Here is a 56,707-nt window from a genome sequence, read left to right on the forward strand (position 1 = left end):
CGGCTCCTCACCCGCCGGAGCGGCTGGATTTCGGCTGATGCCGCCTGCCCGGCGCGGCTGGGTTGCCGCGCAGCGGCACATCCAGCCCCGCCGGCGTTTGAGGCGCGGGGGTCCGGGGGCAGCGCCCCCGGCAGCGGCGGAGCACCCGGTCACGGACGGCGGACGTTCCGCCAAGCCTCCGGGAGGGCTTCGGCCACGTCCTGGGCCGGCAGCGGCCCGCCGCGGAGACGGCCCGCCAGGCCGTGGAGGTACGCCGCCACCGACCCGGCGTCCACCGCCGACAGGCCCCCCGCCAGGAGGGACCCGGCCAGCCCGGACAGCACGTCCCCGCTCCCGGCGGTGGCCAGCCACGGCGTCCCCGTCGGGTTCACCCGCACGGGCGAACCGCCGGAGGCGACCAGGGTCGTCGAGCCCTTCAACAGCACCGCTGCCCCGTACCGCCCGGCCAGGTCCCGCGCGGCGGCGAGCCGCCCGGCCTCCACGGACTCCCGCGGGGCCCCCAGCAGCGCCGCCGCCTCCCCCGCGTGCGGGGTCAGCAGGGTCGGGGCCGTCCGGGCCCGCAGCACGCCCGGGTCCAGCCCGCGCAGCCCGTCCGCGTCGACCAGTACGGGCACGGAGTCCGCCAGGGCGTCGGTCACCTCCCCGGCGCGCCCCTCCCCCAGCCCCGGCCCGACCACCCACGCCTGCACCCGGCCCCGCCCGATCAGCGTCTCCGGGAAGCGGGCCAGCACCGCGTCCGCCGCCGGCCCCACGTACCGCACCGCGCCCGCACCGCCGCGCAGCGCCCCCGCCACGGCCAGCACCGCCGCGCCCGGGTACTGCGAGGACCCGGCGACGATCCCGACCACGCCCCGCCGGTACTTGTCGCTCGACGCCGTCGGCACCGGCAGCAGCTCCGCCACGTCCGCGTGCTGCAAGGCCTCCACGGCGGGCGGCGACGGCAACTCCAGCCCGATGTCCACCAGCCGCACCGCGCCGGCCCGCGAGGCCCCGGGGTCGATCAGCAGGCCGGGTTTGTACGCCCCGAAGGTCACCGTGACATCGGCCGTGACGGCCGCACCCGCCACCTCCCCGGAGTCGGCGTCGACCCCGCTCGGCAGGTCCACGGCCACCACCACCGCACCCGCCGGAATCCGCTCCACCAGGGCGGCCGCCGCCGGCCGCAACCCGCCCCGCCCGCCGATGCCGACGAGCCCGTCCAGGACCAGGTCGGCCCGGGCCGGCACCGACTCCGCGACCCGCCCACCGGCGGCCCGCAACGCGGCCAGCCCGCCCGTGTGCATCCGCTCCGGGTCCATCGGCACCGCCGTCACCCCGGCGCCCCGGCGCGCCAGCCGCGCGCCCGCGTACAGCGCGTCGCCGCCGTTGTCCCCGGGCCCGACGAGCAGCACCACCCGGGAGCCGTACACCCGGCGCAGCAGCCCCGCACAGACGGCGGCCAGCCCGGCCGCCGCCCGCCGCATCAGGGCGCCTTCGGGCAGCCGGGCCATCAACTCCCGCTCGGCGCCCCGTACGGTCTCCACGCTGTAAGCAGTACGCATGCCACCAGCCTGCCCGAAAAGCGGGTGCTACCCCTCGGCGATCACCACGGCGGAGGCGACCCCGGCGTCGTGGCTCAGCGAGATGTGCCAGGACTTCACGCCCATCGCCGACGCCCGCGCCTCCACCGTCCCCGACACCCGCAGTCGGGGCTGTCCGCTGTCCTCCACGTACACCTCGGCGTCGGTCCACAGCAGCCCGGCGGGCGCGCCCAGCGCTTTGGCCAGGGCCTCCTTCGCGGCGAACCGCGCGGCGAGCGAGGCGATTCCGCGCCGCTCGCCGCTCGGCAGCGTCAACTCGGAGTCGAGGAACAACCGCCCGGCCAGGCCGGGCGTGCGCTCCAGCGCCGCGCCGAACCGCTCGATCTCCGCCACGTCGATCCCGACGCCGATAATCACAACGACAACCCCAACTACTCCACCGTCACCGACTTCGCGAGGTTACGCGGCTGGTCCACCTCGTTCCCCCGCGCGGTCGCCAGCTCGCACGCGAACACCTGCAACGGCACCGTCGCCACCAGCGGCTGAAGCAGCGTCGGCGTCGCCGGGATACGGATCAGGTGGTCGGCGTACGGCACGACCGCCTCGTCGCCCTCCTCCGCGATCACGATGGTCCGCGCCCCGCGGGCCCGGATCTCCTGGATGTTCGACACGATCTTGTCGTGGAGCACCGACCGGCCGCGCGGCGAGGGCACGACCACCACCACCGGCAGGTCCTGCTCGATCAGCGCGATCGGACCGTGCTTGAGCTCGCCCGCCGCGAAGCCCTCGGCGTGCATGTACGCCAGCTCCTTGAGCTTGAGCGCGCCTTCCAGCGCCACCGGGTACCCGACGTGCCGGCCCAGGAACAGCACGGTGTTCTTGTCGGCGAGGGAGCGCGCGAGCGCACGTACCGGCTCCATGGTCTCCAGGACGGTGTCCACGGCCGCGGCGATGTCCGACAGCTCCCGGATCACGGCCTCGATCTCGTCGCCCCACTTGGTGCCCCGGACCTGCCCCAGGTACAGCGCGACCAGATAGCAGGCCACCAGCTGCGTCAGGAACGCCTTGGTCGAGGCGACGGCCACCTCCGGACCGGCGTGCGTGTACAGCACGGCATCCGATTCGCGCGGGATCGTCGACCCGTTCGTATTGCAGATGGCCAGCACCTTGGCGCCCTGCTCGCGCGCGTGCCGCAGCGCCATCAGGGTGTCCATGGTCTCGCCGGACTGCGAGATCGCGACCACCAGCGTCCGCTGGTCCAGGATCGGGTCGCGGTAGCGGAACTCGCTCGCCAGCTCCGTCTCGCACGGGATGCGGGTCCAGTGCTCGATGGCCAGCTTCGCGATCATGCCCGCGTGGTACGCCGTACCGCACGCCACGATCACGACCTTGTCGACCTCCCTGAGCACCGAGGTGGGGATGCGCACCTCGTCCAGGGTCAGCGAGCCGTTCGCGTCGATCCTGCCCAGGAGGGTGTCGGCGACGGCCTTCGGCTGCTCGGCGATCTCCTTGAGCATGAAGTAGTCATATCCCCCCTTCTCGGCCGCCGAGGCGTCCCAGTCCACGTGGTACGCCCGCACGGTCGCGGCCGAACCGTCGAAGTTGGTCACCGTGACCCCGTCGCGGCGGAGCTCGACGACCTGGTCCTGCCCCAGCTCGATCGCGGACCGGGTGTGGGCGATGAACGCGGCCACGTCCGAGGCGAGGAAGTTCTCTCCCTCTCCAACGCCCACCACCAGAGGGGAGTTCCGGCGCGCGCCGACCACCACGTCCGGCACGTCCGCGTGCACCGCGACCAGCGTGAAGGCGCCTTCCAGCTGCCGGCACACCTGCCGCATGGCCTCGGCGAGGTCCCCGGCGGCCGAGAACCGCTCCGCCAGCAGGTGCGCCACGACCTCGGTGTCCGTCTCGGACTCCAGCCGGTGCCCGCGCTCGGCCAGTTCGGCGCGGAGCTGCGCGAAGTTCTCGATGATGCCGTTGTGCACGACGGCCACGCGCCCCGAATTGTCGAGGTGCGGATGGGCGTTGACGTCGGTGGGCCCCCCATGGGTGGCCCACCGGGTGTGCCCGAGCCCCGTGGATCCGGCCGGCAGCGGGTGCCCGACCAGCTCCTTCTCCAGATTGACGAGCTTCCCGGCCTTCTTGACGGACTCCAGCTCCCCGTCGGCGAGCACGGCGACCCCGGCCGAGTCGTAGCCGCGGTACTCCAGCCGCTTGAGTCCGGCGATGACCACATCGAGCGCCGACTGCGCTCCCACGTAACCCACAATTCCGCACATAGGCCGCAGCGTACGCCGTGTCGGCCCGTCTGCCCCGTACCCGAACAAGACGAAAACCCCGCCCCGGCGAATGCGCCGGAGCGGGGTTGACGGTCAGTCGGGCGGGGCTCAGCCGAGCTTCTTGACCTGCGTGTCGATCAGGGCGGTCGGGGACTCCGTCGTGCCGAGGAAGCTGATCGAGTTGAAGGTGGCCACCGTGGCGCCCTTGCGCACGACGACGAGCTGCCCGGTGGCCTTGTCGCCGCCCTCGTCCACGATCGTGATGGCCAGGCTCACGACCTCGTCGCCGCCGGTGACGGCCGGGCCGGGCTTGACGCCCTCGTACTTGGTGGCCTCGCCGTCGGTGGTGGCGGTGAAGCCGCCCGCGCACGCCGTTCCGGCCGCCTTGAGGGAGGCGAGGAGCTCCTCGGCGCCCGTTCCGTCGTAGGAGGACAGACCGATCATCGTCATGGTGTTGCCGATGGTCTTCTGGATGGCCTTCGCCTGCTCCTCCGGCGGGGCGTCGGGGGCGAGCGCCTTCGGCTTGGGCGACAGGATCTGACGGGCGATGCCGGTCGGGGTGCCGATCTTCTGCACGGCCTGGCTCTGGACCAGGACCTTGCATTCGGCCTTGTCGGTGGTGACGGCGTGCTTGTCCACGTCGGCGAGCTCGCCGGTGGCCGTGGCGTCGCCGGTGTAGTCGGGGACCTCGGCCAGGGTGACCATCAGCGCGGCCAGCTCCGCGTCCGTCTTGCCCTTGGCGGCCGGGGCCGCAGAGCTCGCGGGAGCGGACGGCTTGGCGTCCGTCTTGGTGTCGGCCTTGCCGGAGCCGCAGGCGGTGGCGAGCAGGACCAGGGACACCGCGGAAGCGGTCAGGACGGAACGACGGACAAGAGCGGTGCGCACGATGGAATTCCCCCACGACGAAAACGAAGAAAAAACAGCAGGAGCGGCGTCCGGCATGGCGGGGCGCGCCTCAGAACTGCGGTTTCACGCAATGTACCGGCAAAAGGATCACCTGCTCCGATCTTTTCCCTCGGCCCGCCGATCGTGACCGGCACGAGACCGCACAGCCCTCGAACCGGTACCGGCCCCCGTACAACCGCCCCCGCCGTACCCGCGGTCGGTCAGCCGAGCTTCTTGATCTGCGCGTCGATGAACGCCTGCGGCATGGCGGGCTTGCCGGTCACGCTGAAGGTGTGGATGACGAAGAGGTTGTTGCCCTTGCGGACCGCGACCATCTGGCTGTGCAGCGCGTCCCCGTCGTCCTCGGCGGTGACCGCCCAGCCCGCGGCGTCGTCGCCGGCGCTCACGCTCACGGGCGCGATCGCCTTGATGGTGGTCTTCTCGCCCTTCGTCGTGGTGACGAAGCCGGCGGTGCAGGCCTGACCGGCCGCCTTCAACGAGGCCAGCGCCTCCTCCGCGCCCTTGCCGTCGTACGAGGCGAGCTGGACGGAGGTCAGGGTGATGCTCATCGGGTTGGCCTTGTCGGTGGGCTCACCGGTGCCGAGGCGCTCCGTGGTGGTGACGGCCTTGCCGACCGGGGCGAGGCCGCCGGCCTCCGCGAGCGGTCGGCACTGCTCCTTGTCCGTGGTGACCTCGGAGGACTTGGCGACGTCGTCGGCGCCGGCCTTCGCGATCACGGTCTTCGGGACGTCGCCGTCGGCCAGGGTGAGCTTCTCCAGCTCGGCGGCCCCCAGCGCCTTGACCTCGGGCGTCGGCGAGGGCGCCGGGGCGCTCGCGGACGGCTTGGCGTCCGCCTTGGTGTCGGCCTTGTCGGCGCCGCAGGCGGTGCCCAGCAGGGCGAGGGACACCGCGGAAGCGGTCAGGACGGAACGACGGACGAGAGCGGTACGCACGAAGGATCTCCCACGGGACACGACACGGAACACGGCACGGCACGGGACGTGACGGCGACAGAGCAGCGCGAAACAGCGCACCCGGCGAGCCGGGGCACGCTTCTGAACTGCGGCGATCAGCACTGTACGGCCGGATCGCGCGCCCGATCCGGGATCTGAACGACAGCCTCCGATTGTGATCGGGGCGAGACCCACAGGGCCCCCGAATCGAGACCGGAGCCCGGCCGCACGCCCCCGCCGAACCCCCGCGGGCGGCCACGCGACCGACCACATGACCGGCCACGTGACCGACCACACGACCCACAACCGTCTCCGAGCCCCGACAATGGCGGTGTGATCACTTCGCCGCCACGAAGCACGCCGGACAGCGCAACGGAGCGCACCGGCCGGGACGGGCACCCCACGCGCCCCGCCCACCGCCGGGGCCCCGACGCCTCGCCGTACGTCGACCTCACCCGCGCCGAATGGAGCGCGCTGCGCGAGCGGACCCCGCTGCCGCTGACCGCCGAAGAGGTGGAGCGGCTGCGCGGCCTCGGTGACGTCATCGACCTCGACGAGGTCCGCGACGTGTACCTGCCGCTCTCGCGCCTGCTCAACCTGTACGTCGAGGCCACCAGCAACCTGCGCGGCACCCTGAACACCTTCCTCGGCGACGCGGGCAACGGCCACGGCGCCCAGCAGGGCACCCCCTTCGTCATAGGGGTCGCCGGTTCGGTCGCCGTCGGCAAGTCCACCGTGGCCCGTCTGCTCCAGGCCCTGCTCGCCCGCTGGCCCGAGCACCCGCGCGTGGAGCTGGTCACCACCGACGGGTTCCTGTACCCGATGAAGGAACTCCAGCGGCGCGGCCTCACCTCCCGCAAGGGCTTCCCGGAGTCCTACGACCGCCGCGCGCTCACCCGTTTCGTCGCCGACATCAAGGCCGGCAAGGACGAGGTGCGGGCCCCGGTCTACTCGCACCTGATCTACGACATCGTGCCGGGCGAGGAGCTCGTCGTACGCCGCCCGGACATCCTCATCGTCGAGGGTCTGAACGTGCTCCAGCCCGCCCTCCCCGGGACGGACGGCCGCACCCGCGTCGCCCTCGCCGACTACTTCGACTTCAGCGTGTACGTGGACGCGCGCCCCGAGGACATCGAGCGCTGGTACCTGGGGCGCTTCCGGAAGCTGCGCGAGACCGCCTTCCAGAACCCCTTCTCCTACTTCCGCAAGTACACCCAGGTCTCCGAGGAGGAGGCCATGGAGTACGCGCAGACGATGTGGCGGACCGTCAACAAGCCCAACCTGCTGGAGAACGTGGCGCCCACCCGCGGCCGGGCCACCCTGGTCGTCCGCAAAGGCCCGGACCACAAGGTGCAGAAGCTGAGCCTGCGCAAGCTCTAGTGGTTAGGGTGCGGGGATGCTGCATCTGCGGATGATCACCCCGCACCACCTCACGGACCAGGTGCTCGCGCTGATCGACCAGACGGTCGGGACCACCCACCTGGTCGTGCTGACGGGCGCCGCCCGCGATCCCGAGGGCGACCTCGTGCTGTGCGACGTCGCCCGCGAGGCGGCCGACGAGCTGCTCCAGGAGATGCGGGCGCTCGGCATCGACAAAACCGGGTCGATCGCCGTCGAGAACATCGACCTGTCGATCTCCAAACGCGCCGACGACGCTGAGGAGGAGGCCCCGGGCGAGGCCGCCGACGCGGTGATCTGGGAGCAGCTCGCCGAGTCGACCCACGAGGAATCCACCCTCACGATCACCTACAGCGCCTTCATGATCGTCGCCACGATGATCGCGGCCTGCGGTGTGGCCCTGGACAACGCGATCCTGATCGTGGGCGCCATGGCGGTCGGTCCGGAGTTCGGCCCGCTCGCCGGCATCTGTACGGGCCTGGTGCAGCGCGAGCCGAAACTCGCCGCGCGTTCGCTCTTCGCGCTGCTGGTCGGTTTCGCGGCGGCGATCGTGGCGACGACGATCTTCAGCCTCGTGATGGACTCGATCGGCCAGTTCCACCAGGGCATGCTCGACAACCCCCGGCCGAACACCAGCTTCATCTGGCAGCCCGACCCGTTCTCCTTCGTCGTGGCACTGCTCGCCGGCGTGGCCGGCATGCTCTCGCTGACCTCGGCGAAGGCCGGCGCGCTGGTCGGCGTGGCGATCTCCGTGACCACCGTTCCGGCCGCCGCCAACGCCGCCGTGGCCCTCAGCTACGGCGACGTCGGCCAGATGTGGGGCTCGGCCGAGCAGCTGCTGTTGAACCTGCTCGGGATCATCCTGTCGGGCACGCTCACCCTCGTCGCCTGGAAACTGCTGTGGCGCACCCAGCAGAGCCGGATGATCCGGAAGCCGGGTGCGCCACGAAGGAACGGCAGCCAGTAATCAGCCGAGCGCGGACTTCACGACGTCCGCGAGCCGGCCCGCCACCGCGCGCGCCTGCTCGATGTCCGCGGCCTCGACCATCACCCGTACGAGCGGCTCGGTGCCGGACGGACGGAGCAGCACCCGCCCGGTGGTGCCCAGCTCGCGCTCGGCGTCGGCCACCGCCGCGGCCAGCTCGGCCGAGGTCGTGACCCGGGACTTGTCCACGTCGGGGACGTTGATCAGCACCTGCGGCAGTCGCTCCATCACACCGGCCAGCTCCGCCAGGGAGCTACCGGTGGCCGCGACCCGCGCCGCGAGCAGCAGGCCGGTCAGCGTCCCGTCGCCGGTCGTCGCGTGGTCGAGGATGATCACGTGGCCGGACTGCTCGCCGCCCAGGGCGTAGCCGTGCTCCTTCATGGCCTCCAGCACGTACCGGTCGCCGACCCCGGTCTGCACGACCTGGATGCCCGCGCCCTCCATGGCCAGCTTGAAGCCCAGGTTGGACATGACGGTGCCGACCACGGTGTTCTCGCGCAGCTTCCCGGCCTCGCGCATGGCCAGGGCCAGCACGGCGAGGATCTGGTCGCCGTCGACCTCCGCGCCGGTGCCGTCCACGGCCAGGCAGCGGTCGGCGTCACCGTCGTGCGCGATGCCGAAGTCGGCGCCGTGCTCGACGACGGCCGCCTTGAGCAGGTCGAGGTGGGTGGAGCCGCAGCCGTCGTTGATGTTCAGGCCGTCGGGCTCGGCGCCGATCGTGACGATCTCCGCGCCGGCCCGGGCGAAGGCCTCGGGCGAGACGTAGGAGGCCGCGCCGTGCGCCTCGTCCAGGACGACCTTCAGGCCGTCGAGGCGGTTGGGCAGCGCGCCGATCAGGTGGGCGACGTACTTCTCGAAGCCCTCCGTGTAGTCGGAGACCCGGCCGACACCCGAGCCGGTGGGCCGGTCCCAGGGAGCGCCGGTGCGGTGCTCCTCGTAGACGGACTCGATGCGGTCCTCCAGCTCGTCGGCGAGCTTGTGGCCGCCGCGCGCGAAGAACTTGATGCCGTTGTCCGGCATGGCGTTGTGGCTGGCCGAGAGCATCACGCCGAGGTCGGCACCCAGCGCACCGGTGAGATACGCCACCGCCGGGGTGGGCAGCACACCGACGCGCAGGACGTCCACGCCCGCGCTCGCGAGGCCGGCGACGACCGCGGCCTCCAGGAATTCGCCTGAGGCGCGGGGATCCCGCCCGACGACCGCGGTCGCCCGGTGGCCCGCGAAGGTGCCCGCCTCGGCAAGTACGTGGGCAGCCGCCACGGAGAGACCGAGCGCGAGCTCAGCCGTCAGATCCGCATTGGCGACGCCGCGTACACCGTCCGTCCCGAAGAGTCGTCCCACTGTTGTCCTCCCGAGTTTCCGCTTCGCATGTGACCGCATGTGACAGTTATTTGCCGCTTGTGGTGGTAAACGAACCGCCCCGGCAGCACGGAGAGTGCTGCCGGGGCGGATTCGATGCAGAACAGCAGGCGAAGATTAACGCTTGCTGTACTGCGGAGCCTTACGGGCCTTCTTGAGACCGGCCTTCTTGCGCTCGACCGCACGGTCGTCGCGGGAAAGGAAGCCGGCCTTCTTCAGCGCCGGGCGGTTGTTGTCCACGTCCGCCTCGTTCAGCGCACGGGCCACGCCGAGGCGCAGGGCGCCGGCCTGGCCGGAGACGCCGCCACCCGAGATGCGGGCGATGACGTCGTAACGGCCGTCGAGCTCGAGGAGCTTGAAGGGCTCGTTGACTTCCTGCTGGTGCACCTTGTTGGGGAAGTAGTCCTCAAGGGTGCGACCGTTGATCTTCCACTTGCCGGTGCCCGGAACGATCCGGACGCGGGCGATGGCGTTCTTGCGACGGCCCAGGCCGGCGGCCGGCTGGGGGTCGCCGAAGCGACCGGCAAGGGACTCGGAGGTGTAGTCGCCCTCGACGACAACCTCGGACTCGCTGGTGTACTCCTCGACGTTGCCCTCGAACTCTTCGACGGTCGTCTCGGCGGTGGTCTCGGCCACGATGCTCCTCAGAATTTTCTACGTCTTAGGGGGTGGCCGGAACTACTGCGCGACCTGGGTGATCTCGAACGGCACCGGCTGCTGCGCAGCGTGGGGGTGCTGGTCGCCCGAGTAGACCTTCAGCTTCGAGAGCATCTGACGGCCCAGGGTGTTCTTGGGGAGCATGCCCTTGATGGCCTTCTCGACGGCCTTCTCCGGGTTGTCACGGAGCAGGTCGTCGTAACGCACGGAGCGGAGACCGCCCGGGAAGCCGGAGTGGCGGTACGCCATCTTCTGGGACGCCTTGTTGCCGGACAGGTGAACCTTGTCGGCGTTGACGATGATGACGAAGTCGCCCATGTCCATGTGGGGGGCGTAAGTCGGCTTGTGCTTGCCTCGCAGGAGGGCAGCGGCCTGGGTCGCCAGACGGCCGAGGACAACGTCCTGGGCGTCGATGACGAGCCACTGGCGCGAGATGTCGCCGGGCTTGGGGCTGAACGTACGCACGCGTATGCCTTCGCTTCTTCAGTGGTGGTATCCCCAAGGGCGCAAGCCCCACGGGAAGGTCCTGACAGGGTCACCACGGACGATCACGACAGCCCTCGTTCACATCGGGGACGCAACCCGTGTGAACCGCTGGTCATCGGTCCGGTGGACCGGCGTAAGGCCCTTTCACGTGAGAATGAGAAAGCCAATACGCATAACAAACCAGCAGGATACCCAAGCAGACCCGTACGGGTCAAAACGCGGTCCGCGATGCCGATTCTGCTGGCGTCGCGGCGCACTCCGGTTCGGTCCTGGGTGGGGACCCCGCAGTTGTTACGGGCTCCAGAGTAACCCGACCGGAGCGCAGCGCACGACGCGCCAGCAGGATCGCGAGCCCGCACAGGGTGGCGCAGTCCTTGAAGGCGCGCCGTTTGTGGGCCAGCTCCGAGGGCCACGGGACCAGGGCCATCTGGGGCGTCAGCGCCAGCCAGAACCAGGGCGAGCGGGGCATCGAGCCCTCCCGCACCGCCGAGGCCAGCAGCAGCGGCAGCACCACCAGCAGGTAGTGGTCGAAGGACGGCCGCGAGACCAGGAATGCGGCGAGCATCACCATGCAGGCCGTCTCCGCGAGCCGCAGCTCGCCCCGGTCGGTATCGTCGGCGCGCCGCCACCGCGCCCAGGCCGCCCACAGTCCCGCCCCGGCCCCCGCGAACGCCACGACCACGGCCACCGACTCCGGCACCCCCAGCCGGGGCAGCACCGCGATCGGCGAGGCGTCCCACGGCAGCGCGTACGCGTCCTGCCCCTGGAGGAGGAACGGCAGGGTCTTGGTGAAGAACAGCGACGGGCTCGGCATCAGCAGCGCGCCCGCCAGCGAGAGCCCCAGCGGCACCAACACGGCCGCGGCCAGCCCCCGCCACCGCCGGGCGAGCACGAACAGCAGCCCGACCGGCACCAGCATCGGCTTGCAGGCGATCGCCAGCCCGACCACCAGACCGGCCGCCCCCCAGTGCCGCCGGTGGGCCAGCAGCAGCGCCACCGGCAGGGCTGCCGCCGAGATGGCCGTCCAGTTGCCGATCAGTACGAGGTTCACGTACGGCTTGTAGGCCAGGGCGAAGACGGCGAAGCCGACGACCGCGAACCGCGAGCGCAGCGGCACCGAGAACAGCCTCAGCGCGGCCAGCCAGCCGATGCCCAGCAGCCCCGACATCCCGACCGGCAGCACCCACCGCAGCACCGTCTGCGGCAGCAGCGCCTCCGGCACCGCCATGAGCACGGCGCTGGGGAGGTAGAGGAACCGCTTGTCCTCGTACGGGGACCCGCCCGCCAGCAGCGTCTCGGCCGCCTTCACCACGAAGGCGTTGTCCGAGCCCCAGTTCGCCCGCAGGCTCGTGGAGACGCAGATGCCGAGCACCACCGCGAGGGAGGCGAGCCGCCAGGGCAGGGAAGCGGGCCGCAGCAGCCAGTCGACCAGCCGGTTCCCGGAGGTCCGGACGCGGGTGTCCCACTTCTTCAGCCAGATGCCAGGCCGCAGCCCCACTGTGGTCTCCCCTAGCGCTTCCGCTCGACTCTACGTTCGCCCCGGACGCGCTCAGCGGCGACGCTCGACGCGTCGCTCGTCCCAGACGGGCTCCTGAGTCTCTCGCACAACCCCGTCCGAACCGAAGACCAGGTAGCGGTCGAATGTTCGGGCGAACCAGCGGTCGTGCGTGACGCACAGCACAGTGCCCTCGTAGGCCTCCAGGCCGTCTTGGAGGGCCTCCGCGGACTCCAGGTCCAGGTTGTCCGTCGGCTCGTCCAGCAGCAGCGCCGTGGTCCCCGCCAGCTCCAGCAGCAGGATCTGGAAGCGGGCCTGCTGGCCGCCCGACAGCTTCTCGAAGGGCTGCTCGGCCTGGCGCTCCAGCTCGTAGCGGCGCAGGGCCCCCATCGCCTGGCCCAGGGGCTTGGCCGCCTCCGTCCACAGGATGTCGACGAGGGTGCGGCCGAACAGCTCCGGATGCGCGTGCGTCTGCGCGAAGTGGCCCGGAACCACCCGCGCGCCCAGCTTCCATTCACCGGTGTGCTTGACGTCCTCGCCGGCCAGAAGCCGCAGGAAGTGCGACTTCCCCGAGCCGTTCGAGCCCAGTACGGCGACCCGCTCGCCGTAGAAGACCTCCAGCGAGAAGGGCTTCATCAGCCCCGTCAGCTCCAGGTTCTCCACGGTGAGGGCGCGTACGCCCGTACGCCCGCCCTTGAGCCGCATCCGGATGTCCTGCTCCCGCGGCGGCTCCGGCGGCGGACCGGCCTCCTCGAACTTCTGGAAGCGGGTCTGCATCGCCTTGTAGCGGGAGGCCATGTCGGGGCTGCTCGCGGCCTGGTTGCGCAGCCGCAGCACCAGGGCCTTCAGGCGGGCGTGCTCCTCGTCCCAGCGCCGCTTGAGCTCCTCGAAGCGCGCGAAGCGCTCCTTGCGGGCCTCGTGGTACGTGCCGAAGCCCGCACCGTGCACCCACACGTCCGTGCCCATCGGGCTCGGCTCCAGGCTGATGATCTTCTCGGCGGCCGTGGACAGCAGCTCCCGGTCGTGCGACACGAACAGCACGGTCTTGCGGGTGGCCTTCAGCTGCTCCTCCAGCCACCGCTTGCCCGGGACGTCGAGGTAGTTGTCCGGCTCGTCGAGCAGCAGCACCTCGTCAGGACCGCGCAGCAGCGCCTCCAGCACCAGCCGCTTCTGCTCGCCGCCCGACAGCGTGCGCACCTCGCGGAACTGCGCGGTGTCGTACGGGATGGCCAGGGCGGCCATGGTGCAGACGTCCCACAGGGTCTCCGCCTCGTAGCCCTGCACGTCCGCCCAGTCGCTGAGCGCCTGCGCGTAGGCCATCTGGGCCTTCTCGTCGTCCACCGTCAGGATCAGCTGCTCGGCCCGGTCCACGGCCTCGGCCGCCTCGCGGATCCGCGGCTGGGACACCGAGACCAGCAGGTCCCGCACGGTCGTCTCGTCCCGTACGGAGCCCACGAACTGCGACATCACGCCGAGCCCACCGCTGAGCGTGACCCCACCGCCGTGCGGCTGGAGCTCACCGGAGATCAGCTTGAGCAGGGTGGTCTTGCCGGCCCCGTTGGCCCCCACGAGGGCGACCACGGACCCCTCCCCCACCCGGAAGGAGACGTCGGGGAGCAGTACCCGCCCGTCGGGAAGGTAGTACTCCAGGTGGCTCGCTTCGAGATGTCCCATGCCGGGCATTGTCCAGGTCCGGCCGCCATCCACCCAAACCGATTAGCAGCAGCCCGCGCCCGGCAGGGTCCGCATGTTCCGGGCCTCCTTGCTGCGCGCGGCCAGCAGCTCGTCCGCCGGGTAGCCGACCTCCTCCAGCGTCAGCCCGTGCGGCTTGACCACGTGCACCGAGGAGTCGCGCACCGCCGCGGCCAGCACCTGCCCGGGCCACTCCACGGGCCGGTGCCCGTCGCCGACGTGCAGCAGGGCTCCCACGAGGGAGCGGACCATGTTGTGGCAGAAGGCGTCGGCGCGGACCGTCGCGGTGATGATCCCGTCCTCGGCGCGCTCCCAGCCGAGCTGCTGGAGGGTGCGGATCGTCGTGGCGCCCTCGCGCTTCTTGCAGTACGCGGCGAAGTCGTGCTCGCCGAGCAGCGGGGCGGCGGCCTCGTTCATGGCGTCCACGTCGAGCGGCCACTGGTGCCACAGCACGTGCCCCCGGCGCAGCGGGTCGACCCCGCCCTGGTGGTCGCCCACGCGGTAGGCGTAGCGGCGCCAGATGGCCGAGAAGCGCGCGTTGAAGCCCTCCGGGGCCTCGGCGACCTTCCACACCCGGATGTCGTGCGGCAGCCGGCCGGCGAGGCGGCGCAGGAGCTTGTCGTGGTGCTCGGCCCATACCTCCTCGGCCAGGTCGAACTGCGCGACCTGCCCGCGGGCGTGCACGCCGGCGTCCGTCCGTCCGGCCACGGTCAGCTCGACGGGCTCCTTCAGCCGCATCACGGTCTGCAGGGCGCTCTCCAGCTCGCCCTGCACGGTCCGCAGCACGCGCTGCTTCGCCCAGCCGGAGAAGTCCTTGCCGTCGTAGCTCAGGTCCAGCCGCACCCGGACGTGCCCGGGCTCCACCTCGTCACTCACGTGACCGATCCTCTCAGAACTCACACATGCAGAACGGGCCCGCCCCGGAAGGGGGCGGGCCCGTTCAGAGCCGTTCAGCGTGATCCCGAGAGGGATCAGGCCTCCTTGGTCTCCTCGGCGGCGGGAGCCTCGGTGGCCTCCGCCTCCTTCACGGCGCGCTTGGTGGCGGCCTCGGCCTCACCAGTGGCCTGCTGGGCGACCGTCAGGGCCTCGACCAGCTCGATGACGGCCATCGGGGCGTTGTCGCCACGACGGTTGCCGATCTTGGTGATGCGCGTGTAACCACCGGGGCGGTTCTCGTAGCGCGGGGCGATCTCGGTGAACAGCGTGTGCACGATGCTCTTGTCCGTGATCGTCTGCAGCACCAGGCGACGGTTGTGGATGTCGCCCTTCTTGGCCTTGGTGACCAGACGCTCGGCGTAGGGACGCAGGCGGCGGGCCTTGGCCTCGGTGGTGGTGATGCGGCCGTGCTCGAAGAGCGCCTTCGCGAGGTTCGCGAGGAGGTGCTTCTCGTGCGCGGCGGAGCCGCCCAGGCGGGCACCCTTTGCGGGACGCGGCATTGTTACTCCTTCAAATCTGCACCGGCCGTGTCAGGTACCGGAGTCAGTTCCCTCAGGCGGTCGCGAGAGGGGGTGCGGGGGGCGTGAGCCCCCCGCGAGCTTTTCTAGTACTGCTCGGTCTCGACGAAACCGGCATCCGCGTCGTCGTCGGCGCCGAAGGCGTCGGCGGCGGCGGTCGGGTCGAATCCGGGCGGGCTGTCCTTGAGGGCCAGGCCCATGCCGGCCAGCTTCGCCTTGACCTCGTCGATCGACTTCGCACCGAAGTTGCGGATGTCGAGCAGGTCGGCCTCGGAGCGGGCGACGAGCTCACCCACGGAGTGGATGCCCTCGCGCTTGAGGCAGTTGTACGACCGAACGGTGAGCTCGAGCTCCTCGATCGGCAGCGCCAGGTCGGCGGCCAGGGCGGCGTCCGTCGGGGACGGGCCCATGTCGATGCCCTCGGCGTCGATGTTGAGCTCGCGCGCCAGACCGAACAGCTCGACCAGGGTCTTGCCGGCGGACGCCATGGCGTCGCGCGGGCGCATGGCCTGCTTGGTCTCGACGTCGACGATGAGCTTGTCGAAGTCGGTGCGCTGCTCGACTCGGGTCGCCTCGACCTTGTAGGTGACCTTGAGGACCGGGCTGTAGATGGAGTCGACCGGGATGCGGCCGATCTCCTGGCCCAGCTGCTTGTTCTGGACGGCGGAGACGTAGCCGCGACCGCGCTCGACGGTCAGCTCCATCTCCAGCTTGCCCTTGCCGTTGAGCGTGGCGAGGACCAGGTCCGGGTTGTGCACCTCGACACCGGCCGGCGGCGCGATGTCGGCAGCGGTGACCAGGCCGGGACCCTGCTTGCGCAGGTACATCACGACCGGCTCGTCGTGCTCCGAGGAGACGACCAGCTGCTTGATGTTGAGGATGATGTCGGTGACGTCTTCCTTCACACCCGGCACGGTGGTGAACTCGTGCAGGACGCCGTCCACGCGGATGCTGGTGACAGCGGCACCCGGGATCGAGGACAGGAGCGTACGGCGCAGGGAGTTACCGAGGGTGTAGCCGAAGCCCGGCTCCAGCGGCTCGATCACGAACCGCGAGCGGTACTCGTCGACGACCTCTTCGGTCAGCGAAGGACGCTGAGCGATAAGCATGTCTGTGTTCCTTCATTCGTGGACGCCCACTATTTGACGCCCGACGGGACGCCGTACCGGAGTACGGCTACTGCAAGGGTACGGGCGGCACGGCCCCCGAAGGGGTCGTACCGCCCGGACACTCAAAGACGCACAGGTGCGTCCGCTGCGTCAGACGCGGCGGCGCTTCGGCGGGCGGCAGCCGTTGTGCGGGGTGGGGGTGACGTCCTGGATCGAGCCGACCTCGAGGCCGGTGGCCTGGAGGGAGCGGATCGCGGTCTCGCGGCCGGAGCCCGGACCCTTGACGAAGACGTCAACCTTGCGCATGCCGTGCTCCTGCGCGCGACGGGCGGCCGACTCGGCGGCCATCTGCGCGGCGAAGGGGGTGGACTTGCGCGAGCCCTTGAAGCCGACGTGGCCGGCGGAGGCCCAGGAGATCACGTTGCCCGAGGGGTCCGTGATCGAGACGATGGTGTTGTTGAACGTGCTCTTGATGTGGGCGTGCCCGTGAGCGACGTTCTTCTTTTCCTTGCGGCGCACCTTCTTGGCAGCGCCCTGACGACCCTTGGGGGGCATCTAAATCTCCTACGGGAGGTGGTCGGTCCTACAGCGCAAGACCGCTGAACAGGACTACTTCTTGCCCGGCTTCTTCTTACCGGCGATCGCGCGACGCGGGCCCTTGCGGGTACGCGCGTTGGTGCTGGTGCGCTGACCGTGCACCGGGAGGCCGCGACGGTGGCGGATACCCTGGTAGCACTGGATCTCGATCTTGCGGCGGATGTCGCCCTGGATCTCGCGGCGGAGGTCACCCTCGGTACGGAGGTTGGCGTCCACGTACTCGCGGATCTTGACGAGGTCCTCTTCGGCCAGGTCACGAACGCGGGTGTTCGGGTTCACGCCGGTGGAGGCGAGGATCTCCTTGGACCGGGTGCGCCCGATACCGAAGACGTAGGTGAGTGCGATCTCCACGCGCTTTTCGCGCGGGATGTCAACACCGGAAACGCGTGCCACAAATGGCTCCTGTGTGTTCGGGGGTCTTCCGCAGAACCACTCCCGACCGCCGACCACCCGAAATGGGTGATGGTACGTCCGGGTCCCCGGCCCCCGCCGGAGGTACCGCCGGCCCCTCTCAGGGCTGGGCGGGTTCTGCGTATGTACGTTTTCTTACGTCGCGCGAAGAACTGCGGAAGGCAGGTCGGTCGGCGTGCGTCAGCCCTGGCGCTGCTTGTGGCGCAGGTTGTCGCAGATGACCATGACCCGGCCGTGACGGCGGATCACCTTGCACTTGTCGCAGATCTTCTTGACGCTCGGCTTGACCTTCATGTTGGTGAGGTTCTCCGGGTCAGTGCCACCACCCGCACCGGGACGGACGCCCAGGCAGGAGTGAGAGCAAGATCTACTTGTATCGGTAGACGATCCGGCCACGCGTCAGGTCGTACGGAGACAGCTCCACAACGACCCGGTCATCGGGGAGGATGCGGATGTAGTGCATACGCATCTTGCCGCTGATGTGCGCGAGGACCTTGTGACCGTTCTGGAGTTCCACCTTGAACATGGCGTTCGGGAGGGACTCGATCACGGTGCCCTCGATTTCGATGGCACCTTGCTTCTTGGCCACGCTTCGCCTTTCGAATCGGCTACCTTGATCGGCTCCGTGTGTCGCCATGCAGGCATGGATGTGCACGAGAGCCGACGAGTCAGTCTACGTCAGGGCACCCAGAAAGACGAATCCGGAAAGTTTGCCCCAGAGTCTAGATCATTAACCGAGCGGGTCCGGAGCCGTGGTGACTCCGTACGTCGCCAGCTTCGCCTTGCCACAGTCCGGGCTGGTCAGGACGATGGGACCGTCCTCCGTCAGGGCGATGGAGTGCTCCCAGTGCGAGGACCAGGTGCCATCCGTGGTGATGACCGTCCAGTCGTCGGACAGTACCTCCGTCTGGGCGGTTCCCAGGGAGACCATGGGCTCGATCGCCAAGCAGACGCCCGGGACCAGCTTGATCCCCTTGCCCCGCTTGCGCGAGACGTAGTTCAGCAGGTGCGGGTCCATGTGCATCTCGGAGCCGATGCCGTGGCCGCCGTAGTCCTCGATGATCCCGAACTTGCCGAGGCTGTGCTCACCGGTGGAGGGGCGGGGCTGGCGCTTGATGTACGTCTCGATCGCCTTCGAGATGTCCACGAGGCGGTTGCCCAGCTTCATCGCCGCGATGCCGGCCCACATGGACTCCTCGGTCACCCGGGAGAGCTCGACGAGCTCCGGAGCGTGACCGGTGCCCACGAAGGCCGTGTACGCGGCGTCGCCGTGCCAGCCGTCCACGATCGCGCCGGCGTCGATCGAGATGATGTCGCCGTCCTTGAGGACCGTCTTGTCGTCCGGGATGCCGTGGACGACGACCTCGTTCACCGAGGTGCAGATCGTCGCGGGGAAGCCGCCGTAGCCGAGGAAGTTCGACTTCGCTCCCGCGTCCGCGATGACCTTGCGGGCCACCATGTCCAGATCCCGTGTCGTGGCGCCCGGCACGGCGGCCTCACGGGTCGCCGCGTGGATCGCGGCGACGACCAGCCCCGCCTCGCGCATCTTCGCGATCTGCTCGGGGGTCTTGATCTGAACCATGAACGGACCTTCCACCTTCGAATTCGGGTCTTCTCAACAGTACGGCCGCGGCGCCCGAAGGACACCGCGGCCGTACCTGCACAACAGGGGGTACTGCTTCTTCGTACTACTTCTTCAGAGCGTCCATGGCGCGCTGGGTGATCTCGTGCACCTCGCCGAGGGCGGAGATGGTCACCAGCAGGCCCTGCTCCTTGTAGTAGTCGATGATCGGCTCGGTCTGCGTGTGGTAGACCTCCAGCCGGTTGCGGACCGTCGACTCGGAGTCGTCGTCCCGCTGGTACAGCTCGCCGCCGCAGGTGTCACAGACACCCTCGGCCTTCGGCGCCGCGTACGTGACGTGGAAGACGTGCGAGGAGTCGTTGCGGCAGATCCGCCGACCGGCGATCCGCTTGACGACCTCGTCCTCCTCGACCTCCAGGTCGAGGACGGCGTCCAGCTTCATGCCCTCGGCCTGCAGCATGACGTCGAGCGCCTCGGCCTGCGAGACGTTGCGCGGGAACCCGTCCAGGAGGAAGCCGTTCTCGGCGTCCTGCTGCTCCATCCGGTCCTTGGCCATGCCGATGGTGATCTCGTCGGGGACGAGGTCACCGGCGTCCATGAACGCCTTGGCGCGGCGGCCCAGCTCGGTGTTCTGGCTGATGTTGGCCCGGAACAGGTCGCCCGTGGAGATGTGCGGGATCGACAGGTTCTTGGCAAGGAACGCGGCCTGCGTTCCCTTGCCCGCACCGGGCGGTCCGACGAGGACGATTCGCATCAGCGGAGGAACCCTTCGTAATTGCGCTGCTGGAGCTGGCTCTCGATCTGCTTCACGGTTTCCAGACCCACACCCACGATGATCAGGATGCTCGTTCCCCCGAAGGGGAAGTTCTGGTTCGCTCCGAAGCCGGCCAACGCCATCGTCGGCACAAGAGCGATGAGACCCAGGTACAGCGACCCCGGCCAGGTGATCCGGTTGAGCACGTAGCTCAGGTACTCGGCGGTGGGTCGACCGGCACGAATACCCGGGATGAACCCACCATACTTCTTCATGTTGTCTGCAACTTCCTCGGGGTTGAAGGAAATCGCCACGTAGAAGAACGCGAAGAAGACAATCAGGAGGAAGTAGGTCGCGATGTAGTACGGGTGGTCGCCCTTGACGAAGTGCTTCTGGATCCAGGTGGCCCAGCCCGCGGTGGACCCGCTGAACTGGACGATCAGCGCCGGGATGTACAGCAGCGACGAGGCGAAGATGACGGGAATCACACCCGCCTGGTTCACCTTGAGCGGGATGTAGGTCGAGGTGCCGCCGTACGCGCGACGACCGATCATGCGCTTCGCGTACTGGACCGGGATCCGGCGCTGCGCCTGCTCGACGAAGACCACCAGGGCCACCATCGCGAGGCCGACGAGGATCACGACACCGAACTCGACCCAGCCGTCGGCGATCTTGCCCTGGAGCTTGATCTGCCAGAGGGCTCCGATGAAGCCGGCGGCGATCGAGATGAACATGAGGATCGACATGCCGTTGCCGATGCCGCGGTCGGTGACGAGCTCACCGAGCCACATGACGACACAGGTACCGGCGGTCATGGTGACCACCATGACGATCGTGGTGAAGATGGACCGGTCCGGGACGATCTGGCTGGCGACCTGGCAGCCCTGGAACAGGGCGCCGGTGCGGGCGGTGGCCACGAGGCCGGTGCCCTGCAGGATCGCGAGCGCGACCGTCAGATAGCGCGTGTACTGAGTGATCTTCGCCGTGCCGGACTGTCCCTCTTTTTTGAGGTTCTCCAGCTTCGGGATGACCACGGTCAGCAGCTGCAGGATGATGCTCGCCGTGATGTACGGCATGATGCCGAGCGCGAAGATCGTGATCTGCAGCAGCGCACCGCCGCTGAACATGTTGACGAGACCGAACAGCCCATTGCTGCTGCCTGCCTGGTCAACACAGATCTGTACGTTCTTGTAGCTCACGCCGGGTACCGGGATGTGGGACCCGAGCCGGAACAGCACGATGATGCCGAGCGTGAAGAGCAGCTTCTTGCGCAGGTCGGGCGTCTTGAACGCCCGGGCGAACGCGGTGAGCACGGTGCCTCCTGCGACCCCCGCGCTACTGCGTCAGAGGTGACGGTCTGAGGGATCGACGTATACGACAAAGCAAAGGTGCACGCCACCTTACCGGCGAGTGTGCCCCCCGTGGAACGACCAACCGGGGATGCCCCTTATGTGAGGCATCCCCGGTCGGGTTTCGAGCTATTTAGTCACTTGATCCGTCTTAGACGAGCTCGGTGACAGTGCCGCCGGCAGCGGCAATCTTCTCCTTGGCGGAGGCGGAAACGGCGTCAACCGAAACCTGCAGCGCCACGGAGAGCTCGCCCTGGCCCAGGACCTTGACGAGGCTGTTCTTGCGAACCGCGCCCTTGGCGACCAGGTCGGCCACCGTGACTTCTCCACCCTCGGGGTAGAGAGCGCCGAGCTTGTCCAGGTTGACAACCTGGAACTCGGTGCGGAACGGGTTCTTGAAGCCCTTGAGCTTCGGCAGGCGCATGTGGAGGGGCATCTGCCCACCCTCGAAGCGCTGCGGGATCTGGTAACGGGCCTTCTGGCCCTTCGTACCACGACCGGCCGTCTTACCCTTCGACGCCTCACCACGACCGACACGGGTCTTCGCGGTCTTGGCGCCGGGGGCGGGACGGAGGTTGTGGGCCTTCAGCGGGCTGTTCTCAGCCATGATTAGTCAACCTCCTCAACCGTCACGAGGTGGCGGACGGTGTGAACCATTCCGCGGAACTCGGGGCGGTCCTCCTTGACGACCACGTCGTTCAGGCGCTTCAGCCCGAGCGAACGCAGAGTGTCGCGGTGGTTCTGCTTGCTACCGATGTACGACTTCGTCTGCGTGATCTTGAGGCGAGCCATTACGCAGCACCCGCCCCGGCACGCGCACGGAGCAGAGCCGCGGGAGCGACGTCCTCGAGGGGCAGACCACGGCGAGCCGCGATCTCCTCGGGACGCTGCAGGCCCTTGAGGGCCTCCACGGTCGCGTGCACGATGTTGATCGCGTTGTCGGAGCCGAGCGACTTCGACAGGATGTCGTGAACGCCGGCGCACTCCAGAACGGCGCGCACCGGGCCACCGGCGATAACACCGGTACCGGGGGAAGCAGGCTTCAGCAGGACGACGCCCGCGGCCTTCTCACCCTGGATCGGGTGCGGGATGGTGCCCTGGATGCGCGGAACCTTGAAGAAGTTCTTCTTGGCTTCCTCGACACCCTTGGCAATGGCCGCGGGAACTTCCTTGGCCTTGCCGTAACCGACACCTACAGTGCCGTCACCGTCGCCCACCACGACCAGCGCGGTGAAGCTGAAGCGGCGACCACCCTTGACAACCTTGGCGACGCGGTTGATCGCGACAACGCGCTCAACGTAAGCGGTCTTCTCGGCGGCAGGGCCACCGTCGCGACCCTTCCGGTCCCGCCGCTCGCCGCCACCGGCACCGCTTCCGCGGCGCTGGGGTCCAGCCATTGGATTACCTCTCTCTGTTACGTCCGTGAGTCCCGGAACCGGGGCTTAGAACTTCAGCCCGGCTTCGCGGGCGGCGTCAGCCAGAGCGGCAATGCGCCCGGCGTATCGGTTGCCACCGCGGTCGAACACGACGGTCTCGACACCCGCAGCCTTGGCACGCTCGGCGACGAGCGCGCCGACAGCCTGGGCCTGGGCGCTCTTGTCGCCTTCGCCACCGCGGATCGAAGCGTCCAGGGTCGACGCCGACGCCAGGGTGTGACCCTGGAGGTCGTCGATGACCTGAGCAACGATGTTGCGGTTCGAACGCGTCACGACGAGGCGCGGACGCTCCGCCGTACCCGAGACGTTCTTGCGGATGCGGATGTGGCGGCGAGCCTTGGCAGCGCGCTTGTACGCGTCGCCCTTGGCGATCTTCACACCGTATGCCATGGCTACTTACCAGCCTTTCCGACCTTGCGGCGGATGACTTCGCCGGCGTACTTGACACCCTTGGCCTTGTACGGGTCGGGCTTCCGCAGCTTGCGGATGTTGGCGGCGACCTCGCCGACCTTCTGCTTGTCGATGCCCTCGACCGAGAACTTGGTCGGCGACTCGACCTTGAAGGAGATGCCCTCGGGCGCCTCCACCAGGATCGGGTGGCTGTAGCCGAGCTGGAACTCCAGGTTGGAGCCCTTCGCGGCCACGCGGTAACCGACACCGCTGATCTCGAGAGCCTTGACGTATCCCGTGGTCACACCGGTGATCATGTTCGCCACCAGCGTGCGGGACAGGCCGTGCAGGGCCTTGTTCTGACGCTCGTCGTTGGGGCGGATGACGTTCAGGACGCCGTCCTCACCCTTGGCGACAGCGATGGGCGCAGCGACGGTGTGCGTGAGGGAACCCTTGGGGCCCTTCACCGCGACCGTACGGCCATCGATGGTGACGTCCACACCGGCGGGAACCTGGATGGGGAGCTTGCCGATTCGCGACATGAGCTTTCCTTCCTTTCCCGACTACCAGACGTAGGCGAGGACTTCCCCACCTACGCCCTTCTTGCCTGCCTGCTGGCCGGTCAGGAGACCGTGGGACGTGGAGATGATCGCCACGCCCAGGCCACCGAGGACCTTCGGCAGGTTGGTGGACTTCGCGTACACGCGCAGACCGGGCTTCGAGATCCGCTTGATGCCCGCGATGGAGCGCTCACGGTTCGGCCCGAACTTCAGCTCGAGGACGAGGTTCTTGCCGACCTCGGCGTCCTCGACCTTCCAGCCGGTGATGAAACCCTCCTGCTTGAGGATCTCTGCGATGTGCGACTTGATCTTGCTGTGCGGCATCACGACGGTGTCGTGGTACGCCGAGTTAGCGTTACGCAGACGCGTGAGCATGTCTGCGATCGGGTCAGTCATGGTCATGAAGTGGCCTTCGGCCTCTCTCGCCGGGGTTTCCTGTATGCGCCATCCCTCTCCCCACTCAGTGGCGGGACGGGTGCGGTGCGGGGACCTACGGCGTAGTAAGTCGATAGGGCGGCGGACGCCCAACCCCACAAGCCTACGGCATGCGGGCAGGGCGGTCCGCCGACCTGATGCTTACCGAGAGCGTCTGGAATGCCTCAACACCCAAAGGGTGAAGGGACTACCAGGAGCTCTTGGTCACGCCCGGCAGCTCGCCACGGTGAGCCATCTCACGAAGGCACACGCGGCACAGGCCGAACTTGCGGTACACGGAGTGGGGACGACCGCAGCGCTGGCAGCGGGTGTACGCACGCACACCGAACTTGGGCTTGCGGGCAGCCTTCGCGATGAGAGCCTTCTTCGCCATCTCGCTTACGCCTCCTTGAAGGGGAAGCCGAGGTGACGAAGGAGCGCGCGGCCCTCAGCGTCGTTGGTCGCCGTGGTGACCACGGTGATGTCCATACCCCGGGTACGGTCGATCTTGTCCTGGTCGATCTCGTGGAACATGACCTGCTCCGTGAGACCGAAGGTGTAGTTGCCACGGCCGTCGAACTGCTTCGGCGACAGACCACGGAAGTCACGGATACGCGGCAGCGCGAGCGACAGCGTACGGTCCAGGAACTCCCACATGCGGTCACCACGGAGGGTGACGTGGCAGCCGATCGGCTGACCCTCACGCAGCTTGAACTGCGCGATGGACTTGCGGGCCTTCGTGACGGCCGGCTTCTGACCGGTGATCGTCGTCAGGTCGCGGATGGCGCCGTCGATCAGCTTCGAGTCACGGGCGGCGTCGCCGACACCCATGTTCACGACGATCTTGACGAGACCGGGGATCTGCATGACGTTCTCGTAGGAGAACTCCTCACGCAGCTTGCCCGCGATGTCCTCGCGGTACTTCGTCTTGAGACGCGGAGTGGTAGCCATCAGATGTCCTCACCCGTCCGCTTGGCAACGCGGATCTTGTTGCCCTCGTCGTCGAAGCGGTAGCCGACGCGGGTGACGACCTTCTTGCCGTCCTTCTCCACAACCAGCTGAACGTTGCTCACGTGGACCGGGGCCTCGGTGATCACGATGCCACCGGCCTGGTTCTGCGCGGCCTTGGTGTGCTTCTTGACCCGGTTGACACCCTCGACGAGGACACGGTTCTCAGCGGGGAAGGCAACGATGACCTTGCCCTGCTTGCCCTTGTCCTTACCGGTGATGACCTGGACCAGGTCGCCCTTCTTGATCTTCATGCTTACAGCACCTCCGGCGCGAGCGAGATGATCTTCATGAACTTCTTCTCGCGCAGCTCACGGCCGACGGGGCCGAAGATACGGGTGCCGCGAGGGTCGCCGTCGTTCTTCAGAATGACGGCGGCGTTCTCGTCGAAGCGGATGTACGAGCCGTCCTGGCGGCGGCGCTCCTTGACGGTGCGAACGATGACCGCCTTGACGACGTCACCCTTCTTCACGTTGCCACCGGGGATCGCGTCCTTGACGGTGGCGACGATGACGTCACCGATGCCCGCGTAGCGGCGACCGGAGCCACCGAGAACACGGATGCAAAGGATCTCCTTGGCACCAGTGTTGTCGGCGACACGCAGTCGCGACTCCTGCTGGATCACGTCTATCTCCTGTTTGTCTGCCGGTTCCCGGCGGGGGCCTCACACTCCGAAGAGCGGCGGCCCCCACCGAGCCTGGCGGAACGAATCCGGGGGAAACCCCCCGGACTTGATTACTTGGCCTTCTCGAGGATCTCGACGATGCGCCAGCGCTTGCTCGCCGACAGCGGACGCGTCTCCATGATGAGGACGCGGTCGCCGACGCCGGCAGCGTTCTGCTCGTCGTGCGCCTTGAGCTTGTTCGTACGGCGGATGACCTTGCCGTACAGGGCGTGCTTCACGCGGTCCTCGACGGCGACGACGACGGTCTTGTCCATCTTGTCGCTGACGACCAGACCCTCACGGGTCTTGCGGAAACCGCGCTCGGTCTTCTCAGTCACGTTGTTCTCGCTCATCAGGCGCTCTCCACCGTCTCGATACCGAGCTCACGCTCGTGCATCAGGGTGTAGATGCGAGCGATGTCCTTACGGACGGACTTGAGCCGGCCGTTGTTCTCCAGCTGACCCGTGGCCGCCTGGAAGCGGAGCTTGAACAGCTCCTCCTTGGCCTCGCGCAGCTTGCCAACGAGCTCCTCGTTGCCGAGCTCACGCAGCTCGGACGCCTTGGTTCCCGTCGCCATCACGACTCACCTGCCTCGCGCCGAACAATCCGGCACTTCATCGGAAGCTTGTGAGCAGCGCGGGTGAGCGCCTCACGAGCAATCTTCTCGTTCGGGTAGGACAGCTCGAACATGACCCGACCCGGGTGCACGTTGGCGATCCACCACTCGGGAGAACCCTTACCGGAACCCATGCGGGTCTCGGCAGGCTTCTTCGTGAGCGGGCGGTCCGGGTAGATGTTGATCCAGACCTTGCCGCCACGCTTGATGTGGCGGGTCATCGCGATACGAGCCGCCTCGATCTGGCGGTTCGTCACGTAGGCGGGGGTGAGCGCCTGGATGCCGTACTCGCCGAACGAGACCTCAGTACCGCCCTTGGCCATACCGCGGCGCTTCGGGTGGTGCTGCTTACGGTGCTTGACCCTACGAGGGATCAGCATGTTGGTCAGGCCTCCGTTCCGGTGCTCTCAGCCGGAGCGGCGGCGGGAGCCTCGGCCTTGGGGGCCTCGACACCAGCAGCCTGCTGCGGCTTGCGGCCACCACGGCCGCCGCGCTCGCCACCACGGCCACCACGGCCGGCGGGACGGTCGCCAGCGCCGGCACCACGGGCCGGGCGGTTACCCGCACGGGCCGCAGCGTTCTCGGCGCGAACCTCGGCGATGTTCTTGACGTCGCCCTTGTAGATCCAGACCTTCACACCGATACGGCCGAAGGTGGTCTTGGCCTCGAAGAAGCCGTAGTCCACGTTCGCGCGCAGCGTGTGCAGCGGCACACGACCCTCGCGGTAGAACTCGGAGCGGGACATCTCGGCGCCGCCGAGGCGACCGCCACACTGGATCTTGATGCCCTTGGCGCCGGCCTTCATGGTGCCCTGCATGCTCTTGCGCATGGCACGACGGAAGGAGACGCGGGAGGAGAGCTGCTCGGCAACGGCCTGGGCAACCAGCTGAGCGTCGAGCTCGGGGTTCTTGACCTCGAGGATGTTCAGCTGGACCTGCTTGCCCGTGAGCTTCTCGAGGTCACCGCGGATGCGGTCGGCCTCGGCGCCACGGCGGCCGATGACGATGCCGGGACGGGCGGTGTGGATGTCCACACGCACGCGGTCACGGGTGCGCTCGATCTCAACCTTCGAGATGCCGGCGCGCTCCATGCCGGACGTCATCATCCGACGGATGGCGACGTCTTCCTTGACGTAGTCCTTGTACAGCTTGTCGGCGTACCAACGCGACTTGAAGTCGGTGGTGATGCCGAGCCGGAACCCGTGCGGGTTTACCTTCTGGCCCATTACCGGGAACCTTCCTTGCTGCTGACGACCACGGTGATGTGGCTGGTCCGCTTGCGGATCCGGTAGGCACGGCCCTGCGCACGCGGACGGAACCGCTTCAGGGTCGGGCCCTCGTCCACGTACGCCTCGCTGATGACCAGCGTGGAGGCGTCCGGGTGGTTGTAGTTGTGTGCGGCATTGGCAATGGCGCTGTCCAGCACCTTGCCAACCGGCACGCTCGCGGCCTGCGGGGCGAAACGCAGGACCGCCTGAGCCTCCGTGGCATCCATGCCACGGATAAGGTCCACCACGCGGCGGGCCTTCATGGGCGTGACGCGGATGTACCGCGCCTGGGCCCTGGCTTCCATGGTTGTCCCTTCGGTGTAAGTCATAGTCGTAACCACCCCGCCTTTAGCGGCGCTTCGACTTCCGGTCGTCCTTGACGTGGCCGCGGAAGGTGCGAGTCGGCGAGAACTCGCCGAGCTTGTGGCCGACCATCGACTCGGTGACGAACACCGGGACGTGCGTCTTGCCGTTGTGCACCGCGATGGTGTGACCCAGCATCGCCGGGATGATCATCGAGCGACGGGACCAGGTCTTGATGACGTTCTTGGTACCAGCTTCGTTCTGAGCGTCCACCTTCTTTACGAGGTGGTCGTCGACGAAGGGTCCCTTCTTGAGACTGCGCGGCATCTAAACCCGCTCCTAGCGCTTCTTGTTCGTCTTGCGGCGGCGGACGATGTACTTGCTCGAAGCCTTCTTCGGCGAGCGAGTACGACCCTCCTTCTGACCCCACGGGGAGACCGGGTGGCGACCACCACTGGTCTTGCCCTCACCACCACCGTGCGGGTGGTCAACCGGGTTCATCGCGACACCGCGGACGGTCGGGCGAACGCCCTTCCAGCGCATGCGGCCGGCCTTGCCCCAGTTGATGTTCGACTGCTCGGCGTTGCCGACCTCGCCGACCGTGGCGCGGCAGCGCGCGTCGACGAGACGGATCTCACCGGACGGCATACGAAGGTGGGCCATCACGCCCTCCTTCGCCAGCAGCTGCACGGAGGCACCAGCGGAGCGCGCGAACTTGGCGCCGCCACCGGGGCGGAGCTCGATCGCGTGGATCGTGGTACCAACCGGGATGTTGCGAAGCGCGAGGTTGTTGCCCGGCTTGATGTCGGCCGTCGGGCCGTTCTCAATCCGGTCACCCTGCTGCAGACCGCGCGGCGCGATGATGTAGCGCTTCTCGCCGTCGGCGTAGTGCAGCAGCGCGATGCGCGCAGTGCGGTTGGGGTCGTACTCGATGTGCGCGACCTTGGCCGGCACGCCGTCCTTGTCGTGACGACGGAAGTCGATCACGCGGTAGGCGCGCTTGTGGCCACCGCCCTGGTGGCGAACGGTCACACGACCGGTGTTGTTACGGCCGCCCTTGCTGTGCAGGGGGCGGACCAGCGACTTCTCCGGCGTGGACCGCGTGATCTCGACAAAGTCGGCGACGCTGGAGCCACGACGGCCCGGGGTCGTCGGCTTGTACTTGCGGATACCCATTTCTCAGTCCTCGTCCGATTCCGGACGACTAGACCTCCGTTAGGAGGCCTGGCCGCCGAAGATGTCGATACGGTTGCCCTCGGCAAGGGTCACGATGGCGCGCTTGGTGTTGGCGCGCTTGCCGAAACCGGTCTTGGTGCGCTTGCGCTTACCCTGACGGTTGATCGTGTTGACCCCGGTGACCTTGACCGAGAAGACCGCTTCCACGGCCTGCTTGATCTGGGTCTTGTTGGCGCCGGGCGCGACGATGAACGTGTACTTGTTCTCGTCCAGCAGCGCGTAGCTCTTCTCCGAGACGACCGGCTTGATCAGCAGGTCGCGCGGGTCGGTGAAGGTCTTGCTGGTAACGGTCGCCTCAGACATCAGGCGTCGCTCCCTTCGGTCTCGTCGGCCTTGGGGCCAGACACGAAGGACTCGAGCGCGGCCTGAGTGAAGACCACGTCGTCAGAGACGATCACGTCGTACGTGTTCAGCTGGCCCGGCTCCAGGATGTGAACCTGGGGCAGGTTGCGGGCGGACAGCCACGCGGCCTCGTCGGCACGCTCGACGACCAGGAGCAGGTTCTTGCGCTCCGAGATCTTGCCGAACAGCGTCTTGGCGGCCTTCGTGGAGGCGGCACCCTCGACCACGCCGGTGACGACGTGGATGCGGGAGTGACGCGCACGGTCCGAGAGGGCACCGCGGAGGGCGGCGACCTTCATCTTCTTGGGGGTCCGCTGCGAGTAGTCACGCGGCTGCGGGCCGTGGACGACGCCACCGCCTGCGAACTGCGGAGCGCGGGTCGAACCCTGACGGGCGCGGCCGGTGCCCTTCTGGCGGTACGGCTTGCGGCCACCACCACGGACTTCGCCACGGGTCTTGGTCTTGTGCGTGCCCTGACGGGCAGCTGCCAGCTGGGCGACAACGACCTGGTGGATCAGCGGAACGCTGGTCTTCGCGTCGAAGATCTCCGCGGGGAGCTCGACGGTACCGGCCTTGTCGCCTGCCGGCGAAAGGATGTCAATGGTGCTCATTACCTCAAGCCCCCTTGGCCGCGGTACGGACCAGGACGAGGCCGCCGTTCGGACCGGGGACCGCGCCCTTGATGAGCAGCAGACCCTTCTCCGCGTCAACCGCGTGGATGGTCAGGTTCTGGGTGGTGACGCGCTCGTTACCCATGCGACCGGCCATGCGCATGCCCTTGAAGACACGCCCAGGGGTGGCACAGCCACCGATCGAACCGGGGGAGCGGTGCTTGCGCTGCACACCGTGACCGGCGCCGAGGCCCCGGAAGTTGTGCCGCTTCATGACACCGGCGAAGCCCTTGCCCTTGCTGTTGCCCGTGACGTCAACCTTGACGCCGGACTCGAACACCTCAGCAGTGATCTCCTGGCCGAGCGTGTACTCGCTGGCGTCGGAGGTGCGGAGCTCCACCAGGTGGCGGCGGGGGGTCACGTCGGCCTTGGCGAAGTGGCCCTTGAGGGGCTTGTTCACCTTGCGCGGGTCGATCTCGCCGAAGGCGATCTGGACCGACTCGTAGCCGTCGATGTCGTTCGTACGGACCTGGGTAACGACGCAGGGTCCGGCCTTGACCACGGTCACCGGGACGACACGGTTGTTCTCGTCCCAGACCTGGGTCATGCCGAGCTTCTCGCCCAGGACGCCCTTGATCTGCTTTGCCATCTTCTCGACGCCTCTCAGAGCTTGATCTCGATGTCAACGCCGGCCGGAAGGTCCAGGCGCATCAGCGAGTCAACGGTCTTGGGGGTCGGGTCGAGGATGTCGATCAGGCGCTTGTGCGTGCGCATCTCGAAGTGCTCGCGCGAGTCCTTGTACTTGTGCGGCGACTTGATGACGCAGTACACGTTCTTCTCAGTGGGCAGCGGCACCGGGCCCGCGACCGACGCACCAGTGCGCGTCACCGTCTCGACGATCTTCTTCGCCGAGGAGTCGATGACCTCGTGGTCGTAGGCCTTGAGCCGGATGCGGATCTTCTGTCCCGCCATGGCTACTCCGTAGTCCTGTCTCTATGTGGAAACGCTCTGGCTCTCGGTCGGCTGCGGGACGGATCCTGCGGCTTCTCTCCGACCCACGCGGTCGGGCGTGTCGCACTCCCTCTACAGAAAATTCCCATACGGAAATTCCCTCGTCCAAGGGGGTGCGGTCCCTGTGACCGCGTTTCGGGGGAGAAACACCCACCGAGCGCCTGGTGGGCGCCGTGCTGACACTTCCCAGAAGATTCCCGTACGTCCGCCCCCATTGCTGCCCCGGAAGGCAGATTAAGGACGACGAGTACTGTGGGACTCGCTTCCGGTCCTCCCGGCGGGAGGCGCGCAGCATCGGCACTCAGCCGAGCAACTTGAGTAGTCTGCCATACGAGGCACGTACCTGGCCAATCGGGCCGAAGAGAATACCCCGCCACGCTGAGTGGTCAAACCGCCGCACCCATGTCCCCCGCGCGGGGTATCTCCCCAGGCCCTGTCGTCTCCCCGGTCAGGACCGGGACACGCTGCCGCAGCCTTCCTGGCGGGTCGCGTCGATGCTCTTGCTCCGGTCGTACGGGTCCTCGGGCGTTCCGGAGGGCGTCGCGCCGGTCACCGGGTCCGCGTCGAAGGCCGGGTGCACGTAGCCGTCGTACACGTCGCACGCGCTGTTCGCGATGTCGACGCGGTACGTGTCCAGCCAGAGCCGGCCGGCCGTCGCCTCCCACTTGCGGGGGTCGGCGATCGAGAAGGTGATCTCGCGGCGCACGATGGTCCGCTCGACCTGGTCCGCGCCCGCCGCGGCCTTCACCAGCGGATACACGAAGGTGAAGTCGGCCAGCACGTTGGCCTGGCCGGCCTCCTTGCCGGGCTCCAGCCACATCCGGCCGCGCACTTTGACCACGTCGCCCACGAGCTTCAGCTCGGCCGGGTTGTACCGGGTGATCAGGCTGAGGGGGTCCTGTTCCTTGCCCGGCTTGGCCAGGGACTTGTCCACGAGGGCCGACGTCTCGTCGTCCTTCGGGTCCAGCAGGGCCAGCGCCGCCGCAGGGCGCTCGCCGCGCAGGGCCGCCGGGTCGAGATTGGTCGCCACCAGGAACTGCTTGGCCTTCGCCAGCGCGTCGGCGACCTTCTCCTGGGACATTCCTCCGACGGCCTCGGCCGCGGGCAGCTCGATGCCGGCGGCGCCGTCCGCCCACTGGAGGGCCGGGGAGCCGCGGAAAGGTTCCTGCAAGGTCGGGGCATCGGGGTCCACCGACGGCGGCGGCGCGGTCGGGCGCGCCGTCTCCGCGGCCAGCGGGCCCGCGTTCCTGGCGTCCTCACGGGCCTGCGTCTTGCCCGTGATCCGGTCGATGACCAGCTCCGGCCGTACGGCGATCAGTGCGACCCCCGCGATGACGACGACGGCGAGCGCGGCCTTGAGGCGCCGCCTCCGCCTGCCGCGGCCCCGCATCTCCTGCCACGCCGGGCCGGTGCGCCAGCCCGGCGGGTCCTGCTGGTGCCGCAGCCGCTCGGTCACCATCCGCGCCCGCGCGGACGGCTCCCTCGGAGCGCTGCCCTCCCCTGCGGCCGCCTGCTCCATGAACCGGTTCCACTCCTCGTCGGAGGGCCCCCGCCCGTCCCCGTGTCCTTCGTTCGTCGTGCCCATTCCCCACCCTGAGTTCCTGAACGTGCGAGAGGCCCCGCACCGTCCGGTGCGGAGCCTCTCACGTGTGCTGATTCCGCTGCTAGGTCACTTGCTGAAGTACCCGGTGATGTCGGCGATCAGATCGACGCCGCCCGAGTGGTTGTAGAAGCTGACCTTCCCGTCCTTGACCGGAACGATCACCAGGTTCGGGATCGTCTGGCCCGCCGTGAAGTTCAGGTTGGAGACGCCGGGGCGCTCCGTTCCGCTCGGGAACACCGACACGAAGCCCGCCTGCGTCGGGTTGGTCGCCGTCACGTTGAGCACGACGGCGGTGACCCCGGTGGCCGGGATCCCGTCCACGCCCGCGAGCGGGAGGGTGACGAACGTGCCCCCGTTGACCTTGCCCTGCGCGACGCCCAGGCCCTCACGGGTGTCCATGAGGCGCTTCGGGCCGATGTTGGTGTGCGTCGAGCCCGCGGTGCTGTCCGAGAAGTACCCGGTGATGTCCGCGATCAGGTCGACGCTGCCGAGGTGGTTGTAGAAGCTGACCTTCCCGTCCTTGACCGGGACGATCACCAGGTTGGGGATCGTCTGGCCCGCCGTGAAGTTCAGGTTCGACGCCGTGGGACGGGGCTCGGTCGTGCCGCCCGGGTAGACCGACACGAAGCTGCCCTGCGTCGGGTTCGTCGCCGTCACGTTGAGCACGACGGCCTTGGCGTCGGCGACCGGGATGCTGAGGCTGACCGCGGTACCGCCTGCGACCTTCTGCTGCGCGACGCCCAGGCCCTCACGCGTGTCCATCAGACGCGTCGGGCCGTAGCTGGTCTGCGTGGCGCCCTCACCGCTCGAGGTGAAGTAGCCGGTGATGTCCGCGATCAGGTCGACGGTGCCCGCGTGGTTGTAGAAGGCGACCTTCCCGTCGACGACCGGCACGACCACGAGGTTCGGGATCGTCTGGCCGGCGGTGAAGTTCAGGTTCGAGGCGTCGGCGCGGGTGGTCCCGTTCGGGTAGACCGATACGAAGCTCGCCTGCGTCGGGTTCGTCGCCGTCACGTTCAGGACGACCGCGGTCACGTTGTTCATGCCCGCGCTGGTGACCGGGAGGGTGACCGAGGTGCCGCCGGCGACCTTCTGCAGCGGGACGCCCAGGCCCTCACGCGTGTCCATCAGGCGCTTGGGGGTGACGGGCACGAACTTGATGTCCTTGACCGCCGCCACGACGGTCACCGGAAGGCTGGTGGACACCTTGCCGTTCGTCGTGGTCGCCCGGACCTGGAGCTGGTGGCTGCCGAGGGCCAGCGTGGTCGAGGCCTGGGTCGCGGTGCCCGCGGTGGTCGCGACGGGCTTGTCGTCGACCAGCAGCTCGAACTTGGTCACCAGGGCACTGTTCGTGCTGGTCGACCAGTTGAGCGACACCGGGCCGGGGGTCTCCACGGGGGTGCCCGACTGGGGCACCGAACCGTTCACGTTGGTGATCTTCAGCTTCGCGGCGGGGCCGGCCTGCCGGATCGTGCCCAGCTGCGGGTACAGCGAGTTGCCCGGGCACTGGGTGTTGAAGGCGTCCCGGTGGCCCGAGAGCGTCTTGAAGTCGTACGACTGGCCCTCGGTGAAGGAGGTGCCGAAGAAGTTCGTCTGCGTGGCGCCCGCGACCAGCTTCGTCGTGCCGTTGATGTCCCCGTCGTACTGGCCGAGCTTGTACGAGGCCACCTGCGCGACGGCGTCGAGCGCGGCGGCCGAGGCCCCCTGGCTCGTGTAGTCGCCGAGGACGGCGATGCCGGTCGCCTCGGAGTTCCAGCCGAAGGTGTGCGCGCCGTGCACGGGCTGGTCGACGCCGCCCTGGCGGCCCTCGAAGACCGTGCCGCACTTGTCGACGAGGAAGTTGTAGCCGAGGTCACGCCACTTGTTGACCTCCACGTGGTACTTGTGCAGGCTGCGGACCATGGCCGCGGACTCACTGCACTCGTACGGCGTGGCGACCGCGGTGTGGTGGACGAAGGCCGCCTTGATCTTGCCGCCGGCGAGGTAGATCGGGCCCTCGTTGTTCAGGGTCTCGTCCGCGCCCCAGTCCTTGCGCAGGACCACGTTCGGCTTCGGCGCCGTGGAATCGGGGCCGGGGACCGTCGGCGGCGTGGGCAGCGGGTCCACCGCCGCCGGGAGGGCGAAGGCGACCGGGGCGACCGCGAGGTCGCCCTTCTTCTTGGGCTTGGCGGTACCCGGGTCGACCAGGTTCAACTCCATGCCCTCGGGGAGCTCGGCCGCGCCGCCGCCCACCCGTACCTCGGCGCCGTCGGAGGGACCGACCCAGACGGGCTCGGTGGCGCCCTTCAGCCCCGGACGCTTGCCGTCCATGGTGGCCTTGGCCACCTCAAGGGTGACCCACTTCGACCACTTGCCGGACTCCGCGTCCCGGGTGCGGGCCTCGATGGTTCCCTGCACCGCGGCGTCGGGGTTCTTCCAGGAGACACCGAGGAGCCCGAAGGGCTTGGTGTCCTGCTGGGAGAGCACGGCCTTGCCGGTCCCCTTCGGCTTCAGCGCGAGCTTGTGGACCTTGCCCTCGACGGGAGCGTTCGCCTTGCCGGAGGCCTCGTACCGGGCGCCCGCGTTCTCGTCCGCGTCCGTACCGAAGCCGTTGGCCGCTCCCTGGAACCCGAGTACCGCTACGACACCGAGCGCGGCGGCGAGAGCCGTCCCACGCACTCGTCCTAGTTTCAACTTGTTCCCCAACCCATGCTTTCGAGCCAACCGGGTGACACCTTCGAACGGGCGGATGCTACTGGCACCAGTTGTCGGGGAACCCACCGGGGTCCGGTTCGCGTCAGTCGCGACGCCAGATCACGCCGCCCTCACCCTGCACGCGGACCACACGGTCGATGTGCCAGCCGGCCGGCGGGTTGCGCCAGCTGTCGGTGGCCTGCGCCTTGGGGTCGAGGGCGAGTGCGGCGACGTTGGCCTCGGCCGGCGGAGCCTCGTTCCCGTTCAGGGCGCGGGTCCAGACCCGGCCTTCGAGCAGCTCGTAGTTCATCGTCACCCTGGTCTGCCAGCGGAACGACTCGTCCATCACCAGCCGGTCGTCGGGCCGCAGGCCCGCCTGCTTGAGGAACCCGGTGGCGTCGCTGTAGCTCCACTTCCTGTTGGACACGGTGACGTGGTCGGTGATGGAGACGGTCCCCCAGCCGGCGAAAACCGCCGCCGCCACCCCGACGGCGCCGGTGGCGAGCGCGATGCGGCGGCTGCCGCCGAGCAGGCGCAGCGCCAGCAGGACGGCGAACACGATCAGGGCGACCGCGGTGGTGCGCGCCCCGTGGAACCGGGTCCAGTCGTCCGACCACAGGCTGGAGAGGAAGGTCGCGTCGGGCAGGCCCCACAGGATGAACACGGACTTGGGGAGCTCACGGCTCGCCATGTGGAGCACCGCCGCCGTCAGCGCCAGCGTCACGCCCACGGAGGCGGCCCCGAGTGCGGCGATCTTCTTCCAGCCGCGGATGTGGAACAGCACCGCCACCGCGACCAGCACGAACACCACCGTCAGCGGGGACAGGTAGCGGGCGTAGACGATGGTGTCGATCCGGTGGTCCTCGGGAAGGCCGGCGGCCGCCGCCAGGGCGATGCCGCCGAGCAGCGCGACCATCAGGAAGGCCAGCACCCGGTTCGCCCGGGTGAAGCGCGAGCTGAACACGGCGTACACGCAGACCACAAGGGTCAGCGCGCCGAGACCCCAGGTGCTGGTCATGAAGTACCAGATGTGCCCGATCACCCGCATGACGGTGCGGCGCATCAGGCGGGTGTCCTGCAGCGTCTCGAAGACGACGTTGCCGACATAGCTCGCCTGGGCGCCGTCGATCCGCGGCATCAGCCAGGCGGTCATCAGCTGCTTGACGACGAACATGACGGCCAGCACGGCCAGCCCCAGCGCGGTGGCGATCCGGGGGGCCCACTTCAGGACCAGCGCCACCAGCAGCACCACACCGGTCAGCGCGATGATCACGCCGCCCCGGTCATGGGTGAGCAGGCAGTATCCGGCGGCGAAGGAGCCCAGCAGGCCGAACCTGATCCGGCGCCGTCGGTTGCCCTCGGAGAACAGGCCGTGCAGGCCGATCAGCCAGGCCAGCACCAGGGCCGGCAGCGGGGTGTCGGCCATCGCGAACTGGGAGTAGAAGGCCACCGGGGGCAGCAGCACCGCCGCGCAGGCGGCGACGAACGACACCGGCTTGGAAACGTTCAGCCGGCGCATCGCCCAGTACCCCAGCGGCAGCACCAGGCAGCTGAGCAGGGCGTTGATGCCCATGATCAGGTGGTAGGCGAACACCGGCTCCTGGCTGATCCACAGAGCGGGCGAGATGAGCAGCGAATAGCCGGCCGGGAGCACCACGTCGTTGGGGGTCTCGGTGGTCGGCAGGCCGGCCAGGATCCTGGCCATCACGAGGTAGTTCGACTCGTCCGGGGTGACCATCGGGTAGTCCTGCTCGGTGACGAGCGACAGCCGGAACAGCACGTTGAGCACGTATCCGACCACGAGAGAGACCGGCACCACCCACCGGGCGTGCCACCACCCCGCCCGGGTACCGGCGTCCGCCGAGGAGTCCCCGGAGGTCCGTTCGGTCTCCGGCTCGGCCGGGGACATGGGGGCCAGTGGCGTCATGACAGGTCACACTTCCGTGAGATGTCCGTTGTGGACGGATTCGGTCGTGCGGCGCGGCGCGGCGCCCCGCAGGGTTTCGGCGAGCCGTGCGCTCAGCGCGTGGCGTGGCGCAGCATGGCACCGGCCCCGGATCGACCGGCGTACTTGACGGCGGCGGGCAGCAGGGTGAGCGCGTGCAGCCTGGACGAGAGGTGGCGCCTGGAGACCTTCGCGGCGCGCGGCCACCCGTGCCGGTCGAGACGGTCGGCGGTCTCCACGAAGAAGCGCTTGGCCTCCTCGAAGCGGTGGCCGGTGTACGCCTTGGCCGAGGACTCGCTCGCGGCGTGCCGGCGGTAGCTGAAGCAGACCTCCGGCGTGGTGGCCAGGGTCTCCCCCGCCACCAGCAGGTCGACCACCAGGGCGAGGTCCTGGATCACGGTCAGGTCGGCGCGGAAGCCGAACCGCTTGACCGCTTCGGTGCGCCAGCAGATCGAGGGGAAGTACAGCCAGTTGCCGCGCAGCAGGCAGGAGGCCAGTTCCTCGCCGCCGAGCAGGGCCCGGCCCGGGCCCTTGGGCGCGTACAGCTTGCGCTTGGTCCGGTCGGCGAGCGTGTCGTGCGGGAGGCCGTCGGAGCCGATCACCCGGACGCCCGGCTGGATCATCGCCGCGCGCGGCTCGCGCTCGACCGCCGCCCGCACCACCCGGAGGTAGTTCGGGTGCATGAGGTCGTCGCAGCCCATGAGCACCAGGTACTCGTACTCGGCCAGTTCGACGCAGCGGTTGAAGTTGCCGGTCACGCCGAGGTTGTCCTCGTTGCGGAAGTAGCGGACCCGTGGGTCCGCCAGCCCCTCGAACCACTCGGGGACCCCCGGCTCGCGGCCGTCGTCGACCACGGTGAGCCGCCAGTCGTCGCCGTCCTGGGCGAGCACGCTGCGGACCGCGTCCCGCATCAGCGCGACGTCACCGTAGTACGGCAGGAGGATCTCGAAACGCGACATCGTGAGCCGCCTAGGCCTTGGTCAGCTCATGACCGACGAGCTCGGCGGTGCGCTTCTGGTACGCGGTGTACGCCGGGGAGCCGGGCGTGAACGCCTTGAGCTCCGCGGGCATCCGGCGGATCATCGCGAGCAGCAGCACCAGGCCGGCCCGGGTGAGGTAGACCATCGCCCTGAACGGCGAGGCGCTCGGGCGGCCGGTGGTGCGTTCCCGCATCGCGACCGGGATCTGACGGACCGTGAAGCCGGAGCGGGCCGCGCCGACCATCGACTCGATGGTGTCGCCGAGGTACTCCACCGGGTACCAGCGGGCGAAGAATTCTATGAGCGGCCGGTTGCAGGCGCGGAAGCCCGAGGTGGTGTCGGTGAGCTTGGTCCGGGTGATGCGCGACAGCACCACGGACAGCAGCGACATCGCCCACTTGCGGGGGCCGCGCACCTGGTAGTCGCCGTCGCCGGCGAACCGGGCGCCGATCACCAGGTCGGCGTCGCCGGCGGCGAGCCGCTCCAGCAGCGCCGGCACGTACGCCGGGTCGTGCTGTCCGTCGGCGTCCACCTGGATCGCCACGTCGTAGCCGTGCTGCTGCGCGTAGCGGTAGCCGAGCCGCATCGCGCCGCCGACGCCGAGGTTGAAGGGCAGCTGGGCGACGGCCGAGCCGGCCGCCCGGGCCACCTCGGCGGTGTTGTCCGCCGAGCCGTCGTCGACCACGAGGGTGTCGACGTAGGGCAGCTGCTCCTGGATCTCACGCAGGACGGAGGGCAGGCCCTCCTCCTCGTTCCAGGCGGGAAGAATGATCAGAACGCGACGACCGTCGTTCACGAGTTCACCTGTGCCTCGGTGGCGCCGGAGTCCTCCGTGCGCGGCGACGTGCTGGGGTAACCGCCCTGCTGGACGAGATGCGCGCGGATCAGCGCGACGTCCTCCGCGAGGGTGCGGGTCTCCGCCTCCAACCGGCTGGTCTCCCAGCTCAGGTGCAGACTGACCAACAGGACCAGCACGAAGCCGACGAACAGCACGAGGCTGACGCCCGACGCGATGCCGAGGCTCCTGGCGACCGGGTCCAGCAGATCGGGCACGAACCCGAGCGGCGCGACCACCAGTCCGATGGCGAGCCATATGGCGGCGTACTTCTCCCGCAGTTGCTGACGGCGCAGCAGTTCGAGGATGTACCCCAACACCAGTAGACCCGTGATCGAGGTCAAGACGGAGAGTTGCACTGCGGGCGGCGCCTTTCGCGCGAAGGGGCCAACGATTGTTGGACAAGCATATGGCACTTGATAACGCCACCAGAGCCCCCCGGAACGCGGTCCCGGCACGACCCGATGACGTTCGGATGAAGGTGACCGGCCCGCGCCGACTCAGCCCTGGGAAGGCGATCGCAGCAGGTCGGCGAAGGACGGTCGGGCGAGCGCCTCGGCGAGCTGCTCCCGCCAGTCCGACAGCGGCTCCAGCCCGGCCTCCGCCCAGCGGTCGTGACCAAGGACACTGAACGCCGGACGGACCGCGGGGCGGACGAACGCCTCCGACGTGGTCGGCCGGATCCGCTCGGGATCGAGCCCGCTGAGCCGGTACGCCTCGCGCGCCAGCCCCATCCAGGTGGTCCGGCCGCTCGCGGTGCCGTGGTAGATCCCGCCGGGGGCGCGGCCCTCCAGGGCGGCCAGGCCGAGCTCGACCAGCCGGCCCGCCAGGACGTAGGACCAGGTGGGCTGCCCGTGCTGGTCGTCGACCACGTCGAGGGTGTCGCGCTGGGCGGCGAGCTTCAGCATGGTGGCGACGAAGTTCGGGCCGTGCTCGCCGTACATCCAGGCGGTGCGGACCACGTAGCCGTCCTTCGGCAGCAGCTCGGCGACGGCCTGCTCACCGATCAGCTTGCTGCGCCCGTAGGCGTTGACCGGGCCGGTCGCGGCGTCCTCGTCGTACGGCTGCGAGGCGTCGCCGGGCAACACGTAGTCGGTGGAGATGTGCAGCAGGCGCGCTCCGGCGGCGGCGCAGGCCTCCGCGAGGAGGCGTACGCCGGTGCCGTTGACGGCGGTGGCGGCTTCCTCGGCGGTCTCGGCGCCGTCCACATCGGTCCAGGCGGCGCAGTTCACCACGACCGCTACACCCTCGACGGCTGCCCTCACGGCGGCCGGGTCGGTGATGTCGAGATCGGAATGGCCGAGGCCGACGGCCTCGATCCCGGCATCGCCGAGCACGGTCAGGACGTCCCAGCCGAGCATTCCGGCGGCTCCCGTGACGAGCCAGCGCCCTGCGCCGGGGTTCGCCGTCATCCCCGCACAGCCGGGGGCGCCTCGACGTCGGCCTCGGCGACGGTGTGCCCGGGGTGGCCGGTGGCCGTCGCGACTTCCTTGTCGAGCCGGTTGCGGACGAATCCTGATCCGATGAAGCCGGCGCCGCCGGTCACGAGGATGCGCATAATACGAGGAGTCTAGAGGAGTCTCGCGGCCCCCGGAACGGCGTGTCACGAGCCCGACTCCCCCACACCCCTCTCCCTTAGGCCTGCTCCATGCGCGGAATCCTCCTGGCCGGTGGCACCGGATCACGACTCTGGCCGCTGACCCGGGCAGTCTCGAAGCAGCTGTTGCCCGTCTTCGACAAGCCGATGATCTACTACCCCCTCTCCACCCTGGTGATGGCCGGGATCAGCGAGATCCTGATCATCACCACCCCGGACGACCGCGACCAGTTCGAGCGGCTGCTCGGCGACGGTTCGCAGCTCGGCCTGCGGCTGGAGTACGCCGTCCAGGAGCGCCCCGAGGGCATCGCCCAGGCGTTCGTCCTCGGCGCCGACTTCATCGGCGACGAGTCCGTCGCGCTGATCCTCGGCGACAACATCTTCCACGGCAGCGGCCTCGGCACCCGCCTCGCGCAGCACACCGGCGCCAAGGGCGGCCGGGTGTTCGCGTACCCGGTGGCGGATCCGACGGCGTACGGCGTCGTCGAGTTCGACGCGAAGGGCCAGGCCGTCTCCATCGAGGAGAAGCCGGTCAAGCCGAAGTCCCGCTACGCGGTGCCGGGCCTGTACTTCTACGACAACCGCGTCGTCGAGATCGCCCGCGGCCTGAAGCCCAGCGCCCGCGGCGAACTGGAGATCACCGCCGTCAACGACGCCTACCTCCAGGCCGGCGAACTGAACGTGACCGTCCTCGACCGGGGTACGGCCTGGCTCGACACCGGCACCTTCGTCTCGATGGTCCAGGCCTCGGAGTTCGTGCGCGTGATCGAGGAGCGCCAGGGCTTCAAGATCGGCTGCGTCGAGGAGGCCGCCTGGCGGGCGGGCCTGATCGACTCCGCGCGACTGCGCGAGCTGGCCGAACCGCTGAGGAAGAGCGGCTACGGCGACTACCTGCTGCAGTTGCTCGCCGAGGAGGACGCCCGATGAGGTTCCGCCGGCCGATTCGCTCCGCGTGAGCCGACCCGCCAGCATACGGGAAGAGGGCCGCAACCCGTGCGTACGGGGTGCGGCCCTCTTCCCGTCAGTGGACGACGGAGAAGCTGCGCCACGGCAGGCTGCCGGGGGCCGTCACGTTCGAGGTGGTCGTCGGGACGTAGATCCCCTCGGCCCTTTCCGTCTTCTGGCAGTTCGGCGTCCGGTACAGGACCACGTCGACCAGGGTGTGGTTCTCCACGTGGGCCGCGCCGTGCGGGAGCCGGATCTTGTGGCAGCCCTGGACGGGAGTGTTCGAGTACGTGACCTCGATCGGGGAGTCGTGGGCGCGGAAGGCGAGTGTGCCCACGGTGGTCTTGCCGGCCGAGCAGGCCGTGGCCGTCGCCGTGAGCAGGAGCGCCGCCCCGATGATGACGCCGGTGCGCCGGAGCTGGGCGCCTCCGTGTTCGAACATGACTCGGTCCTCGTCTGTGCGGTGAAGTCTGCCCTTCACCGCAGCCTCGCGCGCCGCGCCCCGGGAGGCATCCGCAGCGCACCCGAATGAGGGACCGCCCCCGTACGCCGAAGGGCCCCGACCCACCGCCGAAGCGATGGGCCGGGGCCCTTCAGTGCAACTTGGTTCGCTCAAGCGAGCTACCAGGTCAGAACACGAATTACTTCGTGATCTTGGTGACCTGGCCGGCGCCCACGGTACGACCACCCTCACGGATGGCGAACTTCAGGCCCTCCTCCATGGCGACCGGCTGGATCAGCGCGACCGTCATCTCGGTGTTGTCGCCCGGCATGACCATCTCCGTGCCGGCCGGCAGGGTGACGACACCCGTGACGTCCGTGGTACGGAAGTAGAACTGCGGACGGTAGTTGTTGAAGAAGGGGGTGTGACGGCCACCCTCGTCCTTCGACAGGATGTAGGCCTGGGCCTCGAACTCGGTGTGCGGGGTGACCGAACCGGGCTTGATGATGACCTGGCCGCGCTCGACGTCCTCGCGCTTGATGCCACGGAGGAGCAGACCGACGTTCTCACCGGCCTGGCCCTCGTCGAGGAGCTTGCGGAACATCTCGATACCGGTGACCGTGGTGGTGGTCTTGGTCTCCTTGATACCGATGATGTCGACGGTCTCGTTGACCTTCAGGACACCACGCTCGATACGGCCGGTGACGACGGTACCGCGACCGGTGATCGTGAAGACGTCCTCGACGGGCATGAGGAACGGCTTCTCGGTGTCACGCGGCGGGGTCGGGATGGCCTCGTCGACGGCGGACATGAGGCCGAGGAGCTTCTCGCCCCACTCCTTGTCGCCCTCGAGCGCCTTCAGCGCGGAGACGCGGACGACCGGCAGGTCGTCGCCCGGGAACTCGTACTCGGAGAGGAGCTCACGGACCTCGAGCTCGACGAGCTCCAGGATCTCCTCGTCGTCCACCATGTCGGCCTTGTTCAGGGCGACGACGATGTAGGGGACGCCGACCTGGCGGGCCAGGAGCACGTGCTCCTTGGTCTGCGGCATCGGGCCGTCGGTGGCGGCGACCACGAGGATCGCGCCGTCCATCTGCGCGGCACCGGTGATCATGTTCTTGATGTAGTCGGCGTGACCCGGGCAGTCGACGTGGGCGTAGTGACGCGCCTCGGTCTGGTACTCGACGTGCGCGATCGAGATGGTGATACCGCGCTGGCGCTCCTCAGGAGCCTTGTCGATCTGGTCGAAGGCCGAGGCCTCGTTCAGGTCCGGGTACGCGTCGTGCAGCACCTTGGTAATGGCGGCCGTGAGGGTCGTCTTACCGTGGTCAATGTGACCGATGGTGCCGATGTTGACGTGCGGCTTAGTCCGCTCGAACTTCGCCTTCGCCACGGGGTCCTCCTGGAGAGTGGTTCTGTACGCCTTACTCATCGGCGCCAGGTGATCTTTGCTGGAAAGCCGGTCCCCCGGGGCAACGGAGGGTTACTCCTGTTGCCCCAGAGGCTCCGGTGACAAGCCTAAAGCGTGTACTCGGAAGAGTTACTCGCCCTTGGCCTTCGCGATGATCTCCTCAGCGACGTTCCGGGGAACCTCGGCGTAGGAGTCGAACTGCATCGAGTAGCTGGCGCGACCCGAGGTCTTGCTGCGGAGGTCTCCGACGTAGCCGAACATCTCCGAAAGGGGCACGAGGCCCTTCACGACGCGAGCACCGTGACGCTCCTCCATGGCCTGGATCTGGCCACGGCGGGAGTTGATGTCACCGATGACGTCACCCATGTAGTCCTCGGGCGTGGTGACCTCTACGGCCATCATCGGCTCGAGGAGCACGGGAGAAGCCTTGCGCGCGGCCTCCTTGAAGGCCTGCGAACCGGCGATCTTGAAGGCGAGCTCCGAGGAGTCGACCTCGTGGTAGCCACCGTCGAGAAGCGTGACGCGAACGCCCGTCATCTCGTAGCCGGCCAGGATGCCGAACTGCATGGCCTCCTGCGCACCGGCGTCGACCGAAGGGATGTACTCCTTCGGGACGCGTCCACCGGTGACCTTGTTCACGAACTCGTACGCCGGACCGTCGGTCTCGGTGATGGGCTCGATCGCGATCTGCACCTTGGCGAACTGACCGGTACCACCGGTCTGCTTCTTGTGCGTGTAGTCGTGACGCTCGACGGCCTTGCGGATCGTCTCGCGGTACGCGACCTGCGGCTTGCCGACGTTGGCCTCGACCTTGAACTCGCGCTTCATACGGTCGACCAGCACCTCGAGGTGCAGCTCGCCCATACCGCCGAGGATGGTCTGGCCCGTCTCCTCGTCCGAGTGAACGTGGAAGGAGGGGTCCTCCTCCGCGAGACGCTGGATGGCGACACCCAGCTTCTCCTGGTCACCCTTGGACTTGGGCTCGATGGCGACCTGGATGACCGGGGCCGGGAAGTCCATGGACTCCAGGATGACCGGGCTCTTGTCGTCACACAGCGTCTCACCGGTGGTGGTCTGCTTCAGGCCCATGACGGCGACGATGTCACCGGCGCCCACCGCGTCGATCTCTTCACGCTTGTTGGCGTGCATGCGGTAGATCTTGCCGATGCGCTCCTTCTTGCCCTTGACGGAGTTCAGCACCGCAGTGCCGGCCTCCAGGCGGCCCGAGTAAACCCGGACGAAGGTGAGCTTGCCGAGGTGCGGGTCGCTCATGATCTTGAACGCCAGCGCCGCGAGCGGCTCCTCGTCGGAAGGCTTGCGCTTCACGACGACCTCGGCGTCGCGGACGTCGTGGCCCTCGATGGCCTCGATGTCCAGCGGCGACGGCAGGTAGCGGACGACGGCGTCGAGCAGGGGCTGAACGCCCTTGTTCTTGAACGCCGTGCCACAGAACACCGCGGTGATCGTGGGCTCGCCCTTGCCCTTGCCGGAGCCGAGGATGATGCGACGGACGGCGGCGTGCAGCTGCTCGACGGTGGGCTCGTTGCCCTCCAGGAACAGCTCCATGATCTCGTCGTCGTTCTCGGCGACGGTCTCGACCAGCTTGCCGCGCCACTCTTCAGCAGCCTCGGTGTGCGTGGCCGGGATGTCGACGATGTCGTACATCTCGCCCTTGGTCGCCTCGGCGGACCAGACGAACGCCTTCATCGTGACGAGGTCGACGACACCCTGGAAGTCGGCCTCGGCACCGATGGGGAGCTGCATGACGATCGGAACCGCACCGAGGCGGTCCTTGATCATGTCGACGCAGCGGTGGAACTCGGCGCCGGTGCGGTCGAGCTTGTTGACGAAGCAAATGCGCGGCACGCCGTAGCGGTCCGCCTGACGCCAAACGGTCTCGGACTGCGGCTCGACGCCGGCCACACCGTCGAAGACGGTGACGGCGCCGTCGAGGACGCGGAGCGAACGCTCCACCTCGACGGTGAAGTCGACGTGACCCGGGGTGTCGATGATGTTGATGGTGTGGTCAACATCTTCGAGCGGCCAGTGGCAGGTGGTCGCGGCAGACGTGATGGTGATACCACGCTCCTGCTCCTGCTCCATCCAGTCCATCGTGGCAGCGCCGTCGTGGACCTCACCGATCTTGTACGACACACCGGTGTAGAACAGGATGCGCTCGGTGGTGGTCGTCTTGCCCGCGTCGATGTGGGCCATGATCCCGATGTTGCGGACCTTGGCCAGGTCAAGCGAAGTGGTAGCCATAAGGCTTCGGTCTTCTCTCGGTCTCGATGTGGGGTGGGACTACCAGCGGTAGTGCGCGAAGGCCTTGTTGGACTCGGCCATCTTGTGCGTGTCCTCGCGCTTCTTGACGGCAGCGCCAAGACCGTTGGAGGCGTCGAGCAGCTCGTTCATCAGGCGCTCGGTCATGGTCTTCTCACGACGGGCGCGGGAGTAACCCACGAGCCAGCGGAGGGCCAGGGTCGACTGACGACCCGGCTTGACCTCGACGGGAACCTGGTAGGTCGCGCCACCGACACGGCGGGACTTGACCTCGAGGGACGGCTTGACGTTCTCCAGCGCGCGCTTCAGCGTGATGACCGGGTCGTTGCCGGTCTTCTCGCGGAGGCCTTCCATGGCGCCGTAAACGATGCGCTCGGCGGTGGAGCGCTTGCCGTTCAGGAGGATCTTGTTGATGAGCGAGGTCACCAGAGGAGATGCGTAGACCGGGTCGATGATGACCGGGCGCTTCGGGGCGGGGCCCTTACGAGGCATTCTTACTTCTCCTTCTTGGCGCCGTAGCGGCTGCGGGCCTGCTTGCGGTTCTTGACAGCCTGGGTGTCAAGCGCACCGCGGATGATCTTGTAACGAACACCCGGCAGGTCCTTCACACGGCCACCACGCACGAGCACGATCGAGTGCTCCTGCAGGTTGTGTCCCTCACCCGGAATGTAAGCGGTGACCTCGATGCCAGAGGTCAGACGCACACGCGCGACCTTACGCAGCGCCGAGTTCGGCTTCTTCGGGGTGGTCGTGAACACACGCGTGCAGACGCCGCGACGCTGGGGCGAAGCCTCAAGCGCGGGGGTCTTTGTCTTCTCGACCTTGTCCTGCCGGCCCTTACGGACCAGCTGCTGGATCGTAGGCACTACTTCTCCGGTTTCTGTGTGCCGTGTAGTGAAGCTAACCTGGAACTTTGCCGACCCACGCGGTCGGGTGTGTCGGATCCTGCACGCCTTCACCGAGGTGAAAGAGGGCGCGGATCGCGGTGTGGTCTTCTCGGCTCACCGCGGGGTCTCAAGCACACGCGGGAGCCCAGGGCACACCCCAGGCACAAGGTCAGAGCGTACCTACCTCACAGAGGTAGGTCAAAACAAATGCCCAGCACGAAAACACACCGGGCGCAAGGCGGCCGCACGAGCCAGTTCCACCCGGCCGCCACCTCGCCGTCCTCCCGCCCGCCGTCGTCGACGCCTCCGCGGCCGGCGCACTCGCCCGGGTGACGGCCCTGCCGGCCGTCCAGGCCGTGCTGCGGGGCCGGACGCGCACGGAACGGCCGTGGGGGCCGGACCGCGCGGCGGGCCGCCCTGCGGGCCGCTCCGGCCCGGCGACCTAACATGGCACCTTGTCTTCGCGCACGCCGAGCAGCAGGGAGCAGGACATTGGGGACCGTGGCAACGGAGTCGACCACAGTCGAAGCTCCTCCCTCCGGCCCGGACCGGAAGGTCCCCCGCCGCCCCGCCCGGCTCTACGGGCCGCTGCTCGCCTTCCTCATCACCTCGGCCGCGTTCTGCACGGCCTGGGTGGCGCGCGGCTCCTTCCCCTTCGGCAACACCGGCCGGGCCATCAACGACCAGGCCAACCAGTACGTGCCCTTCCACCGGGCGCTGTGGGACCTGGTCCACGGGCAGGCCGCCGGCGACGTGCTCTTCACCTGGCGCGGCGGCTTCGGCCAGCAGTTCCTGTCCGACTACCACACGTACCTCGGCAACCCCTTCTCCTGGCTGACCGTCCTCGTCCCCCGCGCCCACGTCGACCTGGCCGTCTTCGCGATCACCCCGATCACGATGGGCACCGCCGCCGCCCTGATGACGGTCTACCTGGGCAGACTGCACCCCGGCCCGTGGTGGCAGCGGGGCGTGCTCGGAGCCACGTACGGCCTGTGCGGCTGGGCGCTCAGCGACGCCTCGTACATCCCGATGTGGCTGTGGGGCCTGGTGGCGCTGCCCATGCTCGGCATCGCCGTCGAGTGGTGCCTGGAGGAGCGCCGCTGGCCGGGCGTGGCCCTGCTCGTCGCGCTCGCCTGGTTCGGGAACTTCTACACCGCGATGATGGCGACGATGGCCGCCTGCGTGCTGCTGGCCATCCGCCTGATCACCCGCGACACGACGGGCGCCCAGCGACTGCGCGCCCTGTGGCGCGCGGCGACCGCCGCGGCGACCGGCATCCTCCTCACCCTCCCGCTCCTCCTCCCCTCCTTCCTCTCCAGCGGCTCGGCGCAGCCCACCAAGGCCGGCGCCTTCGACCCGGTCCGGATCGAGATCTTCCTGTCGGGCATGCTCCCGGCGACCCACCTCTGGGGCGGCCGCCCCCGCCTGTACATCGCCTCGCTCGGCCTGATCCTGGCCGGCTCCTTCCTCCTCAACACGCGCATCGCGAAGAAGACCCGCCTGGTCTGGGCGGCCGCGATCCTCCTGGTGGCCGTGTCGTTCCAGTTCCCGCCCACCCAGTACGCCTGGCACGGCCTGGCCGTCCCGAACGGCAATCCGTACCGCGAGGCCTTCGTCTTCAGCGGCATGGTGGTGATCGTCGCCTGGCTGGCCCTGGCCAACCGGCCGCGCCCGCTCCACCTGGCCCTGGCCGCCGCGCTCCTCGTCCTGGCCACCTTCGTCCTGCGCCACACGAACGACTTCGGCGGCGCGACCTGGCCCGCCGTCCTGGGCGGGGGCGCGGTCTCCCTCCTGGCCCTGGTCCTCCTCGCCCTCGGCGACAAGCGCCGCCACCTGATCCCCGTCGCCGCCGTCCTGATGGTCGGCGTGGTCTTCGCCGAGTCCACGGCGGCCGCCGCCAACGCGGACGCCCGTCGCGCCCGCGAGCGCTGGGCGAAGCCGGCGCCCACCTCGAACCAGTCGATCACCAACCACTTCGAGGCCGTCCGGCGCGTGGACGGCTGGCCCGCCCACCGCACCGACTCGGGCGCGCCGCAGACCTCGTACAACGACGCCCTCGCGCTCCAGGCGGAAGGCCCGCAGTACTACAGCAGCTACCTGCCCGCGAGCACGTACCAGGCCCTCGAACCCCTCGGCTACGGCTACAAGAACGACGGCCGGACCTTCTTCGGCGCCGACAACCCGGTGCTCGACGCGATCTTCTCCATCGGCGCCCGCGTCCGCCCCGGCACCGCCCCGAACTCCTGGACGGCCTCCACCTTCCCCGCTCCCCCGCTGGTGACGGTCCGCGCCGCCCCCTACACCTCCCCCAATCCGGCCGACAGCGTCTACGCCCACCAGGAGAACGTCCTCGGCGCCGCCGTCTACGAGGTCCCCGAGGTCACCCGCGGCGGCACCGCCACCGAGCAGACGTACGCCGCCCGCTGCACCCCCGGCTCCGAGGCCTTCTGGTACTCCCCCGCCCTCCACGGCACCCTCACCACCGACGGCACCGCGAAGCCCCTGGAAGACCGGATGACCGGAGTCACCCCCCTCGGCCCGGTCCCCGCCTCGGGCAGGCTCGACGTCACGGTGAACACCAACACCAAGGACGCCACCGCCGGTGCCCACCCCCTGGGCTGCCTGAACCGCGCGGCCCTCGACCGGACCGTGTCCCACCTGGCCACCACGGGCGCCACCGAGGTGAAGGTCGGCGGCCACACCATCGAGGCCACCCTCCCCCAGGGCGCCCGCGGCACCGCCGTCCTGGCGATGACGAACGTCCCCGGCTGGCAGTGCTCGGCCCCGATCCGCGACTTCCACGGCCTGGTCTCCCTGGACCTCCCCGCGGGCACCGACAAGGTCTCCTGCACCTTCACCCCGAAGGGCCTCAACCCGGGCCTGACGGGCGCGGCCCTCGCCCTCCTCACCCTGCTCTCCGTCACGATCGCCACCCGCCGCCGCCGCGCCTGACCCGCGCGCGCACCGGACGGGAAACGAAGAAACCCCCCGCCGCTCCTCTCGGAGCGACGGGGGGTTTCTTCATACGAGCTGTTAGCCGTTGTACGGGCCGTAGTCGTAGTCCTCCAGCGGGACAGCCTGGCCGGAGCCGGTGCCGAAGGGCGAGTAGTCGATGTCGTCGTAGCCGACGGCCGAGTACATCGCGGCCTTCGCCTCCTCGGTGGGCTCGACCCGGATGTTGCGGTAGCGGGCGAGGCCCGTACCGGCCGGGATGAGCTTACCGATGATGACGTTCTCCTTGAGGCCGATCAGGGAGTCGGACTTGGCGTTGATCGCCGCGTCCGTCAGAACCCTGGTCGTCTCCTGGAAGGACGCCGCCGACAGCCACGACTCGGTCGCGAGCGAGGCCTTGGTGATACCCATCAGCTGCGGACGGCCGGAGGCGGGGTGACCGCCCTCGGTGACCACACGACGGTTCTCGGTCTCGAACTTCGACCGCTCGACCAGCTCGCCCGGCAGGAGCTCCGCGTCGCCGGACTCGATGATCGTCACGCGGCGCAGCATCTGCCGGATGATGATCTCGATGTGCTTGTCGTGGATCGACACGCCCTGCGAGTTGTAGACCTTCTGGACTTCGCCGACCAGGTGGACCTGGACGGCACGCTGACCGAGGATGCGCAGCACGTCGTGCGGGTTGGTGGCACCCATGGTGAGCTTCTGGCCCACCTCGACGTGGTCGCCCTCGTGCACGATGACCTTGGCGCGCTTCGAGATCGGGAACGCCGTCTCGTCGCTGCCGTCGTCGGGCGTGATGACGATCTTCTTCGTCTTCTCGGTCTCCTCGATCCGCACGCGGCCGGCGGCCTCGGAGATCGGGGCGACACCCTTCGGGGTACGGGCCTCGAAGAGCTCGACGACACGCGGCAGACCCTGCGTGATGTCGTCACCGGCCACACCACCGGTGTGGAAGGTACGCATCGTCAGCTGGGTACCGGGCTCACCGATGGACTGGGCGGCGATGATGCCGACCGCCTCACCGATGTCGACCAGCTTGCCGGTGGCGAGCGAGCGTCCGTAGCAGAAGGCACAGGTGCCGACCGCGGACTCACAGGTCAGGACCGAGCGGGTCTTGACCTCCTCGACGCCGTTGGCGACCAGGGCGTCGATGAGCACGTCACCGAGGTCGACGTTGGCCGGCGCGATGACCTTGCCGTCGATGACGACGTCCTCGGCCAGCATGCGGGCGTAGATCGAGGTCTCGACGTCGTCGGCCTTGCGCAGCACGCCGTCCTCGCCGCGAACGGCGATCTTCAGCTTCAGACCGCGCTCGGTGCCACAGTCCTCCTCGCGGATGATCACGTCCTGCGAGACGTCCACCAGACGACGGGTCAGGTAACCCGAGTCGGCGGTACGCAGGGCGGTGTCCGCCAGACCCTTACGGGCACCGTGCGTGGAGATGAAGTACTCCAGAACGGTGAGGCCCTCACGGAAGGACGCCTTGATCGGACGCGGGATGGTCTCGTTCTTCGCGTTCGACACCAGACCACGCATACCGGCGATCTGTCGCATCTGCATCATGTTTCCTCGGGCACCCGAGTCAACCATCATGAAGATGGGGTTCGTCTTGGGGAAGTTCGCGTTCATCGCCTCGGCAACCTCGTTGGTCGCCTTGGTCCAGATCGCGATGAGCTCCTGCGTGCGCTCGTCCTTGGTGATCAGACCGCGCTCGTACTGCTTCTGGACCTTCTCGTCCTGCTCCTCGTAGCCCTTGACGATGGCCTTCTTGGCCTCGGGCACGACGACGTCGGAGATGGCCACGGTGACGCCCGAACGGGTCGCCCAGTGGAAGCCGGCCGCCTTCAGGTTGTCGAGCGTCGCCGCCACGATGACCTTGGGGTAGCGCTCCGCCAGGTCGTTGACGATCTCGGAGAGCTGCTTCTTGCCCACCGAGTAGTCGACGAACGGGTAGTCCTCGGGCAGCAGCTCGTTGAAGAGCGCGCGGCCCAGGGTGGTCTTCAGACGGAAGCTGTCGCCCGGCTGGAACTCCTGCTCGCCCTCCTCGGCGACCGGCGGCACCCAGCCACGCGGCGGGATGGTGCCCACCGGGAAGCGGATGTCGACGGACGACTGGAGCGCCAGCTCGCCGTTGTCGAACGCCATGGTCGCCTCGGCCGTGGAGCCGAACGCGCGGCCCTCGCCCTTGGTGTCACGGAGCTCACCGTCGGTGGTCAGGAAGAACAGACCGAGGACCATGTCCTGGGTCGGCATCGTGACCGGACGGCCGTCGGCCGGCTTGAGGATGTTGTTCGAGGACAGCATCAGGATGCGGGCCTCGGCCTGCGCCTCCGCGGAGAGCGGCAGGTGCACGGCCATCTGGTCACCGTCGAAGTCCGCGTTGAACGCGGTGCAGACGAGCGGGTGGATCTGGATGGCCTTGCCTTCGACCAGCTGGGGCTCGAAGGCCTGGATGCCGAGGCGGTGCAGCGTGGGCGCACGGTTCAGGAGAACCGGGTGCTCGGCGATGACCTCTTCGAGCACGTCGTACACGACCGTGCGGCCGCGCTCGACCATGCGCTTCGCCGACTTGATGTTCTGCGCGTGGTTCAGGTCGACCAGGCGCTTCATCACGAACGGCTTGAAGAGCTCCAGCGCCATGGCCTTGGGCAGACCGCACTGGTGCAGCTTCAGCTGGGGACCGACGACGATCACGGAACGCGCGGAGTAGTCCACGCGCTTGCCGAGAAGGTTCTGACGGAATCGACCCTGCTTGCCCTTCAGCATGTCGCTGAGGGACTTCAGGGGACGGTTGCCGGGACCGGTCACCGGACGACCACGACGACCGTTGTCGAAGAGGGCGTCCACGGCCTCCTGAAGCATGCGCTTCTCGTTGTTCACGATGATCTCGGGGGCACCGAGGTCGAGGAGACGCTTCAGACGGTTGTTGCGGTTGATCACGCGGCGGTACAGGTCGTTCAGGTCGGAGGTCGCGAAGCGGCCACCGTCCAGCTGCACCATCGGACGCAGGTCCGGCGGGATGACCGGCACGCAGTCCAGAACCATGCCCTTGGGCTTGTTGCTGGTCTGCAGGAACGCGGAGACGACCTTGAGGCGCTTGAGCGCACGGGTCTTCTTCTGGCCCTTGCCGGTACGGATGATCTCGCGGAGGCGCTCGGCCTCCTCCTCGAGGTCGAAGGACTCCAGGCGCTTCTGCAGCGCGGCGGCGCCCATGCAGCCGTCGAAGTACGTGCCGAAGCGGTCACGCAGCTCGCGGTACAGGAGCTCGTCGCCCTCCAGGTCCTGGACCTTGAGGTTCTTGAAGCGGGCCCACACCTCGTCGAGGCGGTCGATCTCGCGCTGGGCGCGGTCACGGAGCTGCTTCATCTCGCGCTCGGCACCTTCGCGCACCTTGCGGCGTACGTCGGCCTTCGCGCCCTCGGCCTCGAGCTCGGCCAGGTCGCTCTCGAGCTTCTTGGCACGGCCTTCGAGGTCCGCGTCACGGCGGTTCTCGATCTGCTGACGCTCGACGGAGACGTGCGCCTCAAGCGACGGGAGGTCGCGGGTGCGACGCTCGTCGTCGACGAACGTGATCATGTACGCGGCGAAGTAGATGACCTTCTCGAGGTCCTTCGGCGCGAGGTCCAGCAGGTAGCCCAGGCGCGACGGGACGCCCTTGAAGTACCAGATGTGGGTGACGGGAGCGGCGAGCTCGATGTGGCCCATCCGCTCACGGCGCACCTTGGCGCGCGTGACTTCGACGCCACAACGCTCACAGATGATGCCCTTGAAGCGGACACGCTTGTACTTGCCGCAGTAGCACTCCCAGTCCCGGGTAGGACCGAAGATCTTCTCGCAGAAGAGTCCGTCCTTCTCGGGCTTGAGGGTGCGGTAGTTGATGGTCTCCGGCTTCTTGACCTCGCCGTGCGACCAGGTTCGGATGTCGTCCGCGGTGGCAAGGCCGATCCGCAGCTCGTCGAAGAAGTTGACGTCGAGCACTGTGCGTCAATCCCTCTTTCGGGGTCGAGTCTCAATCATGGTCTGAACGGTCCCGGGGATGACGGGGGGCTCTTGAGCGAGCCCCCCGTCAGGCCCGTCAGACCTCTTCGACGCTGCTCGGCTCGCGCCGGGACAGGTCGATACCGAGCTCCTCCGCCGCGCGGAAGACGTCCTCGTCGGTGTCGCGCATCTCGATGGACATGCCGTCCGAGGACAGCACCTCCACGTTGAGGCAGAGCGACTGCATTTCCTTGATGAGCACCTTGAAGGACTCGGGAATGCCCGGCTCGGGGATGTTCTCGCCCTTGACGATGGCCTCGTAGACCTTCACGCGACCGGTGACGTCGTCGGACTTGATGGTCAGCAGCTCCTGGAGGGCGTAAGCGGCGCCATAAGCCTCGAGCGCCCACACCTCCATCTCACCGAAGCGCTGGCCACCGAACTGCGCCTTACCACCCAGCGGCTGCTGCGTGATCATCGAGTACGGACCGGTCGACCGAGCGTGGAGCTTGTCGTCGACCAGGTGGTGGAGCTTGAGGATGTACATGTACCCGACCGAGATCGGGTCCGGGAACGGCTCGCCGGAGCGGCCGTCGAACAGGCGCGCCTTACCGGTCGGGAGCACCATGCGCTCGCCGTCGCGGTTCGGGATGGTGTGCTGCAGCAGGCCGGCCAGCTCGTCCTCACGCGCACCGTCGAAGACGGGGGTGGCGACGTTGGTACCGGGAGCGACCTGGTCGGCGCCGATCGCCTGGAGGCGCTGCGCCCACTCGTCCGCCAGACCGGAGACGTCCCAGCCGCGGCTGGCGAGCCAGCCGAGGTGGATCTCCAGGACCTGTCCCGGGTTCATTCGGGACGGGACACCCAGCGGGTTCAGGATGATGTCGACCGGCGTGCCGTCCTCAAGGAAGGGCATGTCCTCGATCGGAAGGATCTTGGAGATGACACCCTTGTTGCCGTGGCGGCCGGCGAGCTTGTCACCGTCGGTGATCTTGCGCTTCTGGGCGACGTAGACGCGGACCAGCTGGTTCACGCCCGGGGGAAGCTCGTCGCCCTCCTCGCGGTCGAAGACGCGGACACCGATGACCTTGCCGATCTCACCGTGAGGAACCTTGAGCGAGGTGTCACGCACCTCGCGGGCCTTCTCACCGAAGATCGCGCGGAGCAGGCGCTCCTCCGGGGTCAGCTCGGTCTCACCCTTGGGCGTGACCTTGCCGACCAGGATGTCGCCGGCGACGACGTCCGCACCGATGCGGATGATGCCGCGCTCGTCGAGGTCCGCGAGGACCTCCTCGGAGACGTTCGGGATGTCCCGGGTGATCTCCTCGGGGCCGAGCTTGGTGTCACGGGCGTCGACCTCGTGCTCCTCGATGTGGATCGAGGAGAGGACGTCGTCCTGCACGAGGCGCTGCGACAGGATGATCGCGTCCTCGTAGTTGTGACCTTCCCACGGCATGAACGCGACGAGCAGGTTCTTGCCGAGGGCCATTTCGCCCTCTTCGGTCGCGGGACCGTCGGCGAGGACCTGGGACTCGATGATCCGGTCACCCTCGTTGACGATGACCTTCTGGTTGACCGAGGTGCCCTGGTTCGAGCGGGAGAACTTGGCGACGCGGTACGTGGTGTACGTGCCGTCGTCGTTGGCGACGGTGATGTAGTCGGCCGAGACCTCCTGGACGACACCGTCCTTCTCCGCACGGATCGAGTCACCGGCGTCGACCGCACAGCGGTACTCCATGCCGGTGCCGACGAGCGGGGCCTCCGCCTTGATGAGCGGAACGGCCTGGCGCATCATGTTCGCGCCCATGAGGGCACGGTTGGCGTCGTCGTGCTCCAGGAAGGGGATCATCGCGGTCGCGACGGACACCATCTGGCGCGGGGAGACGTCCATGTAGTCGACGTCGTCGCCGGCGATGTAGTCGATCTCGCCACCACGACGGCGAACCAGGACGCGGTTCTCGGTGAAGCGCATCTCATCGTTCAGGGCGGCGTTCGCCTGGGCGATGACGAAGCGGTCTTCCTCGTCGGCGGTCAGGTAGTCGACCTCGTCGGTGACGACACCGTCGACGACCTTGCGGTACGGGGTCTCGACGAAACCGAACGCGTTGACGCGACCGTAGGACGCGAGCGAGCCGATCAGACCGATGTTCGGGCCTTCAGGGGTCTCGATCGGGCACATGCGGCCGTAGTGCGACGGGTGAACGTCACGGACCTCGAAGCCGGCCCGCTCACGGGACAGACCACCGGGACCCAGAGCCGAGAGACGACGCTTGTGCGTCAGACCCGACAGCGGGTTGTTCTGGTCCATGAACTGCGACAGCTGGCTGGTGCCGAAGAACTCCTTGATGGAGGCGACGACCGGCCGGATGTTGATCAGGGTCTGCGGCGTGATCGCCTCGACGTCCTGGGTCGTCATGCGCTCACGCACGACGCGCTCCATACGAGCCAGACCCGTGCGGACCTGGTTCTGGATGAGCTCGCCGACGTTGCGCAGACGACGGTTGCCGAAGTGGTCGATGTCATCGGTCTCGACCACGATCGAACGGCCGGACTCGCCGGTCGTCTCGGTCTCGCCGGCGTGCAGCTTGACCAGGTACTTGATCGTCGCGATGACGTCGTCGGTGGTGAGCACACCGGCGTCGAGCGGCTCGTCGGCGCCGAGCTTCTTGTTCACCTTGTAGCGGCCGACCTTCGCGAGGTCGTAGCGCTTCGGGTTGAAGTAGAGGTTCTCGAGCAGCGTCTGAGCGGCCTCACGGGTCGGCGGCTCGCCCGGGCGCAGCTTGCGGTAGATGTCGAGCAGCGCGTCGTCCTGGCCCTGGGTGTGGTCCTTCTCCAGGGTGGCGCGCATGGACTCGTACTCGCCGAACTCCTCGAGGATCTGCTCGGTGGTCCAGCCGAGAGCCTTCAGGAGGACGGTGACGGACTGCTTGCGCTTGCGGTCGATGCGGACACCGACCATGTCGCGCTTGTCGATCTCCATCTCCAGCCAGGCACCCCGGGACGGGATGATCTTGGCGGAGAAGATGTCCTTGTCGGACGTCTTGTCGATGGAGGAGTCGAAGTAGACACCGGGGGAACGGACAAGCTGCGACACGACGACACGCTCGGTGCCGTTGATGACGAAGGTGCCCTTGTTGGTCATGAGCGGGAAGTCGCCCATGAAGACCGTCTGAGACTTGATCTCTCCGGTCTCGTTGTTCGTGAACTCGGCAGTGACGAACAGCGGAGCCGCGTACGTGAAGTCGCGCTCCTTGCACTCGTCGACAGAGTTCTTCGCCGGCTCGAAACGGTGGTCGCGGAAGGTCAGCGACATCGACCCGGAGAAGTCCTCGATCGGCGAGATCTCCTCGAAG

General features: G+C 68.3%; 60 protein-coding genes (1 of these 60 cut by a window edge). 4 read left to right on the top strand and 56 right to left on the bottom strand.

Annotated elements, in window-relative coordinates; translation table 11 throughout:
* Positions 1–149 precede the first annotated feature (149 nt).
* The 5 genes from ACFV9H_RS23675 to ACFV9H_RS23695 form a co-directional block, all read right to left on the bottom strand.
* A complete protein-coding gene (locus ACFV9H_RS23675) occupies positions 150–1,541 on the bottom strand; it encodes an NAD(P)H-hydrate dehydratase (RefSeq protein WP_385401548.1) in 1,392 nt (463 codons plus the stop codon).
* Positions 1,542–1,568: 27 nt separating this feature from the next.
* Positions 1,569–1,937 (bottom strand): holo-ACP synthase, encoded by a 369-nt coding sequence (locus ACFV9H_RS23680; RefSeq protein ID WP_385401551.1) that lies wholly within the window; start codon positions 1,935–1,937, stop codon positions 1,569–1,571.
* Positions 1,938–1,951: 14 nt separating this feature from the next.
* On the bottom strand, positions 1,952–3,799 hold the full coding sequence (gene glmS / locus ACFV9H_RS23685) for a glutamine--fructose-6-phosphate transaminase (isomerizing) (protein WP_385401553.1): 1,848 nt from the start codon (positions 3,797–3,799) through the stop codon (positions 1,952–1,954).
* Positions 3,800–3,907: 108 nt separating this feature from the next.
* Positions 3,908–4,684: a hypothetical protein gene (locus ACFV9H_RS23690; RefSeq protein ID WP_385401555.1), complete on the bottom strand. Its 777-nt coding sequence runs from the start codon at positions 4,682–4,684 to the stop codon at positions 3,908–3,910.
* Positions 4,685–4,905: 221 nt separating this feature from the next.
* The gene (locus ACFV9H_RS23695) at positions 4,906–5,637 is read right to left on the bottom strand and encodes a hypothetical protein (protein WP_385401557.1); all 732 of its coding nucleotides are present in this window, start codon (positions 5,635–5,637) and stop codon (positions 4,906–4,908) included.
* 333 nt (positions 5,638–5,970) lie between these two features.
* On the opposite strand from ACFV9H_RS23695, the gene coaA reads away from it, so the two are divergent.
* Positions 5,971–7,017 (top strand): type I pantothenate kinase, encoded by a 1,047-nt coding sequence (coaA, locus tag ACFV9H_RS23700; protein WP_385401559.1) that lies wholly within the window; start codon positions 5,971–5,973, stop codon positions 7,015–7,017.
* Between the two features lie 16 nt (positions 7,018–7,033).
* The gene (locus ACFV9H_RS23705; RefSeq protein ID WP_385401562.1) at positions 7,034–8,002 is read left to right on the top strand and encodes a DUF389 domain-containing protein; all 969 of its coding nucleotides are present in this window, start codon (positions 7,034–7,036) and stop codon (positions 8,000–8,002) included.
* Here the strand turns inward: ACFV9H_RS23705 and glmM are convergent, their stop codons facing one another.
* From glmM to ACFV9H_RS23925, 44 genes are all read right to left on the bottom strand, one after another.
* A complete protein-coding gene (gene glmM / locus ACFV9H_RS23710) occupies positions 8,003–9,361 on the bottom strand; it encodes a phosphoglucosamine mutase (RefSeq protein ID WP_385401565.1) in 1,359 nt (452 codons plus the stop codon).
* Between the two features lie 135 nt (positions 9,362–9,496).
* Positions 9,497–10,015 carry a 30S ribosomal protein S9 gene (rpsI, locus tag ACFV9H_RS23715; RefSeq protein WP_030388851.1) on the bottom strand — a complete coding sequence of 173 codons (519 nt, stop codon included), beginning with the start codon at positions 10,013–10,015 and terminating at the stop codon, positions 9,497–9,499.
* Between the two features lie 42 nt (positions 10,016–10,057).
* Positions 10,058–10,501, bottom strand: coding sequence for a 50S ribosomal protein L13 (rplM, locus tag ACFV9H_RS23720; protein ID WP_385401567.1), 444 nt, complete (start codon positions 10,499–10,501; stop codon positions 10,058–10,060).
* A 232-nt stretch (positions 10,502–10,733) separates the two neighbouring features.
* Positions 10,734–12,020 (bottom strand): glycosyltransferase family 87 protein, encoded by a 1,287-nt coding sequence (locus tag ACFV9H_RS23725; RefSeq protein WP_385401570.1) that lies wholly within the window; start codon positions 12,018–12,020, stop codon positions 10,734–10,736.
* 51 nt (positions 12,021–12,071) lie between these two features.
* The gene (locus tag ACFV9H_RS23730) at positions 12,072–13,691 is read right to left on the bottom strand and encodes an ABC-F family ATP-binding cassette domain-containing protein (RefSeq protein ID WP_385401573.1); all 1,620 of its coding nucleotides are present in this window, start codon (positions 13,689–13,691) and stop codon (positions 12,072–12,074) included.
* 42 nt (positions 13,692–13,733) lie between these two features.
* Positions 13,734–14,585: a tRNA pseudouridine(38-40) synthase TruA gene (gene truA / locus ACFV9H_RS23735; RefSeq protein ID WP_385401575.1), complete on the bottom strand. Its 852-nt coding sequence runs from the start codon at positions 14,583–14,585 to the stop codon at positions 13,734–13,736.
* Between the two features lie 95 nt (positions 14,586–14,680).
* Positions 14,681–15,145, bottom strand: coding sequence for a 50S ribosomal protein L17 (rplQ, locus tag ACFV9H_RS23740; protein WP_069921530.1), 465 nt, complete (start codon positions 15,143–15,145; stop codon positions 14,681–14,683).
* 104 nt (positions 15,146–15,249) lie between these two features.
* Positions 15,250–16,272 carry a DNA-directed RNA polymerase subunit alpha gene (locus tag ACFV9H_RS23745; RefSeq protein ID WP_007265920.1) on the bottom strand — a complete coding sequence of 341 codons (1,023 nt, stop codon included), beginning with the start codon at positions 16,270–16,272 and terminating at the stop codon, positions 15,250–15,252.
* Positions 16,273–16,422: 150 nt separating this feature from the next.
* Complete coding sequence (rpsK, locus tag ACFV9H_RS23750) at positions 16,423–16,827, bottom strand: 30S ribosomal protein S11 (RefSeq protein WP_003956432.1); 405 nt, start codon at positions 16,825–16,827, stop codon at positions 16,423–16,425.
* Between the two features lie 54 nt (positions 16,828–16,881).
* Complete coding sequence (rpsM, locus tag ACFV9H_RS23755; protein ID WP_007265919.1) at positions 16,882–17,262, bottom strand: 30S ribosomal protein S13; 381 nt, start codon at positions 17,260–17,262, stop codon at positions 16,882–16,884.
* A 198-nt stretch (positions 17,263–17,460) separates the two neighbouring features.
* A complete protein-coding gene (gene rpmJ, locus ACFV9H_RS23760) occupies positions 17,461–17,574 on the bottom strand; it encodes a 50S ribosomal protein L36 (RefSeq protein WP_003956441.1) in 114 nt (37 codons plus the stop codon).
* 73 nt (positions 17,575–17,647) lie between these two features.
* Positions 17,648–17,869: a translation initiation factor IF-1 gene (infA, locus tag ACFV9H_RS23765; RefSeq protein ID WP_003956442.1), complete on the bottom strand. Its 222-nt coding sequence runs from the start codon at positions 17,867–17,869 to the stop codon at positions 17,648–17,650.
* Positions 17,870–18,010: 141 nt separating this feature from the next.
* Positions 18,011–18,862, bottom strand: a complete 852-nt coding sequence (gene map, locus ACFV9H_RS23770) for a type I methionyl aminopeptidase (RefSeq protein WP_385401578.1) — start codon at positions 18,860–18,862, stop codon at positions 18,011–18,013.
* 106 nt (positions 18,863–18,968) lie between these two features.
* Complete coding sequence (locus ACFV9H_RS23775) at positions 18,969–19,616, bottom strand: adenylate kinase (RefSeq protein ID WP_385401581.1); 648 nt, start codon at positions 19,614–19,616, stop codon at positions 18,969–18,971.
* Positions 19,616–20,929: a preprotein translocase subunit SecY gene (secY, locus tag ACFV9H_RS23780; protein ID WP_385401583.1), complete on the bottom strand. Its 1,314-nt coding sequence runs from the start codon at positions 20,927–20,929 to the stop codon at positions 19,616–19,618. Before secY ends, ACFV9H_RS23775 begins: the two co-directional genes overlap by 1 nt.
* Before the next feature lie 187 nt (positions 20,930–21,116).
* Positions 21,117–21,572 carry a 50S ribosomal protein L15 gene (gene rplO, locus ACFV9H_RS23785; protein ID WP_008739693.1) on the bottom strand — a complete coding sequence of 152 codons (456 nt, stop codon included), beginning with the start codon at positions 21,570–21,572 and terminating at the stop codon, positions 21,117–21,119.
* 2 nt (positions 21,573–21,574) lie between these two features.
* Entirely contained in the window at positions 21,575–21,757 is a 183-nt protein-coding gene (gene rpmD, locus ACFV9H_RS23790) for a 50S ribosomal protein L30 (protein ID WP_005313525.1), read from the bottom strand.
* On the bottom strand, positions 21,757–22,362 hold the full coding sequence (gene rpsE, locus ACFV9H_RS23795) for a 30S ribosomal protein S5 (protein ID WP_384745032.1): 606 nt from the start codon (positions 22,360–22,362) through the stop codon (positions 21,757–21,759). Before rpsE ends, rpmD begins: the two co-directional genes overlap by 1 nt.
* Positions 22,363–22,407: 45 nt before the next feature.
* The gene (gene rplR / locus ACFV9H_RS23800; RefSeq protein WP_030026334.1) at positions 22,408–22,791 is read right to left on the bottom strand and encodes a 50S ribosomal protein L18; all 384 of its coding nucleotides are present in this window, start codon (positions 22,789–22,791) and stop codon (positions 22,408–22,410) included.
* Between the two features lie 2 nt (positions 22,792–22,793).
* Positions 22,794–23,333: a 50S ribosomal protein L6 gene (gene rplF / locus ACFV9H_RS23805; protein WP_365175866.1), complete on the bottom strand. Its 540-nt coding sequence runs from the start codon at positions 23,331–23,333 to the stop codon at positions 22,794–22,796.
* Between the two features lie 21 nt (positions 23,334–23,354).
* A complete protein-coding gene (rpsH, locus tag ACFV9H_RS23810) occupies positions 23,355–23,753 on the bottom strand; it encodes a 30S ribosomal protein S8 (RefSeq protein WP_007265911.1) in 399 nt (132 codons plus the stop codon).
* A 220-nt stretch (positions 23,754–23,973) separates the two neighbouring features.
* Complete coding sequence (locus ACFV9H_RS23815; RefSeq protein ID WP_003956452.1) at positions 23,974–24,159, bottom strand: type Z 30S ribosomal protein S14; 186 nt, start codon at positions 24,157–24,159, stop codon at positions 23,974–23,976.
* 5 nt (positions 24,160–24,164) lie between these two features.
* Positions 24,165–24,716, bottom strand: coding sequence for a 50S ribosomal protein L5 (rplE, locus tag ACFV9H_RS23820; RefSeq protein ID WP_030154702.1), 552 nt, complete (start codon positions 24,714–24,716; stop codon positions 24,165–24,167).
* Positions 24,716–25,027 carry a 50S ribosomal protein L24 gene (gene rplX, locus ACFV9H_RS23825; RefSeq protein ID WP_150258782.1) on the bottom strand — a complete coding sequence of 104 codons (312 nt, stop codon included), beginning with the start codon at positions 25,025–25,027 and terminating at the stop codon, positions 24,716–24,718. The genes rplE and rplX overlap by 1 nt, the downstream gene beginning before the upstream one ends.
* Positions 25,028–25,029: 2 nt before the next feature.
* The gene (gene rplN, locus ACFV9H_RS23830) at positions 25,030–25,398 is read right to left on the bottom strand and encodes a 50S ribosomal protein L14 (protein WP_003956455.1); all 369 of its coding nucleotides are present in this window, start codon (positions 25,396–25,398) and stop codon (positions 25,030–25,032) included.
* 110 nt (positions 25,399–25,508) lie between these two features.
* Positions 25,509–25,790: a 30S ribosomal protein S17 gene (gene rpsQ, locus ACFV9H_RS23835; protein ID WP_030008467.1), complete on the bottom strand. Its 282-nt coding sequence runs from the start codon at positions 25,788–25,790 to the stop codon at positions 25,509–25,511.
* A complete protein-coding gene (gene rpmC / locus ACFV9H_RS23840; RefSeq protein WP_008739703.1) occupies positions 25,790–26,014 on the bottom strand; it encodes a 50S ribosomal protein L29 in 225 nt (74 codons plus the stop codon). The genes rpsQ and rpmC overlap by 1 nt, the downstream gene beginning before the upstream one ends.
* Positions 26,014–26,433 (bottom strand): 50S ribosomal protein L16, encoded by a 420-nt coding sequence (gene rplP / locus ACFV9H_RS23845; RefSeq protein ID WP_030026326.1) that lies wholly within the window; start codon positions 26,431–26,433, stop codon positions 26,014–26,016. Before rplP ends, rpmC begins: the two co-directional genes overlap by 1 nt.
* 5 nt (positions 26,434–26,438) lie before the next feature.
* On the bottom strand, positions 26,439–27,278 hold the full coding sequence (gene rpsC, locus ACFV9H_RS23850; protein WP_363060139.1) for a 30S ribosomal protein S3: 840 nt from the start codon (positions 27,276–27,278) through the stop codon (positions 26,439–26,441).
* On the bottom strand, positions 27,278–27,625 hold the full coding sequence (rplV, locus tag ACFV9H_RS23855) for a 50S ribosomal protein L22 (RefSeq protein ID WP_007265904.1): 348 nt from the start codon (positions 27,623–27,625) through the stop codon (positions 27,278–27,280). The genes rpsC and rplV overlap by 1 nt, the downstream gene beginning before the upstream one ends.
* Before the next feature lie 43 nt (positions 27,626–27,668).
* Positions 27,669–27,950 (bottom strand): 30S ribosomal protein S19, encoded by a 282-nt coding sequence (gene rpsS / locus ACFV9H_RS23860; protein WP_249767356.1) that lies wholly within the window; start codon positions 27,948–27,950, stop codon positions 27,669–27,671.
* 12 nt (positions 27,951–27,962) lie between these two features.
* Entirely contained in the window at positions 27,963–28,799 is an 837-nt protein-coding gene (rplB, locus tag ACFV9H_RS23865; protein ID WP_007265902.1) for a 50S ribosomal protein L2, read from the bottom strand.
* 39 nt (positions 28,800–28,838) lie between these two features.
* Positions 28,839–29,162 carry a 50S ribosomal protein L23 gene (gene rplW / locus ACFV9H_RS23870; protein WP_007265901.1) on the bottom strand — a complete coding sequence of 108 codons (324 nt, stop codon included), beginning with the start codon at positions 29,160–29,162 and terminating at the stop codon, positions 28,839–28,841.
* Entirely contained in the window at positions 29,162–29,812 is a 651-nt protein-coding gene (rplD, locus tag ACFV9H_RS23875; protein WP_031152736.1) for a 50S ribosomal protein L4, read from the bottom strand. Before rplD ends, rplW begins: the two co-directional genes overlap by 1 nt.
* 4 nt (positions 29,813–29,816) lie before the next feature.
* The gene (rplC, locus tag ACFV9H_RS23880) at positions 29,817–30,461 is read right to left on the bottom strand and encodes a 50S ribosomal protein L3 (protein WP_007265899.1); all 645 of its coding nucleotides are present in this window, start codon (positions 30,459–30,461) and stop codon (positions 29,817–29,819) included.
* Between the two features lie 14 nt (positions 30,462–30,475).
* Positions 30,476–30,784, bottom strand: a complete 309-nt coding sequence (gene rpsJ / locus ACFV9H_RS23885; RefSeq protein ID WP_003948644.1) for a 30S ribosomal protein S10 — start codon at positions 30,782–30,784, stop codon at positions 30,476–30,478.
* Between the two features lie 487 nt (positions 30,785–31,271).
* A complete protein-coding gene (locus tag ACFV9H_RS23890; RefSeq protein ID WP_385401590.1) occupies positions 31,272–32,408 on the bottom strand; it encodes a hypothetical protein in 1,137 nt (378 codons plus the stop codon).
* 84 nt (positions 32,409–32,492) lie between these two features.
* Entirely contained in the window at positions 32,493–35,084 is a 2,592-nt protein-coding gene (locus ACFV9H_RS23895) for an N-acetylmuramoyl-L-alanine amidase (RefSeq protein ID WP_385401592.1), read from the bottom strand.
* A gap of 118 nt (positions 35,085–35,202) precedes the next feature.
* Positions 35,203–37,026: an ArnT family glycosyltransferase gene (locus ACFV9H_RS23900; RefSeq protein WP_385401595.1), complete on the bottom strand. Its 1,824-nt coding sequence runs from the start codon at positions 37,024–37,026 to the stop codon at positions 35,203–35,205.
* 92 nt (positions 37,027–37,118) lie between these two features.
* Positions 37,119–38,003 carry a glycosyltransferase family 2 protein gene (locus ACFV9H_RS23905; protein ID WP_385401597.1) on the bottom strand — a complete coding sequence of 295 codons (885 nt, stop codon included), beginning with the start codon at positions 38,001–38,003 and terminating at the stop codon, positions 37,119–37,121.
* A gap of 10 nt (positions 38,004–38,013) precedes the next feature.
* The gene (locus ACFV9H_RS23910; protein ID WP_385401600.1) at positions 38,014–38,820 is read right to left on the bottom strand and encodes a glycosyltransferase family 2 protein; all 807 of its coding nucleotides are present in this window, start codon (positions 38,818–38,820) and stop codon (positions 38,014–38,016) included.
* Positions 38,817–39,218, bottom strand: coding sequence for a DUF2304 family protein (locus ACFV9H_RS23915; RefSeq protein WP_385401603.1), 402 nt, complete (start codon positions 39,216–39,218; stop codon positions 38,817–38,819). The genes ACFV9H_RS23910 and ACFV9H_RS23915 overlap by 4 nt, the downstream gene beginning before the upstream one ends.
* 141 nt (positions 39,219–39,359) lie before the next feature.
* Complete coding sequence (rfbD, locus tag ACFV9H_RS23920) at positions 39,360–40,271, bottom strand: dTDP-4-dehydrorhamnose reductase (RefSeq protein WP_385401605.1); 912 nt, start codon at positions 40,269–40,271, stop codon at positions 39,360–39,362.
* Positions 40,268–40,417: a hypothetical protein gene (locus ACFV9H_RS23925; protein WP_385401607.1), complete on the bottom strand. Its 150-nt coding sequence runs from the start codon at positions 40,415–40,417 to the stop codon at positions 40,268–40,270. Before ACFV9H_RS23925 ends, rfbD begins: the two co-directional genes overlap by 4 nt.
* 90 nt (positions 40,418–40,507) lie before the next feature.
* Between ACFV9H_RS23925 and rfbA the strand changes: the two genes are divergently transcribed.
* On the top strand, positions 40,508–41,383 hold the full coding sequence (gene rfbA, locus ACFV9H_RS23930) for a glucose-1-phosphate thymidylyltransferase RfbA (RefSeq protein ID WP_385401609.1): 876 nt from the start codon (positions 40,508–40,510) through the stop codon (positions 41,381–41,383).
* Between the two features lie 94 nt (positions 41,384–41,477).
* On the opposite strand, the gene ACFV9H_RS23935 is transcribed toward rfbA, so the two are convergent.
* The 5 genes from ACFV9H_RS23935 to rpsL all read right to left on the bottom strand — a co-directional run bounded on the left by ACFV9H_RS23935 (position 41,478) and on the right by rpsL (position 46,400).
* On the bottom strand, positions 41,478–41,843 hold the full coding sequence (locus ACFV9H_RS23935; RefSeq protein ID WP_385401611.1) for a hypothetical protein: 366 nt from the start codon (positions 41,841–41,843) through the stop codon (positions 41,478–41,480).
* 199 nt (positions 41,844–42,042) lie between these two features.
* A complete protein-coding gene (gene tuf, locus ACFV9H_RS23940; protein ID WP_030008455.1) occupies positions 42,043–43,236 on the bottom strand; it encodes an elongation factor Tu in 1,194 nt (397 codons plus the stop codon).
* 147 nt (positions 43,237–43,383) lie between these two features.
* Positions 43,384–45,516 carry an elongation factor G gene (gene fusA / locus ACFV9H_RS23945; protein ID WP_385401614.1) on the bottom strand — a complete coding sequence of 711 codons (2,133 nt, stop codon included), beginning with the start codon at positions 45,514–45,516 and terminating at the stop codon, positions 43,384–43,386.
* A gap of 39 nt (positions 45,517–45,555) precedes the next feature.
* Positions 45,556–46,026, bottom strand: coding sequence for a 30S ribosomal protein S7 (rpsG, locus tag ACFV9H_RS23950; RefSeq protein ID WP_007265894.1), 471 nt, complete (start codon positions 46,024–46,026; stop codon positions 45,556–45,558).
* A gap of 2 nt (positions 46,027–46,028) precedes the next feature.
* Positions 46,029–46,400: a 30S ribosomal protein S12 gene (gene rpsL, locus ACFV9H_RS23955; protein WP_007265893.1), complete on the bottom strand. Its 372-nt coding sequence runs from the start codon at positions 46,398–46,400 to the stop codon at positions 46,029–46,031.
* Between the two features lie 522 nt (positions 46,401–46,922).
* Here rpsL and ACFV9H_RS23960 point away from each other — a divergent pair.
* Positions 46,923–49,373, top strand: coding sequence for a YfhO family protein (locus ACFV9H_RS23960; protein WP_385401617.1), 2,451 nt, complete (start codon positions 46,923–46,925; stop codon positions 49,371–49,373).
* Positions 49,374–49,454: 81 nt separating this feature from the next.
* Here ACFV9H_RS23960 and ACFV9H_RS23965 read toward each other — a convergent pair whose 3' ends face one another.
* The gene (locus ACFV9H_RS23965) at positions 49,455–53,354 is read right to left on the bottom strand and encodes a DNA-directed RNA polymerase subunit beta' (protein WP_385401619.1); all 3,900 of its coding nucleotides are present in this window, start codon (positions 53,352–53,354) and stop codon (positions 49,455–49,457) included.
* Positions 53,355–53,451: 97 nt separating this feature from the next.
* Positions 53,452–56,707, bottom strand: partial view of a DNA-directed RNA polymerase subunit beta gene (gene rpoB / locus ACFV9H_RS23970; RefSeq protein WP_385401621.1) — the 3' portion only. 227 nt of this gene lie beyond the right edge of the window; only the last 3,256 of its 3,483 coding nucleotides appear in the window; its start codon lies off the right edge, out of view; the stop codon is at positions 53,452–53,454.

Origin of the sequence: Streptomyces sp. NPDC059874 (genome assembly GCF_042731135.1) — a bacterium.
Classification (GTDB): domain Bacteria; phylum Actinomycetota; class Actinomycetes; order Streptomycetales; family Streptomycetaceae; genus Streptomyces.

Coding starts and splice junctions, on each gene's coding strand:
- rplV (WP_007265904.1), bottom strand. CDS start 27,625: ATGGAAGCCAGGGCCCAGGCGCGGTACATCCGCGTCACGCCCATGAAG.
- rplR (WP_030026334.1), bottom strand. CDS start 22,791: ATGGCATACGGTGTGAAGATCGCCAAGGGCGACGCGTACAAGCGCGCT.
- ACFV9H_RS23745 (WP_007265920.1), bottom strand. CDS start 16,272: ATGCTTATCGCTCAGCGTCCTTCGCTGACCGAAGAGGTCGTCGACGAG.
- rpsC (WP_363060139.1), bottom strand. CDS start 27,278: ATGGGCCAGAAGGTAAACCCGCACGGGTTCCGGCTCGGCATCACCACC.
- rplQ (WP_069921530.1), bottom strand. CDS start 15,145: ATGCCGCGTCCCGCAAAGGGTGCCCGCCTGGGCGGCTCCGCCGCGCAC.
- rpsG (WP_007265894.1), bottom strand. CDS start 46,026: ATGCCTCGTAAGGGCCCCGCCCCGAAGCGCCCGGTCATCATCGACCCG.
- rpsE (WP_384745032.1), bottom strand. CDS start 22,362: ATGGCTGGACCCCAGCGCCGCGGAAGCGGTGCCGGTGGCGGCGAGCGG.
- rplF (WP_365175866.1), bottom strand. CDS start 23,333: ATGTCGCGAATCGGCAAGCTCCCCATCCAGGTTCCCGCCGGTGTGGAC.
- rfbA (WP_385401609.1), top strand. CDS start 40,508: ATGCGCGGAATCCTCCTGGCCGGTGGCACCGGATCACGACTCTGGCCG.
- rpsH (WP_007265911.1), bottom strand. CDS start 23,753: ATGACCATGACTGACCCGATCGCAGACATGCTCACGCGTCTGCGTAAC.
- ACFV9H_RS23905 (WP_385401597.1), bottom strand. CDS start 38,003: ATGTCGCGTTTCGAGATCCTCCTGCCGTACTACGGTGACGTCGCGCTG.
- ACFV9H_RS23890 (WP_385401590.1), bottom strand. CDS start 32,408: ATGGGCACGACGAACGAAGGACACGGGGACGGGCGGGGGCCCTCCGAC.
- rpmD (WP_005313525.1), bottom strand. CDS start 21,757: ATGGCTCGCCTCAAGATCACGCAGACGAAGTCGTACATCGGTAGCAAG.
- ACFV9H_RS23730 (WP_385401573.1), bottom strand. CDS start 13,691: ATGGGACATCTCGAAGCGAGCCACCTGGAGTACTACCTTCCCGACGGG.
- rpmJ (WP_003956441.1), bottom strand. CDS start 17,574: ATGAAGGTCAAGCCGAGCGTCAAGAAGATCTGCGACAAGTGCAAGGTG.
- rpsQ (WP_030008467.1), bottom strand. CDS start 25,790: ATGAGCGAGAACAACGTGACTGAGAAGACCGAGCGCGGTTTCCGCAAG.
- glmS (WP_385401553.1), bottom strand. CDS start 3,799: ATGTGCGGAATTGTGGGTTACGTGGGAGCGCAGTCGGCGCTCGATGTG.
- ACFV9H_RS23705 (WP_385401562.1), top strand. CDS start 7,034: ATGCTGCATCTGCGGATGATCACCCCGCACCACCTCACGGACCAGGTG.
- rfbD (WP_385401605.1), bottom strand. CDS start 40,271: ATGACGGCGAACCCCGGCGCAGGGCGCTGGCTCGTCACGGGAGCCGCC.
- rpmC (WP_008739703.1), bottom strand. CDS start 26,014: ATGGCGACGGGAACCAAGGCGTCCGAGCTGCGTGAGCTCGGCAACGAG.
- rplX (WP_150258782.1), bottom strand. CDS start 25,027: ATGAAGATCAAGAAGGGCGACCTGGTCCAGGTCATCACCGGTAAGGAC.
- rpsJ (WP_003948644.1), bottom strand. CDS start 30,784: ATGGCGGGACAGAAGATCCGCATCCGGCTCAAGGCCTACGACCACGAG.
- rpsK (WP_003956432.1), bottom strand. CDS start 16,827: ATGCCCCCCAAGGGTCGTCAGGGCGCTGCCAAGAAGGTGCGCCGCAAG.
- rplW (WP_007265901.1), bottom strand. CDS start 29,162: ATGTCTGAGGCGACCGTTACCAGCAAGACCTTCACCGACCCGCGCGAC.
- rplD (WP_031152736.1), bottom strand. CDS start 29,812: ATGAGCACCATTGACATCCTTTCGCCGGCAGGCGACAAGGCCGGTACC.
- rplE (WP_030154702.1), bottom strand. CDS start 24,716: ATGGCTACCACTCCGCGTCTCAAGACGAAGTACCGCGAGGACATCGCG.
- map (WP_385401578.1), bottom strand. CDS start 18,862: ATGGTTCAGATCAAGACCCCCGAGCAGATCGCGAAGATGCGCGAGGCG.
- ACFV9H_RS23815 (WP_003956452.1), bottom strand. CDS start 24,159: ATGGCGAAGAAGGCTCTCATCGCGAAGGCTGCCCGCAAGCCCAAGTTC.
- ACFV9H_RS23935 (WP_385401611.1), bottom strand. CDS start 41,843: ATGTTCGAACACGGAGGCGCCCAGCTCCGGCGCACCGGCGTCATCATC.
- fusA (WP_385401614.1), bottom strand. CDS start 45,516: ATGGCTACCACTTCGCTTGACCTGGCCAAGGTCCGCAACATCGGGATC.
- rpsS (WP_249767356.1), bottom strand. CDS start 27,950: ATGCCGCGCAGTCTCAAGAAGGGACCCTTCGTCGACGACCACCTCGTA.
- rplB (WP_007265902.1), bottom strand. CDS start 28,799: ATGGGTATCCGCAAGTACAAGCCGACGACCCCGGGCCGTCGTGGCTCC.
- rplO (WP_008739693.1), bottom strand. CDS start 21,572: ATGGCTGAGAACAGCCCGCTGAAGGCCCACAACCTCCGTCCCGCCCCC.
- ACFV9H_RS23775 (WP_385401581.1), bottom strand. CDS start 19,616: ATGCGAATCGTCCTCGTCGGACCGCCCGGTGCGGGCAAGGGAACGCAG.
- rplC (WP_007265899.1), bottom strand. CDS start 30,461: ATGGCAAAGCAGATCAAGGGCGTCCTGGGCGAGAAGCTCGGCATGACC.
- ACFV9H_RS23900 (WP_385401595.1), bottom strand. CDS start 37,026: ATGACGCCACTGGCCCCCATGTCCCCGGCCGAGCCGGAGACCGAACGG.
- ACFV9H_RS23675 (WP_385401548.1), bottom strand. CDS start 1,541: ATGCGTACTGCTTACAGCGTGGAGACCGTACGGGGCGCCGAGCGGGAG.
- ACFV9H_RS23925 (WP_385401607.1), bottom strand. CDS start 40,417: ATGCGCATCCTCGTGACCGGCGGCGCCGGCTTCATCGGATCAGGATTC.
- rplP (WP_030026326.1), bottom strand. CDS start 26,433: ATGCTGATCCCTCGTAGGGTCAAGCACCGTAAGCAGCACCACCCGAAG.